The sequence below is a fragment of the Geoanaerobacter pelophilus genome (genome assembly GCF_018476885.1).
Classification (GTDB): Bacteria; Desulfobacterota; Desulfuromonadia; order Geobacterales; family DSM-12255; genus Geoanaerobacter; species Geoanaerobacter pelophilus.
Map to the genome: position 1 here is coordinate 171,813 of NZ_JAHCVJ010000004.1, position 57,671 is coordinate 229,483.

Here is a 57,671-nt window from a genome sequence, read left to right on the forward strand (position 1 = left end):
AGCTGCATAGGTTTTGTTGACCGGTGCCCCGGCCCCGTTAATTGTCGGTATGCTCGATGAGGTACTGGTAACACCGGCTACTGCCAGTCCATTGGTTACCGTGAAATAAGTGTTGTCCACGATCCGAGCTCCGATTGTGGTAGCTGTTGTGGCATTGGCAGCGATACTATAGGTAATGAAGTATTTCTGCGGGTTTGCTGTCAGGGTTTGCGGAGTTCCCAGCGTGTACCCCGAGCCGGTTGCCTGGCTGAAGGAGTATGGACCGCCAATCAGGGTATCGATGCCGGCATCGAATGCCCCGTTTCCGTTTGCATCCTTGTAGACACTGAAGGTTGCATTGCCAAGATTCGTGTTGCTGCCTATCTTGTCGAGTTTGCCGCCGGTCCAGTTTGTGGCCGCATTGGCATACAGGTCAAACTTGAGCATCGCGATGTTCTGCTCGCCCAGCAGCACCGAAGCCAACGCTCCCCGGTTGTAGTCGGCAAGATTGGTAACCGATACGGTGTTCGCGGCCGTAGCTGCTTCAGTGACGGTAAAGAACGAATAGTTGGTACTGCTACCCCAGTAGAGCCTGGCTGAGGAGTTGGTACTGGTCATGCGACTGGAGACGACCACTTTAAGCCTGTGGTTTTGACTTATGTTCTTTGCCGCAGGGGCTGAAAAAGTTAATGTCTTGGCGGAAGGGGTGTTTGGATGCGATTCGTCGCTTCCGGAAGTTGACCAAAGCAGCGTGCCATTACCCGCTGTACCGGCGGGGTCGTAGTCGTAAACATCAGCCTTCCAGTAAATAGGATTTGATGTGCCGTTGTAGTCGCGAGTACCTATTGTTATCGCAGGTGTCGTAAGGGTTTGAGCTGCGGCGTAGACCGGGCCGTAAACATTCAGCATCACCTGCCAGTTGGTGTTGGATGCCGCGGTAACGTTTCTGGAAGTATTATAGGTTCCGGTTGCCATGGAGATCTTACCCCCAAGTGTCGCCGAACTATTGGTTGTCCCGTCGGCACCCAGATTCTGGCCTGTGCCGTCCAGCGTGAAGTAATAAGTATTGGTCGCGGAGTCAGTGATTAGCGGCTTGAGCATTAAAGTTACCAACAGCGTGAATCCAAGAACAAGTCCCGCCTTTGCCCAGATATTCATCCCACTGAGACTCTTTGCTATCATTCTGCCCATGACATCCCTCGCTCTTAAATTTTCATGACAATTTTACAAATGAACCATGACGCCGACTCTTTGCCTCAATCAACCAAGAATCCGGCTTTTTCAGTAATAGTTTCCGCTGGCGACTGCTCTAATGAAACCCAGATTACATTGTTAACCCGGTAAAACCGCATTTAATCGGCTTTTTCGTGTGTAACCACTTATTGCACCGCGACGCGAATAGAGATCAGGTCGATAAAACATGATCAATTCCACCAAGATATACTAATTATACGATGCCAATCTAACTCATTAGAGCAAATTTTAAGCCAATACCCAACGACTGCGCGCCGCAACCTGTTGATATTACATTACATTTTAGACTGATTAGTTCTTATTATTATCGGCTAATTTAATTAAGATGGGGTGTTTTGCCCTGTTGGGCCAAAGGAAAGAAAGAATAAGAGCACGTTACCAGCAAGCTTTGTAACGCTCGCTATGTGGCCAGAAACAAAAAAAGGGCACTGCTTCATGCGCAGTGCCCTTCAAAGTATGCAGATTCACACGTAAAAAAGTTAGTATGAATTTCCCAGCTGATCCTGGTAGCTGAGCAGGTTCTTCACCTGCAGGTTAGTGCCGACCGCCACCCCTGACTTGACCCGGATCGAGACCCGAGCGCCTTTCTTCTCACCGGCGCCAAGCTCCTCGAATTTCCAGATATTCTCCCCACCCTTGCCGCGGGTTACTGCAGGGTCGGAAGCAACCAGTTCAAGGGCATCGGGGAGCAGGCTCCTCATCTCGACCACCTTGGCAATGCTGGAGCCGCGATTGGTACAGGTCAGATCGAAGGTCGCCACTTCACCTGGCCGCAATCTTCCGCCACGACCGGTCATGGACAGCTCGACCAGCGGCCTGGAATAGGCAAGCTTGATGTTCACGGCCGCGCTCTTCTTACGATCTCCTTCCGGCTCGAAGGTTATGGAGAGCGGGGCGCTGGCCCCGTCGTTTTCATTGGCCGAGGTCTTGAGTTCAAGGATCACATAAGCCTCTTCGCGCGGGGAAAGCGGGCCGATGTGGTTAATAACCGGATCATTGGACTGCCTGATCCCGTCGCGATTGAGATCCTGGTAGAGGGTGTACGCTACATTGGCCGGGATATTGGGCCGGATCGGGAAATCCTCTCTCTGGTTGCCGGTGTTGGTCACAATCAGCGGAATGGTCACGGTCTGTCCAGGGATGACGATCAGCCGGTCAGAGGTGCTGCGTGCGGCGACACCGCTGATCCCCTGAACCAGCGAGACCGCCGAGACAAACGAATCCGAGGTCTCCAGATCGTTATTGATCAAGTCGCCTCGCAGGAACAGCTCCTGACGGGCAATGGCCTCATCCTTAAGCTGGAAGGTCACGCTCAATTCCTTGCTCTCGCCGGATTCGAGCTTCAGGCCATCAAGCAGCAGTGCAGCCTTCATCTCCTGCTTGAAGCCGGACTTGATGGAATCGACCGGCTCGTAGAGCGGTGGGTAGTTCATCCGCAACAGCACGCCGCTTGCAGCAGCAGAACCGATGTTCAACAGGGTGACGCGATAGGTGACCTTTTCGCCGGGAGCGATCTCTTTACGGTCGGTATTGATGACAGCCCTTAACAGCGGGGCAGAAGCGATGAGCGTCACCTGTCGGGACTGGGAAACGTCCCGGGCAAACTTTGATGCCAATTTGACTGGGAAACTGATCTTCTGACCGTCAATGACCCCCTTGGGAATCGTGATCCCCATGACCCCGTTGAAGCGCTGCCCTGGGGCGAGCTGTGGAGTCAGATTTACCGGGGTGTCGGTATTGGCGTTGGCAAAGAACTGCACCCCGTATTCTGCCGGGAACCCCGACTCAAGATAGAAGCTGTCTTCGCCGTTGCCGCGGTTGATAACCTCGAACGGCATGTTTATCCTGCGCCCGACCGGAAAAACCTGGCCGGCGGTATCAACATTGAACTCGACATCGACAAACTGGCCGACTTCCAGGGTAAGCACCTGAGTGGTGACCGGAGGCTGCGAGGCAGGCACTGCCTTGGCAACTTTACCGGTTGGCGGGTAATCGACACCCATGGCCTTGAGCTTGGCAGAAGCTGCCTCGGCAGCACTGCTTGCAGGTGAAGAGTCTATGACCCTGCGGTACTCGGCAATCGCCTGATCCCGAGCAGTTTCTGCTACCCTGGCCGGCTTGGTTTTCTTGGCAGCGCTCCGCGAAGCCGCCTTCTTGCTGGTCGCTATCCGTCTCTGCTCAACAGCAGCCTTTTCCGCCGCAAGCCGATTCTGTGCTTCAAGCTCCTTATCCCTTGCCAGGCGCTCATCCTCGGCCTTCTTGGCGAGCAGCCGCTCTCTTTCCGCAGCTTCTGCCGCAGTTTTCGCAGCTGCAGCCTTTTCCGCCGCCGCCCGCTTCTGGTCCAGCTCTGCCTTTTCCTGGGCAACCTTCTCTGACTCGGCCTTCAGTTTGGCAAGCCGCTCAGCTTCAGCCTTATCACTGGCAAGCTTTTCCGCTTTCAGCCGCTCACGCTCGGCATTCTCCCTGGCAGCCTTCTCTGATTCCGACTTCTCTGCCGCAAGGCGAATCCGCTCCTGCTCGGCCTTTTCCTTGGCCAGCCGCTTTGCCTCCGCCCTTTCAAGGGCGCGCCGCTCAATCTCGGCCTTTTCGTCAGCAGCCTTTTCTGCGGCGATCCGCTCGCGCTCCTGTTTATCCTGGGCTGCTTTCTCGGCAGCTTCCTTTTCTTGGGCCAGTCTCCGCTCTTCGGCTATGGCAGCCTCTTTGGCCAGCCGTTCGGTCTCAGCCTTTTCCCGGGCAATGCGATCAGCCCTGGCTTTCTCCGCAGCACCCTTTTCAGCAGCTGCCCTCTCGCTATCAACCTTTTCCTGCGCTAGCTTGGCAGCGGCGGCAATGTCGGCAGCCCTGCGGCTCTCCTCTGCCAGCGCCTTGTCTGCCGCGGCCTTCTGGGCAGCAGCTCGCTCGGCCTCTGCATTCTTGGCTTCAAGCCCGGCCTTGTCACTCTTGGCATACGCCGAGGCAAGGGTTACCAGTTCATCCTCTACCGTGGTTTTTAGAGGGTTTTCCGGATACTCCCGGAAAAATTGTGCCATATACCTGGCAGCCGTATCCTTGTCCCCAGCCTTGTAGCTGGCGCGGGCAAGCCAAAAGATAGCCATGTCGCGCAGCTGGGTATCAGGGTAGCTCTTAAGTACCTGAGACATCTTCTCGGCTGCAACCTTATAATCCTTCTTCTGGTAAGCATTGAAACCGGTTATAAATAACTGGGTATCCTGGGATTCAAGGGCTCGTGAGGGGGCAGGGAGCAGAAACAGACACAAGAGGAGCCCGACAAGGCACCTGCAGACAATGGGTCGAATAGATACTGGCACTGGCGCGCTCTCTTCATGACAGGCATTAGACCCACGGCGGGAACGGCCTGGCTGCACCGTTCTCGGAAGCGGGCTTCCAACATCCTGTCAAGCTACTGTTGTGAAATTTTGACGAAAAATAGCACCAACCGCCAGGGTTGTCAACGACGAATGGGGTTCAAGCCCGCCATGAACAGGGGTTCTGATAATCCGTGCATTCGATTGCATCGCCACCAGCAACACAGTATAATCCGCTCCATGATTTCCAGTGAAAAAATCGCCAGGATTCCGACTGCTCCCGGTGTCTACCAGATGAAGGGGGAGAACGGTACCATCCTCTATGTCGGCAAGGCCAGGAATCTGAGACAACGGGTAAGGTCGTATTTTGGCAGTTCCCGTGACTCTCGCTACCAGGTCCGCTTCCTGGTAGAGCAGGTGTCTGACATCGAGTGCATTGTCACAGACACCGAAAAAGAGGCGTTGATTCTCGAAAATACGCTGATTAAGCAGCACCGTCCCAAATACAATATCAACCTTCGCGACGACAAAACCTACTTCTCGCTGCGCCTGGATCTGACTGAAAAGTTCCCCAGGCTTACCGTGGTCCGCAAGATACAAAAGGACGGTGCCAGCTATTTCGGCCCCTACGCCTCGGCAACTGCCGCACGCGCCGTCATGAAGCAGCTGCAGCGGATCTTCCCTCTGCGGCACTATCCTCTGGACGCGTGCAAGAAACGGAAACGTCCCTGTCTATTCTATCAGATCGGCCAATGCTCCGGCCCATGTCATGGACTGATTAGCGAAGAGGCCTATCTCGCCCTGGCAGAAGGGGTAGCGCTTTTTCTCTCCGGCAGAGATCGTGACTTGGTGAAAAAATACCGCCAGAAAATGCTCGAAGCATCGACAGCGGAGAAATTCGAGGAAGCAGGTCGCTATCGCGACATTCTCAAAGCTATCGAAACCACCCTTGAGCCGCAGAAAATGGTTACTGCCGGCGAAGACATAGATGTCGTCGGCATCCATCGCGATGCGACCAGGCTGACTCTCGCCCTGCTGTTTATCCGGGGGGGAACCCTTACTGGCAGCCGGAGTTTTTCCTTCAATTGGCAACTGGACGACGCCGAGGCCATTGCTTCTTTCCTCGGTGAATACTACGGCCAGGAGGTCTTTATCCCAGCAAGCCTGCTGCTGCCACTGCCGATACCCGAGAACATCGGGCTTCCCGAGCTACTAGCGGAAAAGAAGGGTAAAAAGGTCGACGTTTCTGTTCCTCGCCGCGGCTTAAAACTGGAGCTTGTCGAACTTGCCGGCAAAAACGCCGAGAATGCCGCAGTAGAACATTGGCAAAAACAAGATAGCAGCGCTAATGTCCTGCAGGAACTAAAAGAACGGCTTCACCTGGCAAAACTGCCGGTTCGCATTGAGTGTTACGATATCTCAACCTTTCAAGGGAAACAGAGCGTCGGCAGCAGAGTGACTTTTATTGACGGCAAGCCGTTCAAACCGGGTTATCGCCGTTATCGGATCAAGAACGACGGCCAAACCGACGATTTTGCCATGCTCTCTGAAGTCCTTAGCCGCCGTGCCGAACGTGCCGCGGAAGACCCGCTGCCGGACCTGCTTATTGTTGATGGCGGCTTGGGACAGCTCGGCATCCTGACCCATGTGTTGACCGAACTGAACATTCTCGACATCGATACGGCCGCCTTAGCCAAGAGCCGTGTTTTTGCTGCTGCGGGCGACATCGAGGTTTCCCGAAGCGCCGAACGCGTTTTCCGACCGGGAAGAAAAAACCCGATCGTACTTAGGCAGAATTCTAAACCATTGCTGCTGTTGGCTCGCATCCGCGATGAGGCCCATCGTTTTGCCGTGACCTATCATAAACTGATCCGCAACAAGGCAACGCTGACTTCAGGCCTGGAGGAGATTCCTGGCGTCGGCCATCGCCTGAGCACCAGGTTGTTGCAGGAATTTGGCAGCCTGGCCAAAGTCAAGGCAGCTACCGTGGACGAGCTGGCAACTATTCTCGGTGTCTCTTTAAAACTGGCCCAAACCATTTCCAAACATCTTGCCCAAGGTCGGAATCCACAGCGCCACTGATAGCCAGAGTCCTTTTATCTGCTATACTCCCTGAAAATCGCCTTCACAGGAGCCTTATCATGCCGATTTCAAAATCACGTATCTTGTCATTGTTGTTAGGACTATTAATGCTCGCAATTGCCATTTTTGCCGGATATACCTGGTTTTCCCTCAATTGGAGCTACTCTAAAGGCGAGCGCACCGGTTATGTCCAGAAGTTCTCTCACAAAGGGTGGCTCTGCAAGACCTGGGAGGGAGAATTAACCATGCTCCCGGTCCAGGGGATGGTTCCAGAAAAATTCGTTTTTTCGGTAAGAAGCGATGTTGTTGCCGAAAACATCACCAAGAACATGGCAAAAAAGATGGCCCTCGTCTATGAACAGCATAAAGGCGTGCCGACCCAATGCTTTGGCGAGTCCGAGTACTTTGTGACTTCCGTGAAGGTTATGGAGTAACCGGCAATGACACCAGCTCATCACACGCATTACCGTTTGGCAGGCATCCTTGCCATGGTCAATGCCCTGCTGACCATCCCCTGGTTCATCATGACTTTCTTTCTTGCCGACAAGACCGGCATCTGGCCGAAAGTTGCCGAAGCAGTGATGCAGACATCGAGCACGATGATTTTCGTCTTTACCTCGCTGGTGCTAATGAAACTGCTGAACCGTGTTCACGCCTTTCACGCGACTGACCGCTACATCATGATCCTCATAAAGGCAAACATTGTACTGACTGCCATAAGCCTGATCGGCGTTGTTGTACCGAGTATCGGCTCTTCTGCCGGGACTCTGGCCCTGATCCTGATTGCCCCTTTGGGGGTGGTGCAACTGTTGTTCGGCCGCAAACTCCTGCAACTGCCGTCTGATCTGGGCGGACTGCATCGTCCCTATTGCTACCTCAATATCATCACCGGCATCTCAATGGCGGCCGTAATTCTCTTGCCTCTCGGCATCCTTACCGGCGCTATTGCCGACATCATGCTCGGCACCATATTTTTTCAGGCTGCCGGCTCCGGAAAACTCGTTGACACTGAAGCGTGATTACTTGACCCATTGTAGCAATAAAGGAGGTAACGATGGTTTCCCAGGAAAGTATTGACCAGTTTCTCAAGTCACCGGCATTTGGTGTTGTCGGCGCATCAACCGACCGCAGTAAATACGGCAACAAGGTGCTGCGCTGCTACCTGCAGAACGGCAAAGCTGCAGTACCTGTCAATCCCAACGAGCAAGTCGTTGAAAGCATTGCCGCGGTTCCCTCAGTCGCTGACCTTCCCGAGGAGGTCAAAAGTATTTCGATTATCACCCCGCCGAAAATAACCGAGAAGGTCGTTGAACAGGCCATTCTGAAGGGGATTACCTCAATCTGGATGCAACCCGGCGCTGAGAGTAGCGAAGCAATCAAAAAGTGTGTCGCTGCCGGGATAAATGTCATAGCTGACGGAAGCTGTATTCTGGTAGTGTTGGGATACCGGGACCATTAGAATGAAAAACGGCCCGGAAGATAAGTCTCCCGGGCCGCGTCTGCTTGCTGTCTGAAATCCGTTACTTTCCCTGCTTCAGGTCGATCAGGATCAGTTTTGCTACAGCCTTGAGAGTCTCAAAAACCCCTTCTCCCGTAGTTGCACAGGCCTCAAACTCCGGAACTTTCGTCGGATTAAGCTCTCGCTGCAGTTCTTCAAGCGATACGGCACTTGGTAAGTCCCGCTTATTATACTGGACAACAAACGGGATCTTGTCCAGGTCATAACCCTGCTCCTTCAGGTTGTAACGAAGGTTTTCCAGTGACTCAAGATTGGCATCCATCCGCTCTTCCTGGGAGTCAGCGACAAAAACGACCCCGTCAACCCCTTTAAGGATCAGCTTTCTGGATGCATCGTAAAAGACCTGGCCAGGGACGGTATAAAGATGGAAGCGCGTCTTGAAGCCGCGGATCTCCCCCAGCGCCAATGGCAGGAAATCAAAGAAAAGGGTCCGCTCGGTCTCTGTTGCCAGGGAAATCATCTTGCCTTTGGCGTCAGGAGCTGTCTTCTGATAGACGTACTGCAGATTAGTAGTTTTTCCGCACAGCCCCGGACCGTAGTAGACAATCTTGCAATTGATCTCGCGGGAAGCATAGTTGATGAAGGACATCTGGTCTTACCCCACTGCCTTATCTAAGAACTTATCTGAACAGGTTGTCAATGTCATCGTCAGTAATCTCGGCAAACGGAAAATCGGTTTCGCCACTCTTTTCCTTCTCTTCGGATTTCTGCATGAGACGGTTGAATATTGTGGTCAGCTCATCTGAGGCTTTTTTGACTCGGAGCCGTACCAACCCAAGAGAAGAGCGGCTGTCAAACAGAACCACCAGAATAACCCGACCGCCGACAATTGAGATATGCAGGTTGTCTTTCTCACCTTCGTGAAAGAGTATTGAAAATTCTTTCTCGCCGATCAGCTTGGCAAGACCGCCGGTAGCGGCAATGTTACCCGCGGTAAGCGATGCCAGGGACGTCGTGTCAAACTTATCAACTTCACCAACGCCGGCAATCAACTGGCCGTTCTTATCAACCAGAAAGATCACCTTGGAATTGGCTTCTCGCAGAAGTCGTTCAATCGTTCCCTGAATCTGCTTGAATTCCTCGTCGTACATCACCAACTGAGGATTCGCCATCGACAACTCCTTGAAGGAAGGGGGAATGGGAACAGCCGCTACTCTATTAACAGAATTATAGCCGGCATTCAATATTTTTCAAGGGTTGATGGCTTTGCAAAAGAAGCTATCGGGTGCAACCAAAAACCCTCGTTGCTGCGACTTATAGCATTTCTGTTTTCGGATGAAAAAAGCCCCGACAACCTTCCGGCTGCCGGGGCTTTTCCGCTATGCAGTTAGAATTACTTGTCTTCGAAGTTCAAAGCAGCCAATTTCTGGTAATAGGCAAAGTGCGCCTTGGCCCACTCGCCTGCCTTCTTCATCAGTTCGTCCGCCTGCTTGGGATTAGCCTTTTTCAGCATCCGATAGCGGTTCTCATTGTTAGTGTATTCACTGAATTCGATGGTTGCGGCCTTGCTATCAAGCTGCAGCGGGTTCTTGGACTCGGCAGCCAAGGCCGGGTTGTAGCGGTAGAGCGGCCAGTAGCCAGACTGTACTGCTTTCTTCTGGGCATCCACCCCGGCAGTCATATCGATGCCGTGGGCAATGCAGTGCGAGTAAGCAATGATGACTGAAGGTCCATCATATGCCTCAGCCTCCAGCATGGCTTTGATGCACTGCGCCGGATTGGCCAGGGAGATCTGTGCCACATAGACCGAGCCGTAAGACATGGCGATCATGCCCAGGTCCTTCTTGCTTACCGGTTTGCCACCAGCGGCAAAAAGCCCTACTGCGCCCATTGGCGTTGACTTTGAAGCCTGACCGCCAGTGTTGGAGTATACTTCGGTGTCAAGCACGAACAGATTGATGTTCTTGCCTGAGGCAATGACATGGTCCAGACCACCGAAACCGATGTCATACGCCCAGCCGTCACCACCGATACACCAAACTGACTTCTTAACCAGGTAATCGACAATCGGCACCAACTGTTTTGCCGCTCTTTCCTTGCAGCCCTTGAGAACTTTCTTCAGTTCGTCAACCCGTTTACGCTGGGCTTCAATACCGGTTTGATTAGACTGGTCGGCAGCAATGATCTCCTTCATCAGCTTGACATTGGGCTTGCAAGACTTGCAGTCGCAGCTGATCAGCTCGTTTAAGTTGTCCAGTGCCGACTTGGCGAATTGATCCACGGTCAGACGCATACCGTAACCAAACTCGGCGTTATCCTCAAACAACGAGTTGGACCAAGCCGGGCCACGACCGTCAGCACGCTGTGCATAGGGAGTGGTGGGCAGGTTGCCGCCGTAGATGGAAGAACAACCTGTGGCGTTGGCAACCAGCATCCGGTCACCAAATAGCTGGGTCAACAGCTTCAGGTACGGCGTCTCGCCGCAACCGGCACATGCGCCGGAGTATTCGAAGAGCGGGCGAATCAGCTGGTTGCTGCGGAGGGTATCCAGCTTGACCTGAGTTGGATCCACATCAGGCAGAGCAAGGAAGAAATCAAAATTCTCGACTTCCTGTGCTCGCAATGGCGGCTGGAAATGCATGTCCAGAGCCTTGTGATTAGCATTCTGCTTGTCCTTGCCAGGACAGTTATGGGCGCAGGCGCCACAACCGGTGCAATCCTCCGGGGCAACCTGGACAGTGTACTTCTTGCCGGCCATTTCGGGAATCTTGCAGTCGGTCGACTTGAAGGTTTTTGGTGCGCCTTTGAGCAGTTTAGGGTCATACGCCTTGGTCCGTACAGAAGCATGCGGACACACGAAGGAGCAGATACCGCACTGGATACAGATCGCCTCGTCCCATACCGGGATCTCGGTGGCGATGTTACGCTTCTCATACTGGCTGGTTGCCGTTGGGAAGGTGCCGTCAGCCGGCATCATTGAAACCGGCAGATTGTCGCCGAGGCCGGCAACGATCACACCGGTAACCTCTTTGACGAATTTCGGGGCCTTGCTGGAAACAGCTGCGGCCATTTTCAGTTTGCTGGAGGCTTTGGCCGGAACCTTGACCTCGTAGAAATTATTCAAACCGGCTTCAACCGCCTTGTAGTTCATCTCCAGCACCTTCTCGCCAGCCTTTCCGTAGGACTTCTTAATGGCATCCTTGATGGAAGCCACGGCATCCTTGAGCGGAATAATGTTGGAGATTTTGAAAAACGCGGTCTGCATGATGACGTTGATGCGGGGTCCCAGGCCAATTTCATTGCCAAGTTTGACGCCGTCAATCACGTAGAACTTCATCTTCTTGTCGATAATCTGTTGCTGCACTTCCTTGGGGATGGTATCCCAGACCTCAGTGGCGGCAAAAGGGGCATTCAGAAGGAAGGTGGCGCCGGGCTTGGCCTTGGCCAGCATGTCGTACTTCTCGAGGAAGGAGAAGTTGTGACAAGCCACGAAATCCGCTTCCTGCACCAGGTAAGGGGCCCGGATATATTTCTTGCCGAAGCGCAGATGCGAGGTTGTCATCGACCCGGCCTTCTTGGAATCGTAGACAAAGTAGGCCTGGGCATTATTGCTGGTCTCTTCCCCGATGATCTTGATCGAGTTCTTGTTGGCACCAACAGTGCCGTCGGAACCGAGACCAAAGAACATCGCCTGGTAAGCGCCGTCCATCGGGTTTTTGTAGCTGTAATCCACCTTCAGGCTGCAGTTGGTAACGTCTTCTTCGATACCAACCACAAACTTGTTCTTCGGCTTGGCGGCCTTAAGGTTATCGAGGACAGCTTTAGCCATGGCCGGATTGAACTCCTTGGAGCCAAGCCCGTAGCGGCCGCCGACAATAACCGGGTAACCGTCGCATTTGAACTTGCCGGAGGCCATTGCCTCACCGATGGCAGTACGAACATCCAGATAAATCGGCTCGCCAAGTGCGCCCGGTTCCTTGGTACGATCCAGCACAGCGATCTTTTTGACAGTCTTGGGCAGAGCCTTGATGAAGGCATCCAGAGGGAACGGCCGATAGAGGCGAATCTTGACAACGCCGACCTTTTCACCCTTAGCAGCCAGATTTTCAACGGTGTCCTGAACAACATCGGCCCCAGAGCCCATCACGACAACAACGCGCTCGGCATCCTTGGCACCGACATAGTCCACCAGCTTGTATTTGCGGCCGGTCAGCTTGGCAAACTTGTCCATCTCCTCCTGCACGATCTTCTCACAGGCAGGGTAGTAGGGGTTGACTGTTTCGCGACCCTGGAAGTAGACATCCGGGTTCTGAGCAGTACCGCGCATTACCGGTTTGTCAGGGGAAAGACCACGACCTTTGTGCTCGGCAATAAGCTTATCGTCAAGCATGGCCCGCATTTCATCAAAGGAAAGCTCAGTTACTTTCTGGATTTCATGGGAGGTCCTGAAACCGTCAAAGTAATGCAGGAACGGAACCCGACTCCGTAGCGTCGCCGACTGGGCAAGCAGCGCGAAGTCCATTACCTCCTGGACGTTGTTGGAGCAAAGGAAAGCCCAGCCGGTGGAACGGCAGGTCATGACATCCGAGTGATCACCAAAAATAGAGAGGGCCTGGGCAGCGATGGCTCTGGCCGAGACATGAAAGACAGTGGAGGTCAATTCGCCGGCGATCTTGAACATGTTCGGGATCATCAGCAATAAACCCTGGCTGGCGGTAAAGGTAGTGGTCAATGCTCCGGCCTGCAGAGCACCATGTACGGCACCGGCGGCGCCACCCTCAGACTGCATTTCGACCACTGAAGGAACATTGCCCCAAATGTTCTGTTCTCCCACGGCGCTCTTGGCGTCTGAGATCTCACCCATAACCGACGAAGGGGTAATAGGATAGATGGCAATGACCTCGTTGGTTGCGTGGGCAACGTGGGCGGCGGCAGTATTGCCGTCAATGGTTACCATTTTGCGACTCATGAACTCTCCTCCTGTCTTGCTGATTGGTAAAGCGGAAGGCTGAAGCCATTCACACCCTAAAACTCGGAACGCCCTTCTACTGCCCGTTGCACAGTAGCTGCGTCTACATACTCGATATCACTCCCAAGCGGAATGCCGTGGGCAAGCCGCGTCACCTTCAACCCGAGGTCTTTCAGTATCTTCCCCAGGTATAGTGCCGTTGCTTCGCCCTCGACCGAAAAATTCGTCGCAATAATGACTTCCCTGACTTGCGAGTTGCGCAGCCGCTCCAAAAGCTCTGCAATCCTTAATTGAGAAGGAGTAATCCCCGATAGAGGCGACAGCGCCCCTTGCAGCACATGGTATCTACCACGAAATGCGTGGCAACGTTCAATTGCCAGCATATCCTGAGGCTCCTCAACAACACAGATTACAGCATCATCGCGATCACCGGAGCAGATGGAACAAGGATCATCTTCGGTGATGCCGAAGCAGACCGAGCAAAAATGCACGTTTTCCGCAACAGCCCTGAGACTGCTCGCCAAAGCTTCCATGTTGCCCGGGGACCGGAGCAAATGAAAGGCAAGTCGCAGAGCGGTTTTTTCGCCTACTCCCGGCAGCTTTTTTAGTTCCAGTAAAAGCCTGCCAAATGATGCTGAAAACTGTAGCATATTTTCGCCAAAGGTAAAACATTTTTCTATAGTAAGTTTTAGTAAAAATATTTACCCGCAGTAAAAGCGCATAACCAACTAACATAACAACTTTTTCTGCGTAAAATACCCTTAGAAATTCCCCTCAAGAAACATGCCTCAGATAGTAAATGGGTAACTGCGGGGGAAAGATCGCCCTATTTCAACACGAATGGGCACTGAACAGTGTTTTTACTTAAACTAAAAAAGACCGGGAATATTTATTCCGCCTGTTACCTTACTCATCTGCTCCGACATCTCAAGCTGCACCTTTGCCATGGCCTCATTGACCGCCGCCTTGACCAAGTCCTGTAACATTTCAACATCTTCCGGATCAACCGCCTCTTTTTTGATCGAAAGAGACACTATCTGGTGCTTGCCGGTCACAACAACCGTTACCGCCCCGCCACCGGCTGATGCTTCAACTGTTTTTGCCGAAGCCTCTTCCTGCAGCTTGGCCATCTTCTGCTGCATCATCTGAGCTTGCTTCATGATGTGGGCTAAACCTTTTGACATGCCATATTCTCCTGTTCTGTGAGTAGTAAGCTTCATGCAAAGCTTGTAAAATGACTATTTTAGCGGCTCAATCTTCCCTATCTGGCTGCCAAACAGCTCTACTGCCGCCTGGACCAACGGATTAGCCTTAGCTGTCTCTTCTAGCTGCCGAGAGCGCTCGGCACGATCAAGGCTTTTTTTTTCCGAAATGCTCATTGGAGCGTCACCGGCAACAGTACTGGATGTTTTCAAACGCACCGTCGTCGCAGCGCCAAAATGCTGCTTTGCCAATCCATTCAGGTCGGCGAGTATCCCTGGAGAGTTGAGCGCACTGTAATGAAAAGAGTTGAGCGGGAAAGTGATTTCCAGGGCACCGTCTGTGGCAACGACAGGTCGTGCATCTTCCAGCAGCGACCCGATCATCGGCTTCTCCCTGCTGATCCACTCCACAAAACCTGACCAATCAGCGACAAAAGACAATGCCTCCCCAGGTGCCGCACTGGAAACGGCACGAGAAGGCTCTTCCTTTGCGACAACAGGCGTCGCAGGAGGAGAAAGTTCTTTTGCAGGTGGGCGGTTGACAGGGGGCAGCTGTCGAGGAGCTGCTTCACGTGCCCATGCCGGCGGAGGAGAAGCGACCATCCCGGTTGCCGACATTGCGCCACGCAAGCCATCAAGACGCGACAGCAGTTCCTGGGCAGGAAGCACCGGCACAAGCATGGCCATCTTGAGCAATGCCATCTCCAGGATAAGCCTCGGGAAACCAGTTTGGGCCATATCACTTTCAGCTTTAATCAGCAGAGCCACATGGCGATAAAGATCAGCAAGTTCAACCAACTGGGCCTGTCCGTGAATCTCATTTAGTTCAACTTCGGAAAGTTCCGCATACTCCGAGATATCGCCAACGGCCTTACTGAGTGTTATCAGACGAAAATGCTCAACCAGCTCCTGGCAAAACTGCCTTATATTGTAGCCATTTGCATCAACCTGCTTCACTATTTCAAGCAATAATCGCGAATCCCGGCTAAAAACCGATTGCGATGCCTTGACCAGCAGGCGCCGATCGACAACCCCCAACAGAGCGACAACATCCTCTTCGGAAACTGTGGTACCGCAAAACGCAAGTACCTGATCAAGCGTTGACAGGGAGTCTCGCATACTCCCGTCGCCCTTACGGCCAACCATTGCCAGTGAGGCATCGGAAATTGCAACCCCCTCTTGATCAACGATATAACGAAGACGGGAAACCACGACAGGCAGGGCAATCCGCCTGAAATCAAATCTTTGGCAGCGAGAAAGGATCGTTATCGGGACTTTGTGAGGTTCAGTGGTGGCAAAAATGAATTTTACGTGCGACGGGGGCTCTTCCAGGGTCTTGAGCAGGGCGTTGAAGGCACTGGTTGAGAGCATATGCACTTCATCAATGATGAATATCTTGGAGCGAAGCCTTGACGGAAGGTATTTGACGTTATCCCGCAGTTCACGAACATCGTCAACACCAGTATTTGAGGCGCCATCGATTTCGATGACATCAACCGCTACGCCAGAAGTTATCTCCTCACAGGCAGGACAAGCATTGCATGGTTCAACCGCCGGTCCATGCTCGCAGGTAAGGGCCTTTGCCAAAATCCTGGCAGCGCTGGTCTTGCCAACCCCCCTGGCGCCGGTGAACAGGAATGCGTGGGCAACCCGACCGGTTTGAATCGCATTCTGCAGGGTCTGACTGACATGTTCCTGGCCTACCAGATCACTGAAGAGCAGAGGCCGCCATTTTCGAGCTAGTACAAGGTATGACACGCTATCCTGCCTCGCTTGATTCCGGGAGTCCTGAAAAATCCGCATACAGAAAAAACTTTGCGGATACAGCTGATAGCTGGGCTGCCCCACGGCACACGGAGTGGGTTACTGCCGCTGCTTCCTTCCGGACCTGACGGGGTTCATAACCTTCCATTGCGTGGGACCCAGCTATCAGCTGTATCCGCAAGGGTCTTACAGGGGGCGCCTGTTCGGCGCGTTGAGGGCGAATATGGCGAGAGAGTCCATCGAACTACGGACTCAACCTACTGATATAAAAAAGAACCGGTAGGCCGCCTGAATGTTGCTACCACAAAAAATACCACAAAAGAATCAAGTGGCCATTTAATGGAATACTTTCTTTACCATAAGGAGGGCTTGTTGGGCAAGCACAATTCAGCCATTTATCAAGTCACAGCCCGACAGAGTGTGATTAACCTTCTGACACCAGACAAAATCCGGGGAGGTTCATATGTCAAATACCATTAAATACTATGACGCCCAACAATGGTTAAGAGAAACACAACCAAAACGGGCAAAGCTCCCGGCAGTGCTGGTCGGCCTCTGTTTCTTGGGAACATTCTGGTACTGGGCCATCGGCATCGCCTGCATCTCGCTGCCGTACATCCTGATGGACCGTGTGCAGGTGCGGCTCTATCATGGCTACGTGAAGGGGAAACCGTTCTGGACGCTGATCAAATATGCCTTCTCCGGCACGGACTATCGCCCCTGTTATGTCCCATGGTGGTACTGGCGCTGGTACTACTGGTGGTAGACAACATAGTGGCCGTATTTGTGATGGGGTCAGAGTTGAACCCATTAACTCCACTTTATTGAAAAATGTGGAGTTAATGGGTCGGTTCACCATACTCTCCCAATACTTCTTTACATGTCCCGAGTTACCAATAACTATTACCTGATTCCGCAGTTCTCTCCTCCGGCGTTTTCCAAGCTGCGAGCCACTGCAGGGCGTCAGTGCTATCGATCAATGTTCGGGCCTGAGCCAGTCGTTCCAGGACAACAGCTTTCTGTTCCTCCTCCAAATTGGCGGCTCTTTTCTCGACATCGGCAAAGAAATCCTCAAGCCCTTTTGCCTCCACCCAGGCCTTGATGATTTCGGTCAACTCTTCCCTACTGTCTTTGATCGCCTTGACCCGCCGACGCTCTTCCTCTTCCCGGCGCCAGATTATCTGTTTGGCCTCCCACTCCTGACGTTCGATTTCAGCCTTGCGTTCACCTTCTTCAACAAGTTGGACAATGGTGGCAGCTTCCCGTTTCAGTTCCTTGACGATTGCCGACAGCTTCCCGGGAAAATCTCCTTCTTTCGTCTCTCGCCACTGCCGTTTCCAGTCTGCCCTCTGATATGGAGAGTATGCCTGAATGCATAATCTTCCGCTGGGAAGATCATGCATACTTGTCCATGAAAAGCTTTCATACCGTCTCTGTTTCCTGACAGGCAGTTCCGAAACGCGGACGTATTTTCCGTCCTGGTACTTCGCTTCGACATTCTCGCTCATCTCAAAAATTGTCAATCCGATCAAGACGGTGCCGATGGTGACGATAGTATCTCGCGAAGGACTCCAGAGGTCGGAATAATTACGATCCCGTCCTCCCTTTTCACGCTCATCGACGCCATACCGTCGCAGGGACAAGCCGTGTCTCTCGAATGCGACTGTATGGCCGCGCTCTTCAAAGAGCAGGAACAATTCGTTCGCCACATCCAAGGCTCGACTGCATGTCTGCTTGGATGCGATGACATCCACCATGAGTCGTTTGCTTGGCCTCAGGTAACCGTTGCTGGTTTCGCGTGCTTCGTCGAAATACTGCTGCGCTCCCTGCAAAAGCGGGTGGCGCTCGGGCAGTTCGCTCCGATCACGCAGCCTCGACTTCCTTTTCCGGGGCGGCTTCGGTATAGGCAGTTTCGCGCGCCGGGCCTGGCCATACCGATTCCATTCCAATTCATCGCCAGGTTCAGCTTCCGGTAACGGCGGTTGCTTGGACACTTTACCAACGGCAAGCTTTGCCCAATAGCCCCTTTCGGGACGGGGGACATTCAGCCAAGTACAGACACGTGCCAAAAAGCTCGATGATACCTTGTATCGCAGTGCGACCGTGGTCATCGGTTCCGCCCAGACCTCTTTATACAACTGCTCCCGGCTTACTGGGGTTTTGCTATCGCAGGATGGATTCTTTTCTTCTTCCATAGTCACTCGACATGATTTACCGATATTTCAACAAACGACACAATTCTGAATTACGGTTTGATATAGGCATTCAGCCCGACAGTAATAGGCTTTACATCAACTTCAGCCGTGGTAACAGCATTGCCACGTGTACTGGCAACTACCAATGTCTTACCGGAAGCTGATGGTGTTGGTTTCTCCAGATCAATTTCAATGCAGAGCTTATTGCCTTTGATTTCAACTGTCATTGCCATGAATTTATTTCCTTGATTGAGGTGATAGAAAATCGTGCTAACCGAGCATTTCTTGAACACTCCTTGATTTCAGTACGCCACTACTGCTAAACAGTCTTTGTAAGGCATCTGGACCAATTGTGATTTGTAGAGGAGACCTCAGCTTTGCATCAACCATTTCTACAAGTGCTTCTGCTTCAAGAAAAATTACCTCGTTCACGTCTGTTTCCATTTTTATCGACCTAACAAGATCGTCGTGATCTTCAGCAAATGTGCTTGATATAATCACGTAGTATATGTTTTTGAATGATCTTTTCCGTTTCATTTCCCTGCTTTGCGAAGTGACGTATTCCCTGATTTGACGATCATCCGTCCCAATGCTATATCCATTGCCCCTGATTTTGGCATCCCAGAGAATTGCGTAATTAAAATCCTCAGCAAGTGCGATCCCATCAGGTACTCTTCCGTTTCCTTGACCAAGAAGTTTAGTCTCATAGCCAAGAAGTGTAAAAGCTGCGTTAATATTTTTTTCGAATGCCCTTGGAAGTGAGGTCCCTGAACGAGTGGCCGCTTCTACCAAAGATGGCTCATGTCTGGCCATGGCGGGAAGAATTGAAATAATAGGCGGTAGATAGCTGTCAGGTAATTTGTCGACACTGTTTATAGGTACAATGTGTACATTCCCATTATCAATCACAACTGGCTTAACAGGCTGTTGATTAACTGTTTTTTCAAGATTTCCCTTGTACCAGAAAACGTGTTCAACACGATAAAGATCAAAAGTCGTCCCGCTGGTAGTAGTGAACAGAACAGCAAGTTCATCATGAATTTGCTTGAAAGCTACATAATCTGAAGAAATGTCATCCGTAGGCTGCCATATATTAAGGTCTGTCATTGCCTGGACGCTTGTGGTGTAAAATGCTGGCCACGTTTTTCGTTCCTGAATTTGCCAAAAATATGAAAGAAAGAATGGAATACTTCCAGTTTTAGGAGTGCCGTATTTTGTATTGCCCGAGTTAACCCAGCCTTCACCTATACGCTTAATATAACTGGTAAAAGTTTTAATCCGGCTTGAAGCGAGAACTTCGCTATCCGGGACAGACAAAGCGCTAATCAGCTCCTGCTTGCATTCTTCAATATCATCAGCGACATTCACAACCATGTTGAAGAACATCTGGCCTTTTATACCTTTGAATCCCCAGAGTTCATTTTTTTTGTTGATGCTATCAATACTGGACTTGAAATCCTGGACGGGTATTTGGCCATTAAGAAAACTCGATAATAGCGGTTGCAAAAGTGTTTGAATTACCTCAACACGCTTTACGTCAAGCTCTGCGTCGTCCTCAAGGGGTGTTTTCCCTCCCGCAACTGCAGGTGCTTGTAGGTATTCTTGCATTACTTCGACTGCCCGTTGGCGTTGCTTATCATCAAGAATTGGCATTGTTTTCTCCTAACAGTTTCTCAAATTCAGCAAGAAATCAGACTGATACAGCAGAAATTGCATTGGCGTTAATATCAAAACCAACTTCCCGAAGCCTTTGGCAAAGAACAGTTAGGCCATAAAGTTGTCTCAAGTACCTACCACGAAAAAGTCAACCAGCAACTATTAGAAACTTATCTGATATTCTACATATAGGTCTGAGATCTTAGTTGCGCCGGCAAACGATTCCCATTCAGCTTTGCTAAGCATCCCTTTTGCCTCACCGGAAATATCGTCAAGACTGTCGCTGTCCGACAAGACTACACGTCCCCGCGCTTTCTCTTTCAAACGCTGCCATAATGGAGGAAACGGGAACTGCCAGCGTTGATCGTTTGCGGTCAACCGATGAACCGGTATCAATGCCACCAAATCCTGATGCGACATTTTCTCCAGACCGTTAGTCCGCAACGTTGCGTTATGACTGCCGTGGTGGCCAACTTTGTAAAAAACAGTTTTTTCGAACAAGTCATTTATTGTGACGGTTTTTTCTGTTCCATCGGATTCTTTCACTTTCCACGAAAGCTCCTCCCATGACAACCAGTTGCCGACTTGAGCATCGCCCGGGAAAATCAATACCTTCCCGGATGCTACCAGTTCGATGGCAAGCGCCAAGGAGGTGTTATTGGTATAACTATCAAGTTGCAATGCCAGCTCACCAGTATAGTTCAGCCAGTCGTAATCAATTCTTCGCCATTCCTCCTGGTCGTCTTGGTCAAACCCATAACGCTGCCGGAAGTAGTCATCTTCTTTTGCTTGTTCCATGGTAATTCGGAATCTTTCATCAAAAGGAGAAATACAACCTCCCGACTCAGCAGCTTGTCCTAATGCCGCGACAAAACTCCCGAAGCCATGCCGTCCATCATCGTAGGTTTCTTTTGGAGACAAAAGTTTCTTGATCATCACTGGATCCCGAGGCGGACCGAGTACGTAAAAACGAACTCCTTTGGCTCCGGCCATCTCCAATGGATGTTTTGTGGAGTCACAGAAAACCTTCTTGCCTTTATTGAGAATATAGTTCCAAGCATCCTCGACGCCCCCGGCCCGAACGCCGAGCCCTCCCTCAAAACCGAACAGTGCAGAAAGAGCATTTTTGAAATGGGCATACTTATCCTCTCCGGGAAGCCGACCTAAAGCCATTTCGAGAGCCATTTTCTGTTTGCCAAGTGTGTTTTTGATTTCAGAGGCTTCCGGATCGCTTGGGTTTTCCAGCCAAGCAAGCCATACTGTATCGACGGTTATGGTATCAAAAATGTCCTTGGCATCCATGAAACCGGAAATATGGTCCCAGTGTTGATGGGTCACTGCCAGCACATGAATATGCCCTCCCGTCTCTTCATGGATGTCAGTGACAACTTTCTTCATCAACTCTTTATCGTAATGTTTGCTGACGAGCGCTCCGCAATCAATCAGGAGGTAAAAAGGTTTATTTGAAGGCGGAAATTTGAGCAAAAAACAGTCTCCGAGACCTTGGCGATACATTCTTATAGTGAGTTCGTTAGCTGACATATTATGGCCTCCCGTAAAAAGTACTTCCATGTAGGAGAGCAAAAGGCTCTTGTGCATCCTTTTGATTTTGCAAATATGTTGCGCGGGGCGAGCCATCAGCCAATGCTTGGTTGTGGTATTCGCGGTGGCGTTGGAGCCTCTCTTCGTCAGTTACGCTTTTGGTGATCGCATAACGCAACAGCATAGTATCCAGATCGAGAATCAGCGTACAACCACCGCGGAACACCATAGTCGATTCTCCTTCCGGAATATCCCGGCTCTGGATCATGGAAATGATGAGTTGATTCAAGGTATCGCCATCAGGACCTATCCGCTGTGCAGGGCGGAGGGAATGCACTTCAAACTTTGGAACCTTATGTTCTTTTTCCATTCGTAACCCGGGGAGTCCAAACTCAAAGGCCATTCCTGTAATTTCGCTGAGATTTTTCAATATAAAATTATCAAACGCTTCTTCTCTCAATAACACATGAAGTTTTCTTTTAGCACGCTCTGTAAAGTCATATAATTCCTCCCTGCTCCTAAAATAGGGGAATCTCCCGACACTTTCTCTTAAGGAAGAGCCAAGCGGTTTAAAGAAGTCCTGATGCTTACTGACATCGGGCCAGCGAAGGCTCTCAACAGAGAGACCCTTGACGTTTCGGGGATAGATACCGCGACGGCGAAACGCCTCAATAAATGCGATACGGTATCCTCTGTCATCATCAGGGACAAGATCGAGATCTGCGGTGATTATGGCCCTTAAGTAGTCGCCGAAATTAATATCAACCGGGGGACAGTAGTCCAAGGCACGAATGCAGACATTTAGCACATGTTGAGCTGATTTGGCTGCCTCATCGGCCAGCCTGTTGACGAGGTCCGGATGTAGGTCACTCCCAGGATGGAAGCTCGTCACATTACCGGCAATGCGCATCAGGTCAGCCGAACGGCTGTTGTAGATTGCCAGGAAGGCATCGAACACTGCTGCCACCAGAATGGCGCCACGCGCATGCGGTTCGGTTTCTGTGTCATATTCTCTCGGATCTGGGTGATGAGGCTCCCATCGTCCCGTAGTTTTGTCATATTCACCGATGGCGCTTCGCAACGCTCCGTAGTTGCCGACAGCTTCCCCGAATTGTTGAGCCAACTCTCCCAACAGGTTGCGAGATGCCAAATTCCCCTTATTGCGAGCAATCTGGTGCCGAAGCACGTTGGGAAAGCTGAAATGCTGGAAAAGCGCGACAATATCGGCAAAAGCTTCGTGAAACGCCAACGTATCAGGATTGCTAGGCTCTATGAACCGACGATGCATACCGTCAAGTAGAGCGTGGGTAGTCTCGTGAGTTATAATGTCGTGGGAAAGGCAGGTAAAGACGATTCCTCCGGGCAAATAGCGGTCCGGGTGTTCAGCATTAGCAGGGAAATATCCGAAAAGAAGAGCTTTCTTCTCCGGGCTGTAATAGGCATTGGCCTCGCGGAGGGCATGCGGATATACCCGTAGTCGCTTCACAAATTCATAAGCAGTTTTGCCATTGGTTACTTCACGAGACGCCCATAATGCTGGTCTGCCCAGTGCCCGCTCGAAGTTGCGAATTGTTGTCATTGCTACGGCATACACCATTTGCTGGTGAAACTGCGGGTTGCCTTCCGATGGCGGCAAACCATCCTGAGCAAGAATGTATGGTTCATTCAGATTCAGCGGTTGATAAAAACAGCCACTGGCCGGGTCATAATCGACAACCTCCAGATACTCACCAACTGGCCCTGGCATAAGCCCATCATCAGCCAGTTCTGAAGTCTCCTCCCAGGGAACCCGATAAACGGTTTCATTGATGACAGCGGTTTCCATTTGTAGTGACAGGCTTGGGTCGAATGAATATCCACGAAGCCTTCGGTATAGAGGTTTAGGCGCGTTGGTAACCAAAATATTATGCACTTGGGCATCTGCTGATTCAGGGATATCTGGCGATTTGATCTTTTCTCCCATACAGTCTCCTTTCCCAACATGGTCAGTCTTTAACCAGCGCCTGAGCCCGGACGAAATGAGAAAAATCAGTCTTTGTGCCCGCTTAAGCTGGTGTGCAAGCCATGGGTCAATTCCCGATGCCATAAATTGACCGCAGGTTGCCAAGGACCTCATCAAGAGTCGTGTTTCGTAATCCCAGATTTTTCAGGTCCACACTTTGCACCTCTTTCATCTTATCGAAAAACTCAAGCAAATTTTCCTCAATGGAGTCTGGCAGATCCACCGTAAGCCTTGGATCAATAATTTGATACAGCCTGAACACATCATTCTTATGCTTGTTTATATCTTTTTGGTCTATCGCTTCACCAGCCTCACGCCTGTTGGTAAGGTCGAGCCAAGCTTTTGCCTTCAGAGGGATCAAGTATGACGGCCCTACGACAGTCATCCCGTCTATCTCCTGTTTCCCGGCATGGATGAAATGATAGTAGTCATCGTTCAGCAGGATGGCCGATAAGCTGGACACCTCTTCATCCATCGGGATCGGAGTCAGATGACTGTCGTCACCAATGGCCAATGCATCCGGCTTGCGCGAAAACAATTCCAGCATCACTGGATAGGAGCTGTCTTCAGGGTTCTTGAACCGGTAAAACTGTTTCTGGCCCGTGCTCTTCTCCTGAATTTGATACTTACCTTTGCGAATAAACTCCCAGAAGGCTTCCACGAAATCCCTGCCCAATGCCTCCACACAGAGAACGATATCAAGATCCTTGGTAGCTCGAAATTCCAACCCAACCTCTTCCATTACAAGTGTACATGCCGTTCCGCCAATCAGCACATATCTGTCTGCAAATGGCTCAAAGTGTGCCTTGAACCGGTCAAGCCCTCTCACCATAAGACTTCCTCCATCATTTTTTCAAGGGAGGATTGAATCCGTTCATCAGTGTTATCCTGTAAGCTCAGATATAGAGAAAAGCGATCGACTACGTCATCTTCCTGAAATAAAAGCGGCGAATAATTCCATATCTCTATTTCATATGACTGCGGCTCTGGCCCCGGCAGCTCCTCGATAGCATTAAGTAGTTTCATTGATTTCCAATCGTTCATGCATAAGGCGTAGACTTGATTGGAAGGCGGAGCCAGCATGGTAAAATGCGCCAATGCCGACAATCCTGCGGCAACCCCAGGCCATCGACTTGTGATAGGGCGAATGAAAGTGCGTCTTGTAACCGGACTGCGCATGAACTCCTTCGATCGTTCCCATAAGGCTCGCTTATCTTCACTGAAACGAAGCACCCGTTCCCGTCCCTCAGTGACCACCTCTCCAAGACCGAGCGATACAAGTTCATCGAAGGCCCGGGTAAACGTCATCGTCGAATACCATTTATTTTTACCCATATTCGGATACAGTTTTGCCAGGCGAGATGATGTGTAATTGTGCCCAGGTCCATGCAACAATACGTGCAATACAACAGCTTGAGTGGCAGGACTGAACTTGCCGGGGGCAACAGTGCGTATCTGTTTGAAATGTTCACGCAGATCGATGCCGAGCGTTGGAAGATACATCTGGTTCCCAGGCACCACAAAGGGGACTTTCTGCTCAATCAGCCGTTTGCGGTTGTAGGCGGAGACCGATGAACGAAGGTAGATCACCTCACCATCCCATTTTGCCTGAACCTGTAGCATCTGCTTGCGAATAGTTGCAGGAGTCTGCTCTACTTCGTCGCGCGCAGCCATCAATAGACAGGTGGTATCCAGAAGAAATACCTGATAAAAGGCGTAGAGGTCTCGCAAGAAAAAGGGGAGGGTCTTATCATCTTCCCACTTTTTCGGTTCAACCGTAATGTTCAAAGTTTCTTTCAGGTGGCGTTCAAATTCGCGTAATAGGTTGTCCATTTGCCCCCCAACTAACAATTTATATGCACGCTAACACGTTAAATGTTGTCGTGCAAAATAAATGTTAGTTCATGCGTAATTACAGCTACAATTTAAGCAGAACTAACAGCAAATTGAGTACTGCTCTTTGTCTGCAAGCAAACGGACAACACCAACCTTACCCACGACGCTCCGACGCCGCGAACGCGTCTACGCCATCTTGCCAGATTGGCAGCATCCGGCTGCCGATTTCCTCAAAGTCCGGATTTTCTCGGATATAGGGAGGGATCCGTTTAGAGGCTTCTATTACCGCCTCGGCAACTCTGTCGATTATTTGTGCGGACAGCTTTGCGGGGAGGGAAAGGGCCTGCAAGGCAAATCTCTCCAGGATTTTGCGCGACCACCATTTTTTTGTGCCCGCCAAGTGAAGGGCGGGAACGTCTTTTTGCAGATACGCTGTGGTCGTGACTATGTCATATACGGGCGCAAGTGACACCGGGCCTTGTGGATGTCGGTAGAGGACGCCGAAGTTTTTCAGATGAGCGTCGCCATTTCGGACCATTGCCGACAGAACGAGCGTGGCGAAGAACTGTTCACGGGCTGACGAAAGATGTTCCGGTGAAACAAAGTCCTTGATGGTTCTTGCCACCCTTTCATAGGTGCTGTCATATTTCTTGTCTGTCCCCAACGCCTGCAGAGAGCAGAAATCCTCAAATCCAAGATTCTCCCCGTCCACTGTCGTATCGAAACGCTTCATGACGAACAATCCGCCGTTTTCTGATAGCGAGAAATCGGGCACAGACAGCCCTGCCAGTTTTGCAGCGGTCATACAAAAATATTCATTGGCCGCCAGCTGCGGATACTCATTCCCCCATGATTTGACGATATAGGAAGAGGCCGCGACCGTTGTTCGCTCGGTGGCCTCAACTATCACTTTGGGCTGGACGCCTGAGATACCGGAGTGTTCGGCATGTCTGGCCATCAACTCGTTGAAAAGCTCCACTGCATCTGGGTAGGTAAGGATTTCATCCAGTGACTCCGGCTTCTCGTTTATCATCGGAATTTCCGAATCGGGGAGCGAGAATCGGTTTCTACCAATCTGGTTTCCACCCGTGATTCGCAGTAGAGCGATATCGTCAACCACCACCACCTTGGCGAATGCGTTCCTGATAGCCTCGCGCAACGCTCCCTCTGGAAGATTCATCTGAAATATCGGATGCAACTCCCTGTCTGAAACCCAGCTCTGCAGACGATAGGGCATTGTCAACGAAACAAGATGCTCCACCGGTGTGTCGGGGAGGTAGTTGAAAAAGTAGTTGTCGTTTTGGCCGAGAATGCCGACCTTGCTGCCATTATTCCAGACAGCGAGTGATTGTGGGGTCATCGCGAGACGTTCTCCTTCTGCAATTCCTCAAGTGTCGGCGGGGCACCAGCCGGGCGTACTGTCAATTCCAGGCCAAGAATTTCCAGCGTACGCTCCACCTTACGAATTCCGATATCCGGCACGATTCCGGTCTCGATCTGGGATAGCGTCTTTCTGGTGATGCCTGCCATCTCCGCAAGTTGCGCTTGCGTCAATTTCTTTTCTTTCCTTGCCTGGCGGATCTTGGTTCCCAAGTTGTACATAGCAATGCGTCCTATATTTCGCTTATCGATATTAATATTGATTTGTGTAACATATAATTCCCTTTTATGGAACAAAAACTTTCTTTTAAGGTCGTATCTTTATGATTGCAAGCTGACGCCTAACTGTAAACTATACACAAATATATGCGTACCTGTGCACTCACAAAATATTAGTTAAAATAATTTCTTGACGACAAGACAATGCTGTGGTATTGTACCTGCAAGCTCACATATATTTAGCACGGCAGGCGCACTGTCCTGCATGGCCGCCCCCATTTCAGGCAAGGAGATACTAATGGTCGATTTTGACAAACTAAGAACCAAGACAAAGAAGGCAAAGGCAATCGAACCATTCGAAATATTTCGCCGTTTGCCCAAGCCGCCTGGAATTAACGATCTTTATACAAGCCAGGCGGAGGTGCTCCATACATGGTACGAGCGTCGGAATGAGCGCGATGTTGTGCTGAAGCTGCACACGGGCGGGGGGAAGACTTTGGTTGGCCTGCTTATGGCGCAGTCGACGCTGAATGAGACCGGCGAACCGGTTTTATACCTTGCTCCTACCGTGCAGCTTGTAAACCAGACGCTTGAGAAGGCTAAGGCACATGGCATTCCAGCAGTAGCCTACCAGACCGGCCAGCCGTTGAACGATGATTTTATCAACGCCAATGCCATTATGGTTGCCACATACAAGGCTCTATTTAACGGCCGGAGCAAGTTCGGCCTCCGAGGGGGTGGTCAACCTCAAAAAGTTTCAGCCATCATTCTTGACGATGCACATGTGGCGTTTTCGGTTGTGCGCGAGTCTTTCACCCTGGAGGTGAAATCAAAAGTGGAGCGCGAGCGGTATGAAAACTTAGCGGGGCTTTTCCGCAGGGTGTTCCGGGACACAGACAGACTGGGAACGTTCGACGACATTGTCGCCGGCTCTGAACATGGGGTATTGGAGGTTCCTTATTGGGCTTGGCATGAACAACTCGATGCTGTCCGTGAGCAATTAAAGTCAGATTCGGACAAGTATGCACTCGTATGGCCGCTGCTACGAGACCAACTGCACCTTTGCCATGCTCTCATCAGTCGGAACGCCTTCACTATTTCTTCAATTCTCCCTCTCGTGAATGCTATTCCCACCTTTTCAGAGGCTCCGCGCCGCATCTATATGTCGGCAACTATAGCGGACGATAGCGAGATTATTCGCACTTTCGATGCTGATACGACATCAGTTAAGAATGCGCTGACGTCCAGATCTTTGGCTGGCGTGAGTGAAAGAATGGTCCTTATTCCTGACTTGATGCCCTTTAAGTTTGATTTACGAGACAGCATCGGAAGACTCGTTGTCTGGGCATCAAAGCAGAACCTGGGATCCGTAATTTTAGTCCCATCGGACAAAGCCGCCGCACAATGGTCGGAAATAGCCACCGTTGCAAAAGGCTCTCGAGATGTTGAGGCGCTGGTTGAAGCATTACAGGAAAGAAAGACGTCCGGACCGGCTGTCTTTGCGAACCGGTATGATGGGATCGATCTGCCTGGCGATTCGTGTCGATTATTGGTCATGAACGGTCTGCCCTCAGGCACTTCGGATTATGAGCTCTTCAGAGCAAGTGCATTGTACGGTGGGGCCACCATTACTCGGATGCTCGCACAACGTATTGAACAGGGAATTGGCAGGGGCGCGCGCGGGTCAGGTGATCATTGTGTCGTCCTGCTTGCCGGCTCGGACCTCGCAGCCTGGGTTGCCAAAGATGCTAACTTTCAATTTTTGACCAGCGCTACGAGGGCTCAGCTTGAAATGGGCGCTGAAATCAGTAAAGAGGTGCAAAGCCTGAAGGATTTGGCGCAGACGATTGGAAGAAGTTTTAATCGCGATAAACCCTGGATTGAATATCATGCCGAGACGCTCGCTGAACTGGTTGATGAGGACACTCCAGACGCGCAACATTTTGATCAAGCTGCAGCGGAAAGAAAGGCTATTAATCTTTGGCAAGATGGCTACCACGAGCAGTCAATTGCAAAGATCGAGAAACTCATTGCTGATGAGAAGGTACGCGACCCGCAGATGAGGGGCTGGATGGAACAGCTGGCAGCAAGAATTGCGGACAAGTGGGGGCACGGTGACCGCGCCGAAGATTTACAGCGTCAAGCTTATGCAAACAACCGTAATCTCCTGCGTCCAAAGGTGCGCCCCCCGTACCGTCCGTTGCCGATCCCGGGTGCGCAGGAACAATCCATAGCACGGCAGATTGGGGGCTATCGGCTCAGACGAGGTTTCCTGCAGTCATTTGAAGACACTGTCGCGAATCTTCACCATGCCGCAACGTCAAATCAGTTCGAGCAGGCTCTTGCTGAACTGGCGATTATGATAGGTTTGTCTGCGGACAGGTACGATTTAAATGGCGAGGGTCCTGACGTGCTCTGGCTCTTGCCGTCGCGGGTAGGGGTCGTGATTGAAGCCAAGAGCAGGAAAAAAGAAAAAAACGCTCTCACGAAGGAGGAACACGGACAACTCCTTGTCGCAGCAGAATGGTTTGCGAACAATTATCCAAAATACGCCTGTGTACGCGTGAGTGTTCATCCCAGAAACCGGGCAACAAAAGCAGCAGTAGCCGGAGCGTCTCACGCACTCACGTATGAGAAATTGGCGGCCTTGGTATCCGACGCACGCGCTCTTCTTACGACTCTTTGCGAGTCACAGCTCTCTATTGACGAACTAGTGGCAGAATGCAGCCGCCTTCTCGTACGGTCGCCTCTCAATGCTGACCGTCTCGTGGATAGCTACTTCGTGCCCTTCGAAGAAAAGGAATAAATAAAAGAGTACCGGCAAAATTCCTGTCATCGATGTAAGGCGTTCCAAGAAAGTCGGAAATTTCTTGCCAATAGTCGTACAGATCTGAGGATTGAAATGATTCGAGATGTCAAAACAACATGGGTTTCTGCCGACTCTCTGGCACGTTTGGAGTGCTGGGGGGTGGATGCTCATGTTCATGTCCACTTAACAGGATCCCATGGGAAGCTGTTTGCGCTTGGTGATCTGAGTGTGCGATTGCTGGAAGGTATAAGAACGTCTCCTTCCAAGGGAGAGGAATTCTTCACGTATCGTCCCTCTCACATTGCCGATATGGCATTGGCTGTTGATGGTGAGCGTAGCGAGCCGATAAGACCGACAGATCAAAACAAGGCAGTAGGTCCCGGAGATGTAGTGGTCAGCAAATTTCTACCGCTTCGCGCTGCGTGGGTAACGCAGGAGACGCCCCGACATCCGGTGGATTCTAACTGCATCCGTATTGTTGGACTTGATGTAGCCCACGGATTCTGGATAACTGCAGTACTGAATCATCCGACGGTGCGTGAGGCCTGGGCTCATCACGCCAGGGGAGCGACCATCCCACGAATAGGCTTGAAGGATCTGAAAGGTTTTCAGGTTCCGGAACTGCCGAATGAAGGGGGGCGCTTTGCCGAATTGTGGCTTGGACTGGAAAGTGAACGGGTAAAAGCCTGGAATAAGCTGAATGCCCTGCTCGACAGAGCGGAAGAGCTTGTCTCCGAAATCAAGGCCCTGTTGGGTGGCGAACAAAAATATTGCTTCCAGCCCGCACCGTTTCTTTCCGAAAGCTGGCTGCCGACACATGTAGCAATGCGGCACATCCAGGACGAAATGAGCCGACTGTACTGGCTGCAACTTCGTGATGTTGGGATAGCTGAAAAAAACAGGCTGCGTGACAAAGGTCCGGCCTCCGGCAGGCTCCTCAGGCTTTCGGATGCCGAAGGGATTCTAGCGTTCCGTCTTCCGAAGGATGAATTATTCAGAGAGGCCGGTTTCCGAGTGTATGAACGGCCCCTGCAGCCCGAGGAAGTCTTGGTATCGCTGATGGGAACCTCCCCAAAGGTGGTGTTCAACCATCCACCTCGGAAAGAGACAATACTGGTGTCAGATCGCTGGGCACGGCTGCACTCCATGAAGCACCCTGGAGCAGTGGCCCTCATGCTCATGACCTCGGCGGTCCAGTGGCAACTCAGAAATGCGTCCTCCGGCGTTGCCCAGCAATTTGTCACAAGCGAGGATCTGGAATCGATCCGACTGCCGCGCATAAATGATATAGAGGCCGAGCGGATGCACCGGCATCTTTGTACGGCCATGGATGAGCTTTCCGCAGTTCGGGCAAAGCAGCAGGAATTGCTTGCGGAGGTGGAGACGATGATAACCCGCAGCATGGGGAGGTTGAGATGAACGCGGAGATATTGAGTCAGCTGAAGTCCCGTTTGCAGGCGCAGCCTCGCAGCCTGGAAGAACTTCACCAGGCAGCACAGGCTGTCGGAAGTGGCTGGACACAGGAACAGGTAGGACTTCTGCTCGACTGCCTTCCGGAGGTGGAGAGAGATGGCGACGTCTATAGAATCGGCGGCGAGCAGAAGGTTGATCCTCTCGTTGATGCGCTGCTCGCAGTTGTGACTGACCGTCCGCTGCCGGCAGCAGCTCTGCTTGCCAGGCTTCCCAAGGGGACAATAACAACTGCCGCGGGCTTGTATGAGGCCGCTCGCCGCCACCCTGAACTTTTTGACATAATTCCCCCCAATCGAATACAACGCCGTGCGTAACCTGAAATAAGGAGAATAAACGATGACTGAACTGGAAACACGTCTCACAGAATTGAAGAAATCCGCCAAAGAGCGCGGCTACACCCATGTTGAAGACTTTTCCACCCACCTTGGCGATTCGGTTTGCGCCGCAGTCTGCTGGGGTGAAGAGAAGGGCGCCCCCACAGCACGGCTGCTGCTGGCTGCGGTGAAGGCCGAACTCCTTGCCGACACCGCCGCTGACAATGTGTTGTCACTGGCCTGGGATGCCCCCAGCGAAGGCGCCGGTGAGCCGGTTGCGGCCCTGGTGGATGATGGCAGCGGCCAGAGAGTGTTCGACCTGGATCCGTCGTCGCCTCATGAGATCGACCAGCTCCCCAAGGCAAGCGAAATTGGAGATCTTCAGCGGCTTGAGCGTGAACCCACCTTCCGCTGGTCCCTCCGGGTCTACGAAAAGCTCCAGCGAGATTTCGACAACTTCCACGAGCAGGTTTATTCCACGGTCCGCGACACAGTGGATGGCAAAAACGACATTATTGACGAAGCCGCCAAATTTCTTTTCCTCGAGCTCTTCAGGTTGCGCCATAAGGATGAAGAAAAAAAATTCACCCATGGTGGCGAAAAACTGACGCTTGATGAGGTCTATCATCCTCAGTGTTTCGAAGTTACCGATAAGAAGGCTGCCGAAACTGCGGTCGAAAAAGTCCGTTCTGCTTTTGAGGCGTTCAAGGGGCATAAGGACTACCAGACTACCGATGATCTGGGTGAAAAGTACCCGATTTTCAATGAACGAGACTACCTGAAACTTTCAGTACCGCGAAACTATGCTACCCTCATCCGACTGTTGCAGGATTTGCCGATCCTCAAGGATAACCAGGGCCGTAATTATCCCGATCCGAACGAAGAAAGAAAGGGAACCCTCAAAGACGTCGCCGGAGATGTACTCGGCCGGGCGTTCGATGTTTTCCTGCGGCACAAGTTTCAGAAGGAAGGGGTCGGCATCTACCTTACCCCGTCGCCGGTCAAGCGGGCCATGGTCGATATTGCCCTGCACGACATCGAGACCTATGACTATGGGATTCTTACCTCCCGCACCGCTGACGGCAAGCCGAGCTTCCGGGTTGGCGATCCTGCCGGGGGATCGGCGGGATTTCTCGTCGCACTTCTCCCCCAGCTTCGTCGCCTGCTGGAACAGATGAACCTCACCGATGAGGAGCGCGACAACTTGTGGAAGGATATGCTGGAGCACTCCTTTGTCGCTGCCGACAGCTCGCCACGGATGGTGCGCCTTGCCCGCCTGAACATGGCCCTTCAGGGAGCACCGCGGTCGCTGGTGTTCAACACCACCGACAGCTTGACTACGCCGCACCTGCTACCGAACTCCTTTGACCTGATCCTCACAAATCCTCCGTTTGGCGCTCCCAAGACGGAGAACAAGGAGGCCGAGGAGGCGGAAAAGGCCCGTTTGGCTCTGTTCCGGACGGACATTGATTTTGATTCCCTCAAAGGGAAAGGGGGCCTACTGAGGCCATCCCCCACCGGTCTGGCCATGGGCGCCAGCCCCACCGGTAAAGGAGTCTGGCAGGATAAGGTGAAAGGGGTAGACCTCTCGGTGCTCTTCCTTGATCGATGCCTCCAGCTCCTCAAGCCGGGGGGACGACTCCTGATGGTCGTCCCTGATTCGATCCTCTGCAATGCCAACACCCGCTATCTGCGGGAGTATCTGATGGGGAAGAAAGACGAGGAAACCGGCCAGTTTCACGGCGGCAAGGCCGTTGTCAAGGCAGTGATCAGCCTGCCTGCCGACACCTTCAAGCTTTCCGGCACGGCGGCCAAGACCAGTATTCTCTATGTGCAGAAGCGCAAGGTAGATCCAAAAGACCCCAGCCGCTTCGTCGATGAGCCACAGACGGATGTTTTTATGGCCGTAGCCGATACCTTGGGCTATACGGTGAAAAACAACACCGAGGTCTTTGATGTGCCGAATGACTTGGTGCCTATCGTAGGGGCGTACGTGAGGGGGGAATAACATGCATGTATCTCGCGCTCCTGCAAAAAGATTACTCACGAAACGGATTGATCCGGACTACTACGCTCCGCAGCATTTGGCTGATGAGGAGAGGTTGGAGGGAATCGGCGTCATTACACTCGGATCGGTTGGAAAGCTGTTTGCTGGTCCGTTCGGATCAGAACTGCCGAACAGCGTTTTTGTTGAGAAAGGGATTCCGTTATTTCGGGTTGGGAATGTCGGCTCAATGGAGGTGGATGGGAACAACATGGCGCAAATCCCCTTGTCACTTCATCAGGAACTGTCGGCCTCAGAGGTATTGCCAGGAGATCTGTTGATTGTAAAGGCAAGTGTTGGAGAAAAGATCTGCATCATTCCGGAGACCATGGAAAGAGCCAACGTCACGCAGCATATCATAGGCCTTCACCCAAACGGGAGCGTTGATATTCACTATGTCGCTGCAGCGCTCTTTAGCGAATACGGTAGGCGCCAACAAGAGCGCAGAGCCCTGGGTGCAATTATCCAATATCTCGGAGTAAATGATGCAAGGACTGTACTGTTGCCAAAGTTGCATTCTGATGCTCAGGAATATATTGGCAACAAGGTTCGGAAGGCAGAAAAGTTAGGAGCCGTTGCAAGAAAAACAGTAGCGAATATTGAGCTCTTTCACTTAGCACTCATCCCGAGCTTTGATTTTAAGAAAAAAAAGAAAAATAATCGTGTGTCATCTTTAAGGCTTGTAGAGAGGTTAGATGCTGAACATTATCCTGCGGAGGTTAAAGATTTTTTTGACGGGATAGTCAAATGCCAAAGAAGAACGTTGGGATATTGTTGCACAGATATTTTTACTGGGAGCACCTTATCCGAATCAGAGTACCATAGTGTTTACCAGACAACAGTAGCAAATTTGGATACATCATTTCTCCGCCCACCGTACAGGAACGTTGTTTCATCAAAGAGCTTACAGAAGAAAATTCAAAACCATGATCTTCTGATTTGTGCAGCTGCACATAATGCTTCTTATATTGGAAAAGACATAACATATGCAGTTGTTGAAGGAACTATTATACCCTCAACAGAAGTTATTGTAATACGTCCAGACCATTCAAAGGTGCCGAGTTCTTATGTAAGGACTTTTTTGAAAACAAAAATTGGTTTCTTGTCGCTTCAGGCAACAGTCCGTGGAATCACAGCTCATGCCTATCCTGCGGACATAAGTGATGTGGAAATTCCGATGCCGGTTTTTGATTCCAAAGAGGAAATGCATAGATGGTTTAAGTCAGATGAAGAAATGGTTGTTGCTGGACATTCTTTCGATGCTGGTCTGCTTTTAACAACTGCCGCTCGATTTCTCGTTGAAGCTCTGATCGATCTGAAAATCACTGAAGCTGATCTTATCGCAGCGCTCAAAGATCCTACAAAAGATCGTGAGCTGTTGTCTCGCCTGACCCCCAAGGGAATTGACGTCCCCGGTGAGCCACCATTGTTCCCGGACCTGGATGCGCTCTTCGAACTACTGGCAGAGAAGGAAACGGAGGTCGCATGAACGCCGCCATGCCTTCTGTTGCAACACTTCTTGACCTCTTCTTCCAGGGATACGCTCGCATTCCGGCAGTCTGGGGACTTGACGCCCCCTTGGAGTGCGGTCTCTGGTGGCGACCGGACATGAGCATGGCAGTGGCGACTCCTGCGCTCTTTCGCTTGGCCGATGGCCTCCCCCGTCGCGAGGAAATGGCGGGAATTCTGCTTGCTACACAACCTCGCTTTCGTAATCCTTGGCTTAACATCCAGGCTGCCCGCCTGGCCGAGCTTGGCCGCCGAAAAGAGGAAACTGAACTTTGTCGCGCCATTGACGCGCTTGGTCCGGCAGCAACAACATTATGTGGGCGACTTCATGACGCCCGGCTGGAGCCAACCGGCTACAGTGCCCTGGAAGTGGCTGTATTCGGAGCCCCGGCCGATCAGTCCGCCGCCGCACCGGGACTCCTGCGGGTCCTCGGGGTTACCGCACCTCTTGTCGAGGGGGGACAAAGAACACCCGTGTCGAAACTCGACAGAGTGCATGACACGGACCCTCGTCCAAACTGGGTTTCGCACCGCCTGCTCCAGGCTCCGGGAGGGGATGCCTGCGAAACGAGCCCGCATGTCCTGTGCGGCGGGCTTGATCTGTCGGCGACTAATCGCATGGCATGGGTACTCGGCACCCCTTGGGCAACCCTGCTGGCTCACCTCGTATTCATGGCCGAAGCCTGGGCCGCCGAACGGCAAGGGGGAATATCTCTCGAAGTACCGCTCGAATACCTGGAACGCTTCGCTGAACCACCACAGGTCTCGGTAGTGGTGACTCTGGCGGATGGCCGGGAAGTCCTGTGCGGGACGTTAGGTGAATTCTGCCTGCGCACGCTGGACGCCTTGGGGATGTCCCTGGTTCCGGTGCTCGATGCCCGGCAATTGGACCTGCAATTGGCTTCGGTGGTCAAGCGCCTGCTGAAGGAAGAGGTCTGGACCTACTTGCCCGTGGCGCGGCCCAACTATGTCATCGGTGAAGGGTTTTCCAATGACTGCTATCGGGGAGAAGGCCATCGGTATATTTACCGGGCAGGCGAAAAGCTGACCGAGACCTTGCGGAGCGTCTGTATCAACGGGGCTCGGTCACTTACCGAAGGGCAGAGCGGAGAGCGTACGACATGAACGTTATTCTCGCTCCACCTTCATTTTGGCCGGAACCCCGCGATCCGGGGGCTTGGCAACGGGCATTGCAATTACTCGCCGCGCTTGAGCCGTTGCCCGACCCAAGGCCTTGCTGGGAACGGCTGCTGGGCAATGTCCTATCACGACGCTCAGTATCTGGTATGTATGGCCTCCGTTGTGCGCCTGAGCCGACTGTCCTGCTTGGCACCGGCTTGCTTCGTCATACTCCAGAAGGGTGGCTGCTGGATGACGCGGGTAAGGAACTTCTCGACCAAAGCCCCTCGAATTTCCCCTTGGCCCTGGCATCACTCCTAATCCGGCGCTCGGCATGGGTGCGACTGGCCCTGCTCAGGCTTCATGCTGGTTCATGGTGGTTTCCCCGTGGCGCCGGTGTCCTTTCAGCGCGTCGTCAGATTCGGGTGGGGGAAGACTTGGCGGTGGCCGAACAATCGCTGGCCAAGCTTCTAGAAGCAAAATTGCTGCTGGGCGATTTCGCGGTTCCACTTGCGAAATCCATCTCAACTGCTGCTTCCCCAAAGAGCCTTTCCGCCCTGCACGCCCCCCTCTATCTGCTGCACGCCGTGGGGTGGCTGGATAACAAAGGACGCCCGAAACTGCCGGATGAACTGGCCCAATCTCTTGGCCTTGAAACCCCGGCAGCCATACTCCGCCGTGTCTCGGCAGAACTGGCTGATAGCGCGGGATTTGTGCCCCTTGAAAAGATTGCCCTGCGGTTATGGCAGGGACTGAACGGCAAGGGGCGGCCACTGGATCTGGCCGGCTGGCTGGATCAGGTAATCGGTGGCGCCATTGAACTCGGCAGCATCGAGGTCCATGCCTGGGCTCCGGGACAGCCACGTCATGGTCGAGGTCTCTTTGGAGACCGGGAGCGCAAGCTGGCACGTTGGACCGTGCATGATGACTTTTCTATAAAATCCAGGGAAGCATTGAGGTCACAGAAACTTTATCCAAGAAGGGGTGAGTCGAATGAGTGAGCAAAATGACCAGATTAAGGATTTCAGGGAGTGGAAGCTTTTTCTTAATGAAGTGGTTGGTGTCTTGTTGTTAGGTGGAGCATTCACTGCCTTGGCAGCCAAAGATCCGACTAAATGCGCCATTGCCTTTATTGTAATCGCAGCGATATTTATGCTTTTGAAAAGCTGGCAATATAATTCCGGGATTTTCGCGTTTTCAAGAAAATGGAAAATGCTACCTGTCGAAAAGAAAAACCTCGGCTACCTCTTTGACTGGCTTTTACAACGTACTAAGGGTATCCCATTTCACATCTATTGGATTGGTTGGATTGCAATTATCACTGTATTGACTGCTGATAGATACCATAAGGTTGAGCTGCTGAAGGAACTGGTCGGGCTATAGTGTTTATTGCGGTGGCTTGGTCTACAAAATAAGTTTACGGGGTCACATCATGACAAACGCCACACTGCACAAATGGGAAGCCACCGGGGTGACAGGATATCCCATTACCCACCCCATAGTCGGACAAGGGGACTTCTACCGGAAGTTCAAGAGCTTTCTTGAACTTGTCGCCGATCCGGAGAACAAATTTGCCCATGTCTTTGCAGCGGTAGCTCCTTGGGGTGTGGGTAAATCACGCCTTGGCTACGAGATAGTCGCCCAAGTGAACGGCTCTTCCAAAGGGTGGAAGGTACGCCGGCCGGGGGGAAGCCTGGAGGAGGCCCGCCTGTTCGACACTGAAAAACAGCGTGAAAAACACCTGGCGCTTTATATCCGCTACTCCCAGGTGGCCCACGAGCAGCTCAATCTGGACAACTGGTTTGCTCCTGCCCTTTACAAAGCGCTGGTCCCCCTGGCGCGAGCGAGTTTCGACAGCTCCATCCAGTATCAGATTGCGAAACAGGCTTTTGCCCGTTTGCAAGTCGACGGGTACGATCCTGCCAAGCTCGCTGCTGCCATGGAACTTGACCAGCATGATGAAGAGGAAATCTATACCGACACGTCACTGGCCACCCGGCTCTGCAACGCTGCTTATGAGGTGTTGAAGGGATACGGTATCGAGTATGTGATCATAGTGCTCGATGAATTGGAGACCGCAGCAGAGAGGGCTACCGCGGGTTTCGAAGCGGAAGAAGCCCGTGCCATGGACGGCAAGGCGATCACCATGCTGCGCAAGGCAGTCGAAAGCCTTGGCCGTAAGGAAATCGAGGCCATGAGCAAGGCGGTCAAGGAGGAAGATGCACGGGCCCGTTACCCGTGGCTCCGTTTCGTGGCGCTCTGTTCACCGGCTATCGGGGACGAACTCAAAGAAGTACAGTCCACTGACCGACGGTTTGAAATCGTTGACCTGTCCCGAAATGCCTTTTCTGACGTGAGCGCCTTTGTCCAGAGCCTGGAGAGTGAAGGCCGGCTTCTGCGCTCCTACCCGAAAGGGTTGGTGGAAGCCGCCTACATGATGAGCGGCGGTAACTTCGGCTGGTTCAACGTGGTTATGGCGGTTGTGGATCAGGTGCTTCAAAAGATACCTGTCGGAGTAGAACCATCCATCGGCGATCTGTTCGAGCGGGCCATCCAGATTTCCAGCCGCATTCAGCGGTATGTCCTGGATCACCGGTCTCTTGATGAGATCAACCTGTCAGGAACGGACCGACAGGCTGCTGCAGAGCTGCTCTTCAGGCAACAGCCGGTAGCGATGAACGTGCTTGGGGAAGATCTCTGCCTGAGGCTGTTCGCCACGCAGAACGCCTACGGTGAACCGCTGGCACTGCGGTATCAACGGATCGTGTGGCGATTGCAGGAATGCGCCCAGATTCTTATCCAGAATCGCTTCCAGCGTCATCAGGGTTCAGGGTCCTGGACAGCGCCTGGAATTCCCGAGGCCATCGAGTTGGAGCGCCTGCTTGACGATCTATCCACCCTTGCCATCCATGAACCGGCGGAACCTGGTCCAACCGGAACCTATACACTGCTGCTTCCCCTGGAACTTCCCGATTTCCTGCAGCTGCTTGACCTCATCCATCCCCATCCGGCAGTGGAAGAGGTTGGCCGTACCTTATGGACGGCACTGGTCGGTACTGAACATATCCCTGCTAACCAGGCCACCCACATCGGCCCATCGGTTGAGATGCTCCGCAGACTGGATATCCGTCTCCGGAAGGCCAGCACCGGCATGATATTCCGCGACCCCCAGGAAAACGAGGCATACAACGAAGTCACTGAAGGGCTGAAACTCAACGAGACACAGCGGTCGCGCTCTGTTCTTACCGGAGCCATGCGTCTCCTGGATGAAAATTGGGAGTATGATCAGGAATCGACCGGTTTCGGTGATGACGTCATAACCATCCGCACCGGCAAGGACGGTCTGGTGGATTTCAAGGGACTCTGCCTGCATCCAAAAGGTGTTGCGGTGTTCGCCTGGGCCAACAGCGACCAGGCCTTGGAAAAGGTTCTTGATGCTGTGGCCAGAGACCAAGCTGACGCTGGTCGGTATCCGGTCGTCGTGCTGACGACCGATTATGGTCTGCCGGAGCGTTTTGCTTCGTCCAAGGTTCCAAAATTCATGCGCGGACGTGATTATGTGGTTGTTCTTCATCTGAATTCGGGCGAGGAAAGCGCTTTGGAATCGATCGGCCTGCCAGTATCCCAATGGAAAGGTTTTCGTCTTCGCCGGGAGGGATTCACCACGCGCTTTGCGGAACGTTTGAACCGGATCAAGGCTCCGGCTATCAAACGGGTTAGAGATTGGCGGCATGAAGCCAGCGCCCGCGGCGGGATAGCCTGGCCGATCCGGCCGAATGGCACCCTGAAGGAAGAGGCGCGGCAAGCACTGGTGCAGGGTTGGCGCATCGTCAGACTGAATAAAAACGGTCTTCCGTTGGGTGATGTGGGGGCTGTCAAGGGGCTGGACTACGCCGCTCTTCTCAATGTACTGGGAACCCTAGGGCTGAGTCCTGCTGCTCCTCCCAAGGGATACACCGCTGAAGACAGCGCCGGCCTCTGGGTGGGTGAAGGTGAACAGGCACGACCTGAAGTCCCCGGTTTTCTACTCCGACTGGCTACAACGTTATTCAAGAGACAGGACAAACGTCTAAAGTTGGAAGATATCCGTTCCGAGTGGCTGTGGGGGTATACCTGGGATGGCAACCGGATCAATGACAACTTCCGGGAGTGGATGGCAACAGTTGTGGACCTAGGTTGGGCCGACGCACGGGAAGGGGGGAAAGGGCAATTCAGCTACGGGCTGGTGCCGCGTGCCAAGCTGAGTGGCGACCTGGAAGCGGCCCGCAACTGGCTTGATCGGGGCTACTGTGAGATCGTGGCGAAACTGAGTGAAATTGCCGGACCGGGTGTGGTTGACACCTACTTCCGCCATGGTACGGGTAGTCAATATGTCAAAGCCAAGCAACTGCTGGATCAGGCAGAACAGGCATTAGCGTCTTTGGCAGTGCTTGAGGCCAATGATCCCGATCTGACAGACCTGTTGGCAGCACAGGATTGGTTCGTCCAGGTCACAAAGCTGCGGCTGCAGATTCGTGAACAGATAGACCAGGTCTTTTATAAAGAAAAGTTTGAAGCACTTCCGCCGGTTCTGGACATGCGGATCCTCAACCTGCTCGATGACCAGAAACCGATGTGGGAGCGGATACGCCACGGTGAACACTTTGCCAACGCCGTACGGGATATTGCCCAACATATCCGTGGCCGGATTCCCACGCTCCGTGATGAAATGGCGACGGAGGTGACTGATGAACCGGGTTTCCCGATTCAACTCTTTACACGGCCATTGATGAAAATATTGGACATGGTGGATGAAGGACTTACAGGAGAGGATCCCTCAAAATCGCTCCACCGCGCCCAACAGGCACAGCCTGACACACTGGCGCATTTTCTCAAGGAGCTACGCGTTGCTGCCGCGCTTGATGCCCTGGATGCCTTGGCCGATGAAGTTGGAGTTAGCCGTAATGCGCCGACGGTAAAACCTCTAGCCGAGATTCAGGGGGAAATCATGACCGGCTTCCGGGAGCTGAAAGAGCGGTATATCGCTGCCCGGATTGCTATCGAGGACCTGGACCGGCGGATTAACGATGTCGAAAGGGCCTTGATCGATCCTCCGACCGATTTTGCATTGCCGCAGCAAGTGTCGTTTGAGCAAGTTGCAGGCCGTCCTGAACTGATCCGTGGCGAGCTTGAAGTCGGTCTTGATGAATCGGTCGATGATCTCCTGGATCGTCACAATATGTCAATGAACCTGGGTAACTTCGCTCCGTTGATTCGCGAGTCACGCAGCCGCCTGCTCGATTCCCCTGAACGTTCGATCAAGGGACTGGAGGGGAAGGTACGGACAATAGAGAACGCCATTGCCAAATATCGCCAGGATCTGATCGGAAGGCAAGCCCTCCTGGTGAGTCGTCGCGCTCTCAATGCGCTTCGCAAGAGCCGCGGGGAGGCTGAATTAGTTCCCTTGTCGATTGGAGACATTGAACATCTGTCGCTACGCGATGGTCTTGGTTACATTCTGGGTCGCATCCAAATCTGGACAGAAGAGGGGAATGGGTATCTGGCCGGTACAGATGTTTCCTTTGATGTGTGGCAGAGAGTGGTTGCTGCTTTGGACGAAAGGGAGGAACCTCACCTCAATCCGGAGCAAATGAATGCCCTGGTTCAGGAAGGCTTCCTCAAACGAGTTTATGTCTTACCATGAGGTATGAAATGGGATTGGTCTCTGTAATTACTGTTGGGGAGCTGGCTTCACATCCCCGGTGTCGGAATCTGAAAGTTTCATTCGGGGCTGAACCGGGGGATATGCCGCCACATACTGGTGTTGCGATCGTGTTCGGTAAGGATTTTAAGACAAGCCCGGAGAGGGCGGCTGAGTGGACTACATGGGCCATGGAGCCGGGGCGGCTTCTTCTAATGGTTCCACCCTATTCAGTTGGAAATTTTGTCATGCCGGTGCCTTGGGAAGTTCGCCGACTGACCCCGATTGCCGGTGGCGAAACCCCGCTCTCTCAACTCCTGGCAGCCGAGAGGCTGCATGAATTTCGCGGCGCTCTTGTCCCTTTGGAAAGAGTGGGCGGCGCAATCATAACGGCAGGATGGCGGAAGCATCCGGCTTCGGGCATGGTGGTTTGGACTGCACTTCCGCTGTGGTCACTTACCGTTCTTGATCATCCCGGAGACTGTGCCGCATGGCTCAAAGATATTTTTACGCAATGCGGGAAACCTGTTGATGCTGAAGATGCTGCCAAACAACTTGAAGATCAGGAGCTTACTGAATCGGAATGGACAATGCTCCTGCATCTCTGCACTGGACCGTACTCCAGCAAGGAGGAGGCATTGAGCACGTTGAGCGAATCGCAGCTTTTTCGAATGCCTGCCGGCCGGTCACAGGAAACGTGGTGCCGGCTTGAGCAGAGAGGTCTCGTGGAATCGGGCGCACTTTCCCCAGCCGGAATCAGCTTGGTTGAGGAAAGCCGATATGCTGCATATGCCAAGGAACTGAGGAGAATGAAACATGGCTGAGAACCGATTGGCACAACCTTTAGCGCGGAGCCTGGCTGTAATAACTCAGTTGCACTTGCCGGGAACCGCCGGGCGGCTGTCACAACAAATCCGTGATCTGGAGCGGGTGTCTCCTTTGTTTAATGCTGCCGGGCTGGTGCGCAAGGTGCAACGTCCGTCACCTTTGACCACTGAGGTTGCCGGTATCGCGACTGCGACGCCTAGCCCCCACCGGGTGATGGGTGGCTTCCTGTATGCGGCTGGAGCGGTACGGCTCGATCTCATTGTAAAAGATAATCAGGTGTCTACTGGTGCCCAGGATTCGGCGTGCGAAATCGATGATATTGATGCCGAGGATCAGAAGGAACGGCTTAAGCTGATTTCGATCCGTCAAGCTTACGAGCTCGCCGATGCAGCCATGAATGATGGGGAGCGCAGAGACCTCATTATTCTGGATACGCCACTCCTCCTTTCGCGATCAATGGTGGCTCCACGAGACACGATCAGCCACCGGGGGCATCGTCAGGCATATGAAGCGGCAGTAGAGGCCGTGCGAAGGTTTTGGACTGCTCACAAGGAACGGATGTTCCCTTGGTCGAAACAGGGGCCTGTTCTTGTAAGCGTGGGAGGCGGCCGGTTTGGTGCGGTGTTGCAATTGGCGCAGCAGGATCTTCGTACCGCAGAAGGGCGAGAGTTTGTCCTGCCGGGAGAAAATATTTCCACCTCTGGTTTCGAATCTGCTGACGGCATGGAACGGGCAATCCTTACTATCGGCGAGCGAAGGTTTTTGCAGGGTATCTTGGGGCCATTCACCCGCACGGCGGCCTTTCTTCTGAACGTGCAATCCCCTTCCATGGAACCCGCTGAACTGGCGAATGAGGGAGTAGTGGGATTTCACTATAAAGGGGCACAAGGAACAGCCGCACGTTTTGCGCATATGCTCGGTTCCTCTGACCAGTGGACTGCGTCTGACCTCGACAGGGTGGCAGGCTTACTAATGGCGATGAGCGCCATTGGGGGTGAACGCGCTGAACCTTTACCGATCATGCTTGCCAATCGAGAATTGACACCGCTTGAACCGTTTCTGGAGAGCTATGCCCGCGAGGTGAGCCACCATATGCGAAACCGCACGCTTGAGCAGGAGTGGTTGGGCGGTTTGGACGAATTGGATTAATCCGAAACTTAGGGGGATTACATAATGAAACACCGCGTATTGGGAAAGCTGGTTGGCAATACAGGCGATCCGTATGGGTTATCGATGGTGATGAATTCTTCGTTCGCCGGCAGGCGTGGAGAATTCGTACGTATCCGGCACCAGGAACTGGAGGATGAGTCGCCCACTGATGTGTTAGGGCGAATTGTCAGCATTCATCGCAGCAACGTCCTTTACAATTCCGGGATGGGCAGTGCGGCCACAGAGTTGGAACTCATGCCTGGAGCAAAGGTAACCGGTGAGAATCTATATGCCAAGCTCGAACTGGTAGGATACAAAGATCCGGATACGGGGCGTATTCGAATGCCACGACGCCCCTTAGATCCTGGGACGAATGTGGAGACAGTGGACTTCCAGTTTCTTTCAGCATTTTACGAGTTCAGAGAAGAAACCAGTCTCCATTTGGGAAGCCTGGTTGGATATGACAGGGGGGAAAATATTGTCCCTGTTTTTCTGGATGTTAACAATCTGGTGACCGAGCATATGGCCATTTTGGCAATGACCGGCGCTGGAAAATCCTACACCATAGGCCGCATTATCGAAAGGCTGGTAGCTCAGAACAATGGAACCGTGGTGGTTTTCGATCCCCATGGGGAATATGGAAAGGCGCTGGCCAACGGCCGACTCCAGTTCAATGACATGAGCCAGATAGATGATGTGCGGGACCAGAAGATGTTACCGGAAATTCAAAAGACGCTCGCCGCTCTTACCGAAGCAGGAGCAGGCGTTGTTGTTTATACCCCACAGATGGCATCGTTCCGTCACAAGTACGCCGGCGAAAATCGGGAGCTCGCACTCCAGTTCGACAAGTTTGAAATGGACGACATCTCCGAAATTCTTCCCGGCTTGAGTGAGCCGCAACAGCGTGTCCTGGACGTGGCCATACGCTTCTGGAGGCAAACAGAACAGGAGCCCCGCGATATCAACCGCCTGCGGGATCTTCTCGGGGATAGCATGGAAGAGTTGACCCATTGGGGAGATCTGTCTGAAGCTGAATCACGAGCCCTTAACAATCGAAGCGCTGCAGTGGCCTCCATGAAACTGCGGCGCCTGCTTCTGGATGCCCAGGCATTTTATACGAGTTCCCTGCCTGAACCGACCGATATTGCCAGGATGATTGGCCGCTATGGGGAGAAAAAAGGAAGACTTGTGGTGATAGATCTTCAGGGGCTTTCGGATACGGCCAAGCAAGTGATCACAGCTCTTGTTTCAAGTGAGATCCTGCGGGCCGCATCGAGTAAGACCGACCCGATTCGGCCCTGCTTCCTGGTCTACGAGGAGGGTCATACTTTTGCCCCGGCGGGAGAGCAGGCGATCAGTCTGCGAATTATCAAGAAGGTGGCCGGTGAAGGGAGAAAATTCGGTGTTGGCTTTGCCATCGTGAGCCAAAGGCCGTCGAAACTCGACGCGGATGTTACGTCACAGTGCAATACAATCATCGCTATGCGCTTGAAGAACCCGGATGACCAGCGATTTATTTTGCGGGTCTCCGATATGTTCAGCAAGGCGGACGTTGATGAATTACCAAGTCTTTCGACAGGAGAGGCCTTGGTATCGGGGCGCTCGATTCCGGCGCCGCTCTTGGTCAAGGTAGGACCGAAAGCACTGATTCATGGTGGCGAATCGCCGCGGGTTCTGGATATATGGGGAAGATTTGATGGATGAGTTTGTACCACTTTGGGATGAATTCCAGCAATTACGCCTTGCAAGAGAGCATTTCCCTATGTGGACGGAGTGGGGAATAGAAGATGCTTTCACCGCAGTGCATAGTCTTGGGCTGAGTTATCTGGTCACTGTCGGACAGGCACTGGGATTTGCAGCATGTGCAGAGTACCCTGTTGACCCTTCGATCCGGTCGGACGGAGTCTGGTGGGATAAGGTTACACGCGAACCCATGGCAATTTTCGAATTCGAGCGTTACAAGGATGGTTCCGAACTCCGGGATAAAGTCCAGAACCTCCTGATTGCGTATCACCGATTGAATCTACAGCCACGGCTCCTTTCACTCATTTATTGGACGAAGAACTTTTACCCGTTAGGAGATGAGGTCACTCAAGAACTCTGGAGTATCGTTATGCACGGATTCAGGACATCCACTGGACAGACAATTACAGGCGCCGATCCAAGGCTGCTTCGGATATTCGAAGTTCAACATCGGGCAGCTGAGGGTTCAAAGTTTAGTCTGAAGGGATTTAGTGAACGGAGGCGTTCATGAGCAGCTTGGATCGACTGTTTCAACTGTTGCCGCAGCGGCAACTTGGTGACCGTTACCGTCTTGACCGGTGTCTCGGTGACGGCACTTATGGATATGTGTGGAAGGCAGAACGCCTTTCGGACAACGCGATTGTTGCGGTCAAGATACCTAAGGCACAGGGCGGTAAGAATAGTGACCTGGAAGAAGGACGATCACTGATTGAAGCGCCGAGACATCGGAACGTGATTGATATCTATTGGATGGGTAGGGTGCTTCCTGAAAAAGAAGTCTTCGCCATCGAAATGGAGTATTTCAACAGCTCCACGCTGTCATTCATACTGGATGCCCGAGATGATCGTTTTGTTGCCAGCTACCGTTATCTTCTCGGCATTTATGAGCAAGTACTGGATGGGGTTACCCATCTTCACCAACTTGGCGTCACCCATGGCGATATTAAACCTCAAAACATACTGGTACAGGGCGATCACGCCAAAATTACTGACTTCGGGAGCAGCATGTACACGCAGGACATCTATGCTCGTAGTCGGGAAAATGGCGGTACGGTTCTTTACTCGCCGCCGGAGTTTGCCGGTTTGACTACTCGCCAACGTGATGGCTCTCCGGGAATCGCACACGACATCTATAGTCTTGGAGTGCTGCTCTACCAACTTCTCACTGGTCATCTCCCTCATGATACCTTGGCCCAGGTTGTGCGCCATGCTCCTTTTCCTAAGCCGCGAGAGTTGAATTCATCCATTTGTCCAAATCTGGAGAAGGTTGTTCTCCGATGTCTGGAGATGAAACCGGAAGATCGATGGCATTCGGTAGACGAGTTGAGGAATGCATTCAATAAAGCTTACCATGTACAAATGGCTTTCAATACTGACAGGCCATACATGGTTGATGCGCATCAGCCACAGGGGGATTGGTCGAGCCGTACTCTTGATCTTATGGAAAAGGAAGAATGGAGAAGTGCGGAAAATGTTGCCAGCACTGAATATAAGCAATCAGGAGACCCTTTCGCTTTTCTGCTCATGATTCGAGCTGCCTTCCGGGACGAAAGATATTTCGATGTATTACAGTCGCTAGAGGCATCTCCGGAAATGCTGGTGAATGAAACCTCTGTTATCGGTGACCTTGAATATCTGGCGCTGGAATCGTATTTACGTACCGAGCGTATCTATGATGCCGCGCGAATGGTTGATCGTTGCGTGGAACGACAAGGGGATCTTCCTGGATTGTTGCTTCGAAAAGCCTCGATATTGGGACTTATGGCACGATACGAGGAATCGCGAGATATGCTACTGCTTCTCAATAAAATGTTACCCAGAAGACAAGCAATTCTCCGCCGTCTCGTGATGGTTTACGAGCAACTCAGGGACTTTGATCAGGTTGATGCATTCAGGAGGGTTGTGTCCGGATAGGTTTATCCCTGTCTTTCAAGAATTGAAATTTTGGCGTTTTACTTTTCGTATAGTGTCGCCTTTTATTGCGGAGCTGTCTACGTGCCGAAAGAATGGCGCGTTTTGCATCCTCACCAGCGCGATCGTTCAAAATCAAGGCTAGAAAGAGGCACGTTTTTCAACGGGTCCATCCTGTCTGCTTACTGGCTTGCCCAAGCAAAGACCGGCAGTGTAAGTGTTGCAGCATTTTTGGCGCCTGTTTTGGATACTAAAATGCCACCAAAGCAGCAATGCCGCATTGAAGGTACCATTTTTGTACCCAAAAATGCGGCATTGGCGGAAGGTGGCGAAAACGGCGCCATATTGGGTGCCATATTGGGTGCCATATTGGTATCCAAAACAGCTACCCTTTTGGGATACCAATAATTCCCCTACCACCAGTAGTACCAGCGCCAGTACCACCATGGGACGTAACAGGGTCGGTAATCTGTGCTGGAGTAGGCGTATTTGATCAGCGTCCAGAACGGTTTCCCTTTGATGTACCCGTGATAGAGCCGTACCTGAACCCGGTCCATCAGGATGTACGGCAGCGAGATACAGGCAATGCCGATGGCCCAGTACCAGAATGTCCCGAGGAAACAGAGTCCGACCAGCAGACCGGCAACCGCGCTGGTGAGCAGGGTCACAAATATTGCAACCAGTACTGCCAGGAATTTTGCACGTTTCGGCTGCCGTTCCTTCAACCATTGCTGGGCGTCATAGTATTTGATCATCGGAAAACCTCCCATTGCGGCTCAGTCGGTCAAAATCGCACATGTGCCGGCTTGCACAGACAACCGAGCCTCGTTCCCTTGTTGAGGAAGCCAAAGATCCTCTTCCGTAACAGGTTCAGCTCTTCGGAAGTGATTTTGACGTCATTGGCGACATGCCAGTCCGGGATCATCTGCAGTTCCAGGATAACGAGGCCGGCTCTTGCCAGAGCCTTTTTCTTGCGGGGGCCGGTCTTATGCGTGTCGGTTACCTCGATACCAATGACACCAGCTGTTTCGTAATAGAGATCTGAATCAGGAGACAAACCCAGCTTACAATCCACAGTGTAGTTGAGTCCGGATCGATCATCATGAACGGCCCACTCATCGGAAGTTTCTTCAATCTTGAGCATGAACTCTTTCCCGAACAGTCTGATCCGCCATGTCCATAACTTACACACGTATTCCTGGACAAGTTCGTGGGCGATCCCCTTGGAACCCTTGCCATGTCCGTCTCCGGAACCGCCGAGATAGGCAAAGCTGGATGATTTCGCTCCGCGGTCCACCGGCACCATGGGCCTCAGCTTGATAATGTCGTAGAAATGTTTTCCTTCCCACTCTTCCGGATACTGGCGCCGTAGGCGCAGAGCTTCATGTACGGTAATGATCGGGCTAGAAAAATCTGCTTTCTGGTACGCTAACAGTTTCATATATTCCCCTCGACTATGTTGTAGTCCGGCGTCAGCAGGTTGATCGCTTTACCGATGGCGATGTCCAGCGTGATCACCTCCTGGCCGTTTAGATAAATCTTGCCGGCAGGAGCGCCTTTCTCGACCAGGCTGATTTCAAGTGAATGGATGCCGTCCTTCTGTCTGGCAACCAGATAGAGCGCCTGTGAATTCCCGCAGTTATTGCGTTTGAGCACCGTTACCAGTTCGATTTTGCTGCCCGCTTTGCTGGTTCGCTTCCAGTAGGCCTGCATGAAGTAGTTCAGAGACGATTTGACGGTGGCCAGTTCATAGAGATCGTTATCAATGACAAAACCCCAGAAGTTGGCCTTGACCAAGGTGTTTCTGTTGAAGCGGGTCTTGTAATGGCCGCCGTTATCCCGGTAGTCATACCGTTCCATCTCGACCGTGGCGGAGACGGATATCCCTTTGAAATTGAATTCGATCATCCTGCCTCCACCTCCTTCCAGAGCTTGCTCAGATACGTTGCCGACACCTTCAGTTTCCGCTTGCTCTGCAGATAGCCGGCGATGACGCGAAAGCCCATGTCATCTGCCTTCAGTTCCCTTACCTCGCCCCAGTAGGCCAGGATCTTCCGGCGCAGTACCGGTTTCCTCCCCCTGACTACAAGGGATGCTGCCGCCGCCTGGCGCAAGTGGGAGAAGTCTTCGTACTGCTCCTGATCCGCCACCCGGTAACCTTTTCCCTTGATAGTGTCCCAGCCCCCCTTGCGGGCCGCCATGATAAAGGCGCAGTATTTGGAGATGCGGCCGGGGAGATTGGGGCGTTCGCCTTTTAGCTGAAACGATCTCTTCACACCGTCCTGAAAGATCTCGATGATCTTGTCCTCCGGCAGCGATGCCACCCAGGAAAAGAGCTTCTTCCGCTCATGTTCCGTCAGGCCGGTTATCAAGTTCAGTTGCTCGGTCATGTCATCCTCTCGTGTAGGTCAGGGTCTCCCGCAGCCGGAAATGGGAAGTTTCCAGGGAGGTCTGCTGCAGGGCCTGCTCGTGGCTCATGCCATGGGCAATGCATTCCAGGTAGCGTTCCTGGGCAAAGTTGTGCTTGAGGCCGTGGCTGCCTCGGCCCGGGACATACTGGCCGGTCTTGTGTGCCGCAGTATTGATTGCCTCCACATAGGCGAAGTAATCGCTCTCCAGTCTTCCCTGATGGTCGAGATATTCTTCCAGCCTGCGGTAGGTTGGGACGGAGACGAAGTGTTCGGTCTCTTTCCCACCTTTCTCCACCGAGGCGACTATGCCCACCTCTGATCCGGTGACTGGATCGGCACTGATGCCGCGCAGCCCATTCTTGGTCAGCGGGTTTTTCAGCCGCCGGTTGCTGGGAGCGCCGACCCCTTCAGTACGCAGGCCGCCTTCGTATTGCAATGACGCCTGCAACTGGAAAGTCCCATCGCTGATGGCGGCGATCAGCCGGACTGGATCGGGGTAGGCCCGGTTGTCGAAGAGCTTGCTCGACTTCCGGAGCAGCTTTCTGCTTCTGGCGTAGAATTCCATGCGCAGCTGTTCCGTGTTTAATCTGGGAATCTCCAGAGCATGGATCTCGATATAATGATTGATGGCGTATTCGAACTTTCCCAGTGCCGACAGGATGGTCTCCATGGTCTGCCGGGAGCGTTTCTTTTCGACGTAGTACGTCAGCCGCTCCTCCAGGTACGCCGCCATGTCATCGTGAATGGACGCGGTATCAAGGATGGAAGTCCGTCCGTTTCCGATCATGAACGCCACGAAGCGATGGGTCTCGTATTTGTAGACCTTCCAGGAGCCGAAGGAGCGGATTCCCATGGCGCTGTCCGCCTTGGTCTCACGGATTGAGCGTATCGCGTGGAAAACCGCTTCAGTCTGGGAGTGCAGTGATGTCGGCCACCTGTGTTTCATTGATTACCTTTGGCCGTTGCCGGCCTGCGTGGTGAGATGACATGCTCTTTTTCCGGCATCGCCATGCCGACGGTAGCAGCTCCGTCTTCCTGCTTTTCGTAGTGTCCCTTGTATGTGGACCGGGCAAGGATTCCTGCCGTCTGTCCTGCTGTCTGTCGTGAACCGGGACTCTACCGGTGGATCACATCAAACAGGTCCTCGATTGTGCTGTTCCGGGAAACGCCTCGCCACTGCGTTCAGGACTCAGGGGCCGATACCTGGTCCGCCATCTAATGGTTTCCGGTACAACGTTCGATCATGGGAGGTAGAGGTGCCTTGACCTCGACATGAAAGGGCTCTGCTTAGGTTGGCCAATCCCATGGGTGGTGTCCGGCCGGGCCAAGTGGCTCGACGGCTCTGGGTACACCGGGCAATGATGCTGCGAAAAACCTCTCCTATCTGAAAAGTTGTAACTGTTTTGTTTGTTTCCTATATCTCGGCAACACGCTGATTACTCTGAGCTTTCAGTGGTAGGCTCACCAGTAAGGCCGGTATTTGTGATCATTTGTTGGCACTGCTCCCAAGCATTCAGTTTTGCAATCCCGTCAAGATGTTCATCTTTGAGATCATGAAAAAGTGTTGAAGATGCCCTGGCTTCGTCACGATATTTCTGACGGTCTTCCATTGTCAGTGAGATCCAGTGACTATCTCGTTCCTGTGCTTCTCTTTCCTCAGTCGCCTGTTGCTCTTCCTTTCTCCTGGCCTCGGCACGTTTACGTTCTGCGGCAGCCTCTGCCTTGGCAGCGCGAACATGAGGTGGTTCATACCATTCCGGTACGACGAGGTCATCACAGAGTGCCTGGAGATAGCCACCGGGATTACGGATCTCAGTGTGCTCCCGTCGCCAGCTTTCTGCCGCGATGTCAGCAGCCTGCATAACCCTCTCGCTCCCGTGGCGCTTTATCAGGATGATCAGATCATTTTCAGAGATTTTTGAAAACGGCGAGCCGGATAACAACACCAGGATCTGCTCTGTCGTTGTGTTCTGGGTAATCTCTGCTGTTTCTTCTGTTAAGGAATCACGGATTTTGAGGGTTTCCTTCCCTGCTTTTTTCGGGAAACGTTCCCTGACATTTACAGGGTTCCTTTCCTGCTTTTTGAGGGTATCCATTAATTCCAGTAACTTACCGCGTACAAATTTATAGTGGCAGGTGGGGGCTCCGTTCGCCTTCTTAACGACGGTCTGGACATAGCCATCCTTCACCAAGACTTTGACTATCTTCCTGACAACATCCTCTCGAAGTCCGACCCTTTCGAGCCAAGTCTTCCCTTCAGCCTCCCTGCCTGTGCTTTCATTAATTTCATCAGCGGCAACGTCAACACCTGAAGCGCCGTCAAGCTCCTGTTGCTTGCAGGAAGGTTCATATTGTCGGTAAAACCAGCCGCATCCGATTCCCGGCAACTTGCGACCTCGAAAGTGGTAGCTCCAGGTAAATATCTCAGAAAGAATAATGGCCGTGTTCAAGTCACCAAAATAACGAACAAACGGTTTGAAGACCGTGAGCCTGTTTTTCGGACTGTTGAACTCTGCCAGGAGTTCTTCAACATCTTCTACGGCATATAGCTTGTTATCTTCAGGCATATTTACTTCGCTTCCGGTAATCGTGCCGGCATCGGTTATGCTGTATCCACTTGACCGGGCACGGTTATTCGGCATGCGTGTTGCGGGCGATCAGTGAGCGGATATCCTCAACCCGCCAGGCGGTGATCCTGGGACCGAGTTTTACCGGCTGGGGATAACGTCCGGACCGCACACCTTCCCACCAGGTGGAACGACTGACAGGATACAAAGGAGGGATGGGCGGGTTGGCCTTCGCGTCACCGATGATGCTGGGCAACCGGACAAAGCCGGTCTCGGGTAACTTGCTGTGCATAAAACCTCCATGATTCAGTGTGCGATTAACGGAAGCATCCGGACAGGTTTGGAACATACTGTCCTACTTGTAATATCTTCTATGGGGGAAGGTGCCCCTGCATTCCATTTGACGGTTTCTTCAACTGCCGGCCAGAAAAACAAAAAACGGCCACTGCCCCGTTTCGGGGAAATGGCCGTTGCATTTGATGCATGGGAGACCCAATCCAAATGACAGCAGGCCGAATATTGCTGCTGCCGGGTCTATGCCGTGACCGTTGGCCCGCCATGCCGGACCGGATCAATCAATTTGAGACATTATAATACCGTCTCAGTCGATCGCGTCAAGGGATTTCTTTTAATAAAATACAATTAAAACAATATGTTACAAGCTGAAACATTCAGAATCAACAAATAATTCCTCAGCCTGCAGATCGCTCAGATATCTGTATGACTTTTGCCCCAGATTTCAGGTTATCGAGATAGTCAGCCCACGTCTGCATCATCTTTTTCCGTGCTGCCAGGTGAGTTGTGCGATTGTAAGCCCGCCCGAGCGAATCCCTGACAACGTGAGCCAGTTGATGTTCGATGATCTCAGGCTGAACATGCAGGACCTCCTCAAGGATCGTCCGGGCCATCGCCCTGAAACCGTGGGCGGTCATTTCGCCTTTTTCGTACCCCATGCGCCGGATCGCTTGATTGATCGTAACGTCGCTGATCGGTTTCAGATTGGTAGTCATGCTCGGAAAGAGGTACTTACCTCCGCCGGTTACCTTTTGAAGCTCCTTAAGCACATCTATTGCCTGCTGTGCTAGCGGGACAAGGTGCTTTTCGCCTTTTCGCGATTCCTTCAGGCGCTTCTTGAGTTTCATCCGCTCGATCGGCACGTTCCATTCGCCCGCATCGAGATCAAATTCTGTCCATTCCGCCAGTCGCAATTCACCCGGTCGGAGGAAAACGAGAGCCGACAGGCGCATTGCACACTTGACGATAAACGAACCTCCGTACTCATCGATAGCCCGCAGGAAAGGGGCAACATCTTTCGGGTCTGTGAGGGCCGCATGGTGTTTGGGGATGACCGGTGTTAGCGTGCCTCTCAAGTCGGCCGTGCAATCGCGCTCGGCTCGGCCTGTGGCGACAGCATACCGGAAGACCTGTCCGCAGATGGATTTTACGCGGTGTGCTGTTTCAAGCTTCTCACGGGCCTCTATGCGCCGAAAAACCTGCAGCATGTCAGTTGCTTTCAGTTCGGAAATAGCTCGCGTACCAATATGCGGGAAAACGTCATGCTTCAGACGGCTGATAACAGTTGCGGCATGGGTGGCCGCCCAGACCGGTACCTGACGGTTGTACCACTCCAAGGCGATTGCCTCGAAGGTCTCAGTTTCTTGGGTCTGCGACTGTTTTTCTGCTTTGCGGGCTTCCCCAGGGCTAATTCCGTGGGCAAGGAGCTTGCGGGCATCTTCCCGTCGTTGACGGGCATCTGCAAGTGTAATTTCTGGGTAGGAGCCGAGGGATAATTGATTCGGCTTGTTATCGAAAATGTAATTGAATCGCCAGAGCCGCCCGCCAGTTTTGGTTACGAGCAAATAAAGCCCATAACCGTCTGGCAGCTTATAGTCCTTTTCTTTCGGTTTGGCATTTCTGACCTGAACATCAGTTAGTGGTACAATCCGCCTCGGCATAAGCCACCTCCAGCTATTGTGGTAGGTTTTTGTGGTACGCGAAATTTTTTGTGGTATATTTGGTGTAAATCTACCACATAAAACATCGGATGTCAAAAGACAGAGCTGGATCTACTAGGATGATAAAAAGCAAAAAGCCCCTGATTTCTCAGAGGCTTTTGGACTACATTGGACTTCGCCAGATTGTTAAATGGCGGAGAGAGAGGGATTCGAACCCTCGGTACGCTATTAACATACACACGCTTTCCAGGCGTGCTCCTTCAGCCGCTCGGACATCTCTCCGTAACGCGGAACTATATTATAGCTCCCTTTGTTTTGTAAAGATAATTTATGACATCCTCTAAAAGTCTCATCCTCCAGCTAATGAAAAAGCTGCTTAGCTTATCCAGACGAATGCTTTAGCCCATATCGCAAGCCGGATCAGCTCCATCCAAAGTTCCCTGCACAAAATGCCCCCGCCCCCGGCAACCGCCACGGCAATCACTAATCATGGGGCAATCAAGGCATGCGGCAGGACGTGAGACAATTGATGCTCGAAATTCCTTTTTTTGCTGGGAAGAGACAATATCTCGAAAAGCAGCATTCTGGAGATTCCCCAGTAGAATAGGCATTGCGGGACACGGATACACATCACCGTTTGGAGCAATGGCAAGCATGGTATTTGCCGCCTGGCAAATGCCGTCCGGGAATGGAACCGTCGGATGCACGACCCGCCAGAGAAAAGGGTCATTGGCCGTTACCACCAGCTTCCCTAAAAAAGACACTGCGGCAACCCTTGCCGCAAGCTGCTCACGCTCAACAACCGTGAGACAAAGCGGCTCGGCACCGGCCATCAGCCGCTCCATCGGGAGCTGTAACTCAGCCACCCCATTTTCCAGGCAAGCTTCAATTATTTCGGGGAGCAGACAGTGATTTTCTCGGGTGATTCTGAAGGAAATACCTGATATCTGGGTTAATGGTACTCCCTGGATGTCATCCGGTGACAAGACATCTACAAACAGCTTCTTGACACCAGATGCCAGAAGAGCGACAGCATCGCGGGCAGACCGATGTGAAACGATGAGCAGCAAAAGCAGGGGCGACCCGGCAAAGCGACTGACAACAGCGGAAGTTTCGGCGCTGAGAGTCGCCCCCAGATCGGTTATATGGAGTGTCAGTGCGCGGCTCCCGGCAAGCTCGGAGCAAATGCTGCCGTAGTCCGGCGGGTTTTCAGGGATTGGCGTAATGTCCCAGTAAAGTCTGATCGGGGAACGAAGCTCCACGCTCAATCTTCCCAACAATGTGGGTCAGGATTGTTAAAATCGCCGGTTACGGCCAGAGCCCGGGCACTGCATCCGCCAAGACACTCATCGTAAGAACTGCACGAAACACACTTGCCTGTAGGCTCCTTGTGGCGGAGCTTGTCAAGAACCTGAGAGTCGCGCCAGATTTCAGCCAAGTCATCGCGCACAATATTGCCGATGACGATCGGGATAAAGCCGCAAGGAGTAATGTCACCATTGCTCTTGATATTCAGCGAGAGCTTGCCGCAGACGCTCCCTTTCACAAGAGAACCTGCCCCACCCTTCAACCCAAGCGACGCGATAATCGGATCATCAAAGGAGATGTCCAGTCCAGCGCCGTTCTCCTTGGCAGCAAGGGCCTTGCGGTAAAAAACCCGCCATTCCTGCGGAGAAAGGTCCAGCTCATCGCGGTTGGCCATACCAAGCCCGGAGCATTTGAAGTTATGGAAGTTTATCTGTTGCGCACCGTGGGCTTTGGCAAAGGCCAGGAGAGCGTCGACCTCAGTATGATTGATTTTGCAGATAACGGTAGAGATGGAGGTTCTGATGCCAGCCTCCGACAAATGGGAAAGTGCCGCGCAAGCTCGTTCATGGCTTCCCGCAACACCGCGGAAACTATCGTGAACTTCAGCAAGAGGGCTGTCAATACTGATGCCGATCTTGGCAAATCCGGCTGCTTTCAATGCAGACGCGGTCTCACGATCAATATAGTAACCGTTGCTATTCATGGAAACCTGCAGGCCACTTTTGGCTGCACATGAAGCGATTTCTTTGAGATCGGAACGGAGTAGAGGCTCCCCGCCACCGAAATTCACCGCCAGTACGCCCATCTTGGCTACTTTGGCCATAGCAGCGCAAAGCAGCTCCTGGCTAAGTTCATCACCGGTATCGACACGACTGTAACAGTGCTTGCAGTTGAAATTGCAGCTATTGTTAAGCGCCCAGTTAATGGTAAGCGGCGCCTTTACTATCCAGGCGGGGGTTCCCCCTCCTGATGCAACTGGTTCATTCATAAACGATGAAACCTTTCCCTGCCAATTCCGCGAGGAACCCGGAAACGTCTTCAAGCAGAATGTCCTTTTCGACCTCAAACTCGGCCAGCAGTTCATCAATCAACTCAGCAAGGCTCTTGCCGTCGCACCGCTTCCAGATCTCGGTACCAAGCAGGTTTAAAACGACCATCTGGCCATTGGCGAACAGAAGCGAGGTGCCGACGTCGCTCACGTCACCGCCTTGTTCGAGAGCAGCGTGGACTTCATCGCGGGCCTCGTCTTCCTCGCGCCAGAGGACATCCGGATTGCGTACGATCTTGGCAGCCATTGACCTAGTCACCTTGCGCAGTAATCGAGGCAATAACCAGGTTCTCCTGCGAGGAGTTCCTAATGCCGTGATCCTCCAATGCTGGGACGACCACAATCTGCCCGACCTCAATAGTTTGGGTCTGCTTGCCCGAGACAAGCTCACCTTTCCCTTCGATAACGGTCCAGATATGACTGCCATGATGGGTGTGGGTTATGACCTCCTGGCCCGGCTTCATGCACAAGAGGCTGATTCTGGCATGGTCATCCGACCAGATGGTCTCTTGATGGCGCTTTTCATCACTGAATTTCTTTAAATTACGTGCATCCAATACCTGAGTTTTCATGCAACATCCCCCTTATGATATGCCCTGAATTGCCGGAATCAGGCTTTGTGAACAATCTTCAAAAATTTCCCTAAGACTTCTGAAGCATTGGCAAAAATCCGGGAAGCCATCCCCACTGATATTTCCCCTCTACTGTCAGCATTGCCGGAAAAAGTGACGCCATATTTGGCTGAAAGTTGATTTACTCCCATCAATGGCTCTGCAGCCTGACTGCCTGCACCGGCAACAATCAGCATCCCCTTCCCGTCGCCGTTGAATTGAGAAACCGCTTTAAACTCGCTGTCCGCCAAACGGGAATCACCGCTGAAAACAAGCCATAATTGCCCGTAATTAGCGAGAGAAGCTGAAGTAATTTTCTCAGCGTCACCTTTTTTAACAATTTTTACC

50 protein-coding genes, 1 tRNA gene and 1 other RNA gene (2 of these 52 cut by a window edge) are annotated in these 57,671 nt (G+C 52.3%); 20 read left to right on the plus strand and 32 right to left on the minus strand.

Going from position 1 to position 57,671, the window contains the following annotated elements; genetic code table 11:
• Positions 1-1,170: the 5' portion of a CxxxxCH/CxxCH domain c-type cytochrome gene (locus KI809_RS11270; RefSeq protein ID WP_214171662.1), read on the minus strand. The gene continues 10,089 nt to the left of window position 1, outside the view; the window shows 1,170 of its 11,259 coding nt (coding positions 1-1,170); its start codon is at positions 1,168-1,170; its stop codon lies off the left edge, out of view.
• Positions 1,171-1,712: 542 nt separating this feature from the next.
• Complete coding sequence (locus KI809_RS11275) at positions 1,713-4,541, minus strand: tetratricopeptide repeat protein (protein WP_214171663.1); 2,829 nt, start codon at positions 4,539-4,541, stop codon at positions 1,713-1,715.
• Between the two features lie 237 nt (positions 4,542-4,778).
• On the opposite strand from KI809_RS11275, the gene uvrC reads away from it, so the two are divergent.
• Genes uvrC through KI809_RS11295 form a run of 4 tightly spaced genes read left to right on the plus strand, consistent with a single transcriptional unit; the run spans position 4,779 to position 8,079 of the window.
• A complete protein-coding gene (gene uvrC / locus KI809_RS11280) occupies positions 4,779-6,620 on the plus strand; it encodes an excinuclease ABC subunit UvrC (RefSeq protein WP_214171664.1) in 1,842 nt (613 codons plus the stop codon).
• Positions 6,621-6,679: 59 nt separating this feature from the next.
• Complete coding sequence (locus KI809_RS11285) at positions 6,680-7,054, plus strand: DUF8785 domain-containing protein (RefSeq protein ID WP_214171665.1); 375 nt, start codon at positions 6,680-6,682, stop codon at positions 7,052-7,054.
• 6 nt (positions 7,055-7,060) lie between these two features.
• Positions 7,061-7,639, plus strand: a complete 579-nt coding sequence (locus KI809_RS11290) for a hypothetical protein (RefSeq protein ID WP_214171666.1) — start codon at positions 7,061-7,063, stop codon at positions 7,637-7,639.
• Positions 7,640-7,674: 35 nt separating this feature from the next.
• Positions 7,675-8,079: a CoA-binding protein gene (locus KI809_RS11295; protein WP_214171667.1), complete on the plus strand. Its 405-nt coding sequence runs from the start codon at positions 7,675-7,677 to the stop codon at positions 8,077-8,079.
• Positions 8,080-8,140: 61 nt separating this feature from the next.
• On the opposite strand, the gene KI809_RS11300 is transcribed toward KI809_RS11295, so the two are convergent.
• The 7 genes from KI809_RS11300 to ffs form a co-directional block, all read right to left on the minus strand.
• A complete protein-coding gene (locus KI809_RS11300; RefSeq protein WP_214171668.1) occupies positions 8,141-8,728 on the minus strand; it encodes a GTP-binding protein in 588 nt (195 codons plus the stop codon).
• A gap of 31 nt (positions 8,729-8,759) precedes the next feature.
• Positions 8,760-9,251 (minus strand): roadblock/LC7 domain-containing protein, encoded by a 492-nt coding sequence (locus tag KI809_RS11305; RefSeq protein WP_214171669.1) that lies wholly within the window; start codon positions 9,249-9,251, stop codon positions 8,760-8,762.
• Between the two features lie 221 nt (positions 9,252-9,472).
• On the minus strand, positions 9,473-13,048 hold the full coding sequence (gene nifJ, locus KI809_RS11310; protein ID WP_214171670.1) for a pyruvate:ferredoxin (flavodoxin) oxidoreductase: 3,576 nt from the start codon (positions 13,046-13,048) through the stop codon (positions 9,473-9,475).
• Positions 13,049-13,104: 56 nt separating this feature from the next.
• Positions 13,105-13,698: a recombination mediator RecR gene (gene recR / locus KI809_RS11315; RefSeq protein ID WP_214171671.1), complete on the minus strand. Its 594-nt coding sequence runs from the start codon at positions 13,696-13,698 to the stop codon at positions 13,105-13,107.
• Positions 13,699-13,917: 219 nt separating this feature from the next.
• Complete coding sequence (locus tag KI809_RS11320) at positions 13,918-14,232, minus strand: YbaB/EbfC family nucleoid-associated protein (protein ID WP_214171672.1); 315 nt, start codon at positions 14,230-14,232, stop codon at positions 13,918-13,920.
• A gap of 54 nt (positions 14,233-14,286) precedes the next feature.
• Positions 14,287-16,008 (minus strand): DNA polymerase III subunit gamma/tau, encoded by a 1,722-nt coding sequence (dnaX, locus tag KI809_RS11325; RefSeq protein ID WP_214171673.1) that lies wholly within the window; start codon positions 16,006-16,008, stop codon positions 14,287-14,289.
• 71 nt (positions 16,009-16,079) lie between these two features.
• An RNA gene (gene ffs / locus KI809_RS11330) (signal recognition particle sRNA small type) lies at positions 16,080-16,178 on the minus strand.
• Positions 16,179-16,477: 299 nt separating this feature from the next.
• Between ffs and KI809_RS11335 the strand changes: the two genes are divergently transcribed.
• Complete coding sequence (locus KI809_RS11335) at positions 16,478-16,780, plus strand: hypothetical protein (RefSeq protein WP_214171674.1); 303 nt, start codon at positions 16,478-16,480, stop codon at positions 16,778-16,780.
• A 124-nt stretch (positions 16,781-16,904) separates the two neighbouring features.
• On the opposite strand, the gene KI809_RS11340 is transcribed toward KI809_RS11335, so the two are convergent.
• From KI809_RS11340 to KI809_RS11380, 9 genes are all read right to left on the minus strand, one after another.
• A complete protein-coding gene (locus tag KI809_RS11340; RefSeq protein ID WP_214171675.1) occupies positions 16,905-18,209 on the minus strand; it encodes a hypothetical protein in 1,305 nt (434 codons plus the stop codon).
• Between the two features lie 50 nt (positions 18,210-18,259).
• Complete coding sequence (locus tag KI809_RS11345) at positions 18,260-18,442, minus strand: hypothetical protein (RefSeq protein ID WP_214171676.1); 183 nt, start codon at positions 18,440-18,442, stop codon at positions 18,260-18,262.
• Positions 18,443-18,479: 37 nt separating this feature from the next.
• Positions 18,480-19,862 carry a restriction endonuclease FokI C-terminal domain-containing protein gene (locus KI809_RS11350; RefSeq protein WP_214171677.1) on the minus strand — a complete coding sequence of 461 codons (1,383 nt, stop codon included), beginning with the start codon at positions 19,860-19,862 and terminating at the stop codon, positions 18,480-18,482.
• A gap of 165 nt (positions 19,863-20,027) precedes the next feature.
• Positions 20,028-21,407, minus strand: coding sequence for a ComEC/Rec2 family competence protein (locus KI809_RS11355; RefSeq protein WP_214171678.1), 1,380 nt, complete (start codon positions 21,405-21,407; stop codon positions 20,028-20,030).
• Between the two features lies 1 nt (position 21,408).
• Entirely contained in the window at positions 21,409-23,370 is a 1,962-nt protein-coding gene (locus tag KI809_RS11360; protein ID WP_214171679.1) for a gluzincin family metallopeptidase, read from the minus strand.
• A gap of 106 nt (positions 23,371-23,476) precedes the next feature.
• Entirely contained in the window at positions 23,477-24,241 is a 765-nt protein-coding gene (locus tag KI809_RS11365; protein WP_214171680.1) for a hypothetical protein, read from the minus strand.
• Complete coding sequence (locus tag KI809_RS11370; RefSeq protein ID WP_214171681.1) at positions 24,235-25,242, minus strand: hypothetical protein; 1,008 nt, start codon at positions 25,240-25,242, stop codon at positions 24,235-24,237. Before KI809_RS11370 ends, KI809_RS11365 begins: the two co-directional genes overlap by 7 nt.
• Positions 25,243-25,399: 157 nt before the next feature.
• The gene (locus KI809_RS11375; protein ID WP_214171682.1) at positions 25,400-26,605 is read right to left on the minus strand and encodes a type II toxin-antitoxin system HipA family toxin; all 1,206 of its coding nucleotides are present in this window, start codon (positions 26,603-26,605) and stop codon (positions 25,400-25,402) included.
• On the minus strand, positions 26,602-26,847 hold the full coding sequence (locus KI809_RS11380) for a helix-turn-helix transcriptional regulator (protein WP_214171683.1): 246 nt from the start codon (positions 26,845-26,847) through the stop codon (positions 26,602-26,604). Before KI809_RS11380 ends, KI809_RS11375 begins: the two co-directional genes overlap by 4 nt.
• 295 nt (positions 26,848-27,142) lie before the next feature.
• On the opposite strand from KI809_RS11380, the gene KI809_RS11385 reads away from it, so the two are divergent.
• The 15 genes from KI809_RS11385 (at position 27,143) to KI809_RS11455 (ending at position 47,831) form a co-directional block, all read left to right on the plus strand.
• A complete protein-coding gene (locus KI809_RS11385; RefSeq protein WP_214171684.1) occupies positions 27,143-29,650 on the plus strand; it encodes a DEAD/DEAH box helicase in 2,508 nt (835 codons plus the stop codon).
• A gap of 96 nt (positions 29,651-29,746) precedes the next feature.
• Complete coding sequence (locus KI809_RS11390) at positions 29,747-31,072, plus strand: restriction endonuclease subunit S (RefSeq protein WP_214171685.1); 1,326 nt, start codon at positions 29,747-29,749, stop codon at positions 31,070-31,072.
• Positions 31,069-31,440, plus strand: coding sequence for a hypothetical protein (locus KI809_RS11395; RefSeq protein WP_214171686.1), 372 nt, complete (start codon positions 31,069-31,071; stop codon positions 31,438-31,440). The genes KI809_RS11390 and KI809_RS11395 overlap by 4 nt, the downstream gene beginning before the upstream one ends.
• Before the next feature lie 22 nt (positions 31,441-31,462).
• On the plus strand, positions 31,463-33,448 hold the full coding sequence (locus KI809_RS11400; protein ID WP_214171687.1) for an HsdM family class I SAM-dependent methyltransferase: 1,986 nt from the start codon (positions 31,463-31,465) through the stop codon (positions 33,446-33,448).
• Position 33,449: 1 nt separating this feature from the next.
• On the plus strand, positions 33,450-34,973 hold the full coding sequence (locus tag KI809_RS11405) for a restriction endonuclease subunit S domain-containing protein (protein WP_214171688.1): 1,524 nt from the start codon (positions 33,450-33,452) through the stop codon (positions 34,971-34,973).
• Positions 34,970-36,118, plus strand: coding sequence for a hypothetical protein (locus KI809_RS11410; protein WP_214171689.1), 1,149 nt, complete (start codon positions 34,970-34,972; stop codon positions 36,116-36,118). The genes KI809_RS11405 and KI809_RS11410 overlap by 4 nt, the downstream gene beginning before the upstream one ends.
• Positions 36,115-37,113 carry a hypothetical protein gene (locus KI809_RS11415; RefSeq protein WP_214171690.1) on the plus strand — a complete coding sequence of 333 codons (999 nt, stop codon included), beginning with the start codon at positions 36,115-36,117 and terminating at the stop codon, positions 37,111-37,113. Before KI809_RS11410 ends, KI809_RS11415 begins: the two co-directional genes overlap by 4 nt.
• Entirely contained in the window at positions 37,106-37,495 is a 390-nt protein-coding gene (locus tag KI809_RS11420) for a hypothetical protein (RefSeq protein ID WP_214171691.1), read from the plus strand. Before KI809_RS11415 ends, KI809_RS11420 begins: the two co-directional genes overlap by 8 nt.
• 49 nt (positions 37,496-37,544) lie before the next feature.
• Positions 37,545-41,795 carry a hypothetical protein gene (locus KI809_RS11425; RefSeq protein WP_214171692.1) on the plus strand — a complete coding sequence of 1,417 codons (4,251 nt, stop codon included), beginning with the start codon at positions 37,545-37,547 and terminating at the stop codon, positions 41,793-41,795.
• Between the two features lie 8 nt (positions 41,796-41,803).
• Entirely contained in the window at positions 41,804-42,616 is an 813-nt protein-coding gene (locus KI809_RS11430; protein ID WP_214171693.1) for a hypothetical protein, read from the plus strand.
• Positions 42,609-43,769, plus strand: a complete 1,161-nt coding sequence (locus KI809_RS11435) for a hypothetical protein (RefSeq protein WP_214171694.1) — start codon at positions 42,609-42,611, stop codon at positions 43,767-43,769. Before KI809_RS11430 ends, KI809_RS11435 begins: the two co-directional genes overlap by 8 nt.
• A 24-nt stretch (positions 43,770-43,793) precedes the next feature.
• Positions 43,794-45,473 carry an ATP-binding protein gene (locus tag KI809_RS11440; RefSeq protein ID WP_214171695.1) on the plus strand — a complete coding sequence of 560 codons (1,680 nt, stop codon included), beginning with the start codon at positions 43,794-43,796 and terminating at the stop codon, positions 45,471-45,473.
• On the plus strand, positions 45,466-46,023 hold the full coding sequence (locus tag KI809_RS11445; RefSeq protein ID WP_214171696.1) for a hypothetical protein: 558 nt from the start codon (positions 45,466-45,468) through the stop codon (positions 46,021-46,023). The genes KI809_RS11440 and KI809_RS11445 overlap by 8 nt, the downstream gene beginning before the upstream one ends.
• Complete coding sequence (locus tag KI809_RS11450) at positions 46,020-47,426, plus strand: serine/threonine-protein kinase (protein WP_214171697.1); 1,407 nt, start codon at positions 46,020-46,022, stop codon at positions 47,424-47,426. The genes KI809_RS11445 and KI809_RS11450 overlap by 4 nt, the downstream gene beginning before the upstream one ends.
• A gap of 81 nt (positions 47,427-47,507) precedes the next feature.
• Positions 47,508-47,831: a hypothetical protein gene (locus KI809_RS11455; protein ID WP_214171698.1), complete on the plus strand. Its 324-nt coding sequence runs from the start codon at positions 47,508-47,510 to the stop codon at positions 47,829-47,831.
• Positions 47,832-47,836: 5 nt separating this feature from the next.
• Here the strand turns inward: KI809_RS11455 and KI809_RS11460 are convergent, their stop codons facing one another.
• The 14 genes from KI809_RS11460 to KI809_RS11525 all read right to left on the minus strand — a co-directional run.
• Positions 47,837-48,178 (minus strand): hypothetical protein, encoded by a 342-nt coding sequence (locus KI809_RS11460; RefSeq protein ID WP_214171699.1) that lies wholly within the window; start codon positions 48,176-48,178, stop codon positions 47,837-47,839.
• Between the two features lie 29 nt (positions 48,179-48,207).
• The gene (locus KI809_RS11465) at positions 48,208-48,864 is read right to left on the minus strand and encodes a hypothetical protein (protein WP_214171700.1); all 657 of its coding nucleotides are present in this window, start codon (positions 48,862-48,864) and stop codon (positions 48,208-48,210) included.
• Entirely contained in the window at positions 48,861-49,331 is a 471-nt protein-coding gene (locus KI809_RS11470; protein WP_214171701.1) for a hypothetical protein, read from the minus strand. The genes KI809_RS11465 and KI809_RS11470 overlap by 4 nt, the downstream gene beginning before the upstream one ends.
• Positions 49,328-49,813, minus strand: a complete 486-nt coding sequence (locus KI809_RS11475; RefSeq protein ID WP_214171702.1) for a hypothetical protein — start codon at positions 49,811-49,813, stop codon at positions 49,328-49,330. Before KI809_RS11475 ends, KI809_RS11470 begins: the two co-directional genes overlap by 4 nt.
• A gap of 1 nt (position 49,814) precedes the next feature.
• Entirely contained in the window at positions 49,815-50,780 is a 966-nt protein-coding gene (locus KI809_RS11480; protein WP_214171703.1) for a hypothetical protein, read from the minus strand.
• Between the two features lie 490 nt (positions 50,781-51,270).
• The gene (locus tag KI809_RS11485) at positions 51,271-52,476 is read right to left on the minus strand and encodes a hypothetical protein (RefSeq protein WP_214171704.1); all 1,206 of its coding nucleotides are present in this window, start codon (positions 52,474-52,476) and stop codon (positions 51,271-51,273) included.
• Positions 52,466-52,693: a helix-turn-helix transcriptional regulator gene (locus KI809_RS11490; RefSeq protein WP_214171705.1), complete on the minus strand. Its 228-nt coding sequence runs from the start codon at positions 52,691-52,693 to the stop codon at positions 52,466-52,468. The genes KI809_RS11485 and KI809_RS11490 overlap by 11 nt, the downstream gene beginning before the upstream one ends.
• A gap of 400 nt (positions 52,694-53,093) precedes the next feature.
• The gene (locus tag KI809_RS11495; RefSeq protein WP_214171706.1) at positions 53,094-54,356 is read right to left on the minus strand and encodes a tyrosine-type recombinase/integrase; all 1,263 of its coding nucleotides are present in this window, start codon (positions 54,354-54,356) and stop codon (positions 53,094-53,096) included.
• 191 nt (positions 54,357-54,547) lie between these two features.
• Positions 54,548-54,638: transfer RNA gene (locus KI809_RS11500), tRNA-Ser, on the minus strand.
• 116 nt (positions 54,639-54,754) lie between these two features.
• Entirely contained in the window at positions 54,755-55,618 is an 864-nt protein-coding gene (locus KI809_RS20870; RefSeq protein WP_214171707.1) for an SPASM domain-containing protein, read from the minus strand.
• 2 nt (positions 55,619-55,620) lie between these two features.
• Positions 55,621-56,652 (minus strand): GeoRSP system radical SAM/SPASM protein, encoded by a 1,032-nt coding sequence (locus tag KI809_RS11510; protein ID WP_214171708.1) that lies wholly within the window; start codon positions 56,650-56,652, stop codon positions 55,621-55,623.
• Positions 56,645-56,959: a GeoRSP system PqqD family peptide chaperone gene (locus tag KI809_RS11515; RefSeq protein WP_214171709.1), complete on the minus strand. Its 315-nt coding sequence runs from the start codon at positions 56,957-56,959 to the stop codon at positions 56,645-56,647. The genes KI809_RS11510 and KI809_RS11515 overlap by 8 nt, the downstream gene beginning before the upstream one ends.
• Before the next feature lie 4 nt (positions 56,960-56,963).
• Positions 56,964-57,284, minus strand: a complete 321-nt coding sequence (locus tag KI809_RS11520) for a cupin domain-containing protein (RefSeq protein WP_214171710.1) — start codon at positions 57,282-57,284, stop codon at positions 56,964-56,966.
• A 38-nt stretch (positions 57,285-57,322) separates the two neighbouring features.
• Positions 57,323-57,671, minus strand: the 3' end of a protein-coding gene (locus tag KI809_RS11525; protein WP_214171711.1) for a permease. It continues 1,544 nt past the right edge of the window; only the last 349 of its 1,893 coding nucleotides appear in the window; the start codon falls outside the window, past its right edge; its stop codon occupies positions 57,323-57,325.

Excerpts from the sequence above, each read along its gene's own strand:
- uvrC (WP_214171664.1), top strand. The coding sequence starts at position 4,779 with ATGATTTCCAGTGAAAAAATCGCCAGGATTCCGACTGCTCCCGGTGTC.
- KI809_RS11285 (WP_214171665.1), top strand. The coding sequence starts at position 6,680 with ATGCCGATTTCAAAATCACGTATCTTGTCATTGTTGTTAGGACTATTA.
- KI809_RS11290 (WP_214171666.1), top strand. The coding sequence starts at position 7,061 with ATGACACCAGCTCATCACACGCATTACCGTTTGGCAGGCATCCTTGCC.
- KI809_RS11295 (WP_214171667.1), top strand. The coding sequence starts at position 7,675 with ATGGTTTCCCAGGAAAGTATTGACCAGTTTCTCAAGTCACCGGCATTT.
- KI809_RS11300 (WP_214171668.1), bottom strand. The coding sequence starts at position 8,728 with ATGTCCTTCATCAACTATGCTTCCCGCGAGATCAATTGCAAGATTGTC.
- KI809_RS11305 (WP_214171669.1), bottom strand. The coding sequence starts at position 9,251 with ATGGCGAATCCTCAGTTGGTGATGTACGACGAGGAATTCAAGCAGATT.
- nifJ (WP_214171670.1), bottom strand. The coding sequence starts at position 13,048 with ATGAGTCGCAAAATGGTAACCATTGACGGCAATACTGCCGCCGCCCAC.
- recR (WP_214171671.1), bottom strand. The coding sequence starts at position 13,698 with ATGCTACAGTTTTCAGCATCATTTGGCAGGCTTTTACTGGAACTAAAA.
- KI809_RS11320 (WP_214171672.1), bottom strand. The coding sequence starts at position 14,232 with ATGTCAAAAGGTTTAGCCCACATCATGAAGCAAGCTCAGATGATGCAG.
- KI809_RS11335 (WP_214171674.1), top strand. The coding sequence starts at position 16,478 with ATGTCAAATACCATTAAATACTATGACGCCCAACAATGGTTAAGAGAA.
- KI809_RS11340 (WP_214171675.1), bottom strand. The coding sequence starts at position 18,209 with ATGGAAGAAGAAAAGAATCCATCCTGCGATAGCAAAACCCCAGTAAGC.
- KI809_RS11345 (WP_214171676.1), bottom strand. The coding sequence starts at position 18,442 with ATGGCAATGACAGTTGAAATCAAAGGCAATAAGCTCTGCATTGAAATT.
- KI809_RS11350 (WP_214171677.1), bottom strand. The coding sequence starts at position 19,862 with ATGCCAATTCTTGATGATAAGCAACGCCAACGGGCAGTCGAAGTAATG.
- KI809_RS11355 (WP_214171678.1), bottom strand. The coding sequence starts at position 21,407 with ATGTCAGCTAACGAACTCACTATAAGAATGTATCGCCAAGGTCTCGGA.
- KI809_RS11360 (WP_214171679.1), bottom strand. The coding sequence starts at position 23,370 with ATGGGAGAAAAGATCAAATCGCCAGATATCCCTGAATCAGCAGATGCC.
- KI809_RS11365 (WP_214171680.1), bottom strand. The coding sequence starts at position 24,241 with ATGGTGAGAGGGCTTGACCGGTTCAAGGCACACTTTGAGCCATTTGCA.
- KI809_RS11370 (WP_214171681.1), bottom strand. The coding sequence starts at position 25,242 with ATGGACAACCTATTACGCGAATTTGAACGCCACCTGAAAGAAACTTTG.
- KI809_RS11375 (WP_214171682.1), bottom strand. The coding sequence starts at position 26,605 with ATGACCCCACAATCACTCGCTGTCTGGAATAATGGCAGCAAGGTCGGC.
- KI809_RS11380 (WP_214171683.1), bottom strand. The coding sequence starts at position 26,847 with ATGTACAACTTGGGAACCAAGATCCGCCAGGCAAGGAAAGAAAAGAAA.
- KI809_RS11385 (WP_214171684.1), top strand. The coding sequence starts at position 27,143 with ATGGTCGATTTTGACAAACTAAGAACCAAGACAAAGAAGGCAAAGGCA.
- KI809_RS11390 (WP_214171685.1), top strand. The coding sequence starts at position 29,747 with ATGATTCGAGATGTCAAAACAACATGGGTTTCTGCCGACTCTCTGGCA.
- KI809_RS11395 (WP_214171686.1), top strand. The coding sequence starts at position 31,069 with ATGAACGCGGAGATATTGAGTCAGCTGAAGTCCCGTTTGCAGGCGCAG.
- KI809_RS11400 (WP_214171687.1), top strand. The coding sequence starts at position 31,463 with ATGACTGAACTGGAAACACGTCTCACAGAATTGAAGAAATCCGCCAAA.
- KI809_RS11405 (WP_214171688.1), top strand. The coding sequence starts at position 33,450 with ATGCATGTATCTCGCGCTCCTGCAAAAAGATTACTCACGAAACGGATT.
- KI809_RS11410 (WP_214171689.1), top strand. The coding sequence starts at position 34,970 with ATGAACGCCGCCATGCCTTCTGTTGCAACACTTCTTGACCTCTTCTTC.
- KI809_RS11415 (WP_214171690.1), top strand. The coding sequence starts at position 36,115 with ATGAACGTTATTCTCGCTCCACCTTCATTTTGGCCGGAACCCCGCGAT.
- KI809_RS11420 (WP_214171691.1), top strand. The coding sequence starts at position 37,106 with ATGAGTGAGCAAAATGACCAGATTAAGGATTTCAGGGAGTGGAAGCTT.
- KI809_RS11425 (WP_214171692.1), top strand. The coding sequence starts at position 37,545 with ATGACAAACGCCACACTGCACAAATGGGAAGCCACCGGGGTGACAGGA.
- KI809_RS11430 (WP_214171693.1), top strand. The coding sequence starts at position 41,804 with ATGGGATTGGTCTCTGTAATTACTGTTGGGGAGCTGGCTTCACATCCC.
- KI809_RS11435 (WP_214171694.1), top strand. The coding sequence starts at position 42,609 with ATGGCTGAGAACCGATTGGCACAACCTTTAGCGCGGAGCCTGGCTGTA.
- KI809_RS11440 (WP_214171695.1), top strand. The coding sequence starts at position 43,794 with ATGAAACACCGCGTATTGGGAAAGCTGGTTGGCAATACAGGCGATCCG.
- KI809_RS11445 (WP_214171696.1), top strand. The coding sequence starts at position 45,466 with ATGGATGAGTTTGTACCACTTTGGGATGAATTCCAGCAATTACGCCTT.
- KI809_RS11450 (WP_214171697.1), top strand. The coding sequence starts at position 46,020 with ATGAGCAGCTTGGATCGACTGTTTCAACTGTTGCCGCAGCGGCAACTT.
- KI809_RS11460 (WP_214171699.1), bottom strand. The coding sequence starts at position 48,178 with ATGATCAAATACTATGACGCCCAGCAATGGTTGAAGGAACGGCAGCCG.
- KI809_RS11465 (WP_214171700.1), bottom strand. The coding sequence starts at position 48,864 with ATGAAACTGTTAGCGTACCAGAAAGCAGATTTTTCTAGCCCGATCATT.
- KI809_RS11470 (WP_214171701.1), bottom strand. The coding sequence starts at position 49,331 with ATGATCGAATTCAATTTCAAAGGGATATCCGTCTCCGCCACGGTCGAG.
- KI809_RS11475 (WP_214171702.1), bottom strand. The coding sequence starts at position 49,813 with ATGACCGAGCAACTGAACTTGATAACCGGCCTGACGGAACATGAGCGG.
- KI809_RS11480 (WP_214171703.1), bottom strand. The coding sequence starts at position 50,780 with ATGAAACACAGGTGGCCGACATCACTGCACTCCCAGACTGAAGCGGTT.
- KI809_RS11485 (WP_214171704.1), bottom strand. The coding sequence starts at position 52,476 with ATGCCGAATAACCGTGCCCGGTCAAGTGGATACAGCATAACCGATGCC.
- KI809_RS11490 (WP_214171705.1), bottom strand. The coding sequence starts at position 52,693 with ATGCACAGCAAGTTACCCGAGACCGGCTTTGTCCGGTTGCCCAGCATC.
- KI809_RS11495 (WP_214171706.1), bottom strand. The coding sequence starts at position 54,356 with ATGCCGAGGCGGATTGTACCACTAACTGATGTTCAGGTCAGAAATGCC.
- KI809_RS11510 (WP_214171708.1), bottom strand. The coding sequence starts at position 56,652 with ATGAATGAACCAGTTGCATCAGGAGGGGGAACCCCCGCCTGGATAGTA.
- KI809_RS11515 (WP_214171709.1), bottom strand. The coding sequence starts at position 56,959 with ATGGCTGCCAAGATCGTACGCAATCCGGATGTCCTCTGGCGCGAGGAA.
- KI809_RS11520 (WP_214171710.1), bottom strand. The coding sequence starts at position 57,284 with ATGAAAACTCAGGTATTGGATGCACGTAATTTAAAGAAATTCAGTGAT.